General features: G+C 54.8%; 55 protein-coding genes, 3 tRNA genes and 1 pseudogene (1 of these 59 only partly in view). 22 read left to right on the forward strand and 37 right to left on the reverse strand.

The window, feature by feature from the left end; genetic code table 11:
- Positions 1-188 precede the first annotated feature (188 nt).
- Positions 189-464 carry a DUF1471 family protein YjfY gene (gene yjfY / locus BJ887_RS13810; RefSeq protein WP_025206244.1) on the forward strand — a complete coding sequence of 92 codons (276 nt, stop codon included), beginning with the start codon at positions 189-191 and terminating at the stop codon, positions 462-464.
- A 141-nt stretch (positions 465-605) separates the two neighbouring features.
- On the opposite strand, the pseudogene BJ887_RS13815 reads toward yjfY, so the two are convergent.
- The 6 genes and pseudogenes from BJ887_RS13815 to ulaA form a co-directional block, all read right to left on the reverse strand.
- Positions 606-1,291 (reverse strand): annotated as a pseudogene (locus tag BJ887_RS13815) (L-ribulose-5-phosphate 4-epimerase).
- Positions 1,284-2,144 (reverse strand): L-ribulose-5-phosphate 3-epimerase, encoded by an 861-nt coding sequence (locus tag BJ887_RS13820; RefSeq protein ID WP_014168332.1) that lies wholly within the window; start codon positions 2,142-2,144, stop codon positions 1,284-1,286. The pseudogene BJ887_RS13815 and the gene BJ887_RS13820 overlap by 8 nt, the downstream one beginning before the upstream one ends.
- 9 nt (positions 2,145-2,153) lie before the next feature.
- Complete coding sequence (gene ulaD / locus BJ887_RS13825; RefSeq protein ID WP_008502901.1) at positions 2,154-2,804, reverse strand: 3-keto-L-gulonate-6-phosphate decarboxylase UlaD; 651 nt, start codon at positions 2,802-2,804, stop codon at positions 2,154-2,156.
- 13 nt (positions 2,805-2,817) lie between these two features.
- The gene (gene ulaC / locus BJ887_RS13830) at positions 2,818-3,285 is read right to left on the reverse strand and encodes a PTS ascorbate transporter subunit IIA (protein WP_014168330.1); all 468 of its coding nucleotides are present in this window, start codon (positions 3,283-3,285) and stop codon (positions 2,818-2,820) included.
- Positions 3,286-3,294: 9 nt separating this feature from the next.
- On the reverse strand, positions 3,295-3,600 hold the full coding sequence (gene ulaB, locus BJ887_RS13835) for a PTS ascorbate transporter subunit IIB (protein WP_014168329.1): 306 nt from the start codon (positions 3,598-3,600) through the stop codon (positions 3,295-3,297).
- 12 nt (positions 3,601-3,612) lie between these two features.
- Positions 3,613-5,013 (reverse strand): PTS ascorbate transporter subunit IIC, encoded by a 1,401-nt coding sequence (gene ulaA / locus BJ887_RS13840; protein WP_020882935.1) that lies wholly within the window; start codon positions 5,011-5,013, stop codon positions 3,613-3,615.
- 358 nt (positions 5,014-5,371) lie between these two features.
- Here ulaA and ulaG point away from each other — a divergent pair, with 358 nt between their 5' ends.
- Positions 5,372-6,436, forward strand: coding sequence for an L-ascorbate 6-phosphate lactonase (ulaG, locus tag BJ887_RS13845; protein WP_020882936.1), 1,065 nt, complete (start codon positions 5,372-5,374; stop codon positions 6,434-6,436).
- 111 nt (positions 6,437-6,547) lie between these two features.
- On the forward strand, positions 6,548-7,303 hold the full coding sequence (gene ulaR / locus BJ887_RS13850; RefSeq protein WP_014168326.1) for an HTH-type transcriptional regulator UlaR: 756 nt from the start codon (positions 6,548-6,550) through the stop codon (positions 7,301-7,303).
- On the opposite strand, the gene yjfP is transcribed toward ulaR, so the two are convergent.
- Positions 7,300-8,022 (reverse strand): esterase, encoded by a 723-nt coding sequence (gene yjfP, locus BJ887_RS13855; protein ID WP_025206248.1) that lies wholly within the window; start codon positions 8,020-8,022, stop codon positions 7,300-7,302. The genes ulaR and yjfP overlap by 4 nt on opposite strands.
- A 137-nt stretch (positions 8,023-8,159) precedes the next feature.
- Between yjfP and bsmA the strand changes: the two genes are divergently transcribed.
- From bsmA to BJ887_RS13870, 3 genes are all read left to right on the forward strand, one after another.
- A complete protein-coding gene (gene bsmA / locus BJ887_RS13860; protein ID WP_025206249.1) occupies positions 8,160-8,489 on the forward strand; it encodes a biofilm peroxide resistance protein BsmA in 330 nt (109 codons plus the stop codon).
- Between the two features lie 148 nt (positions 8,490-8,637).
- Positions 8,638-8,913, forward strand: coding sequence for a DUF1471 family protease activator YjfN (gene yjfN, locus BJ887_RS13865; protein WP_025206250.1), 276 nt, complete (start codon positions 8,638-8,640; stop codon positions 8,911-8,913).
- 172 nt (positions 8,914-9,085) lie between these two features.
- Positions 9,086-11,017 (forward strand): methyl-accepting chemotaxis protein, encoded by a 1,932-nt coding sequence (locus BJ887_RS13870; RefSeq protein ID WP_121340003.1) that lies wholly within the window; start codon positions 9,086-9,088, stop codon positions 11,015-11,017.
- On the opposite strand, the gene BJ887_RS13875 is transcribed toward BJ887_RS13870, so the two are convergent.
- Positions 11,014-12,636, reverse strand: a complete 1,623-nt coding sequence (locus tag BJ887_RS13875; RefSeq protein WP_047355590.1) for an isovaleryl-CoA dehydrogenase — start codon at positions 12,634-12,636, stop codon at positions 11,014-11,016. The genes BJ887_RS13870 and BJ887_RS13875 overlap by 4 nt on opposite strands.
- Positions 12,637-12,830: 194 nt before the next feature.
- Between BJ887_RS13875 and BJ887_RS13880 the strand changes: the two genes are divergently transcribed.
- Positions 12,831-14,105: an MFS transporter gene (locus BJ887_RS13880; protein WP_040018462.1), complete on the forward strand. Its 1,275-nt coding sequence runs from the start codon at positions 12,831-12,833 to the stop codon at positions 14,103-14,105.
- Between the two features lie 67 nt (positions 14,106-14,172).
- Here BJ887_RS13880 and rlmB read toward each other — a convergent pair whose 3' ends face one another.
- The 14 genes from rlmB to nnr form a co-directional block, all read right to left on the reverse strand.
- Positions 14,173-14,907: a 23S rRNA (guanosine(2251)-2'-O)-methyltransferase RlmB gene (rlmB, locus tag BJ887_RS13885; protein ID WP_014168319.1), complete on the reverse strand. Its 735-nt coding sequence runs from the start codon at positions 14,905-14,907 to the stop codon at positions 14,173-14,175.
- A gap of 69 nt (positions 14,908-14,976) precedes the next feature.
- The gene (gene rnr, locus BJ887_RS13890) at positions 14,977-17,418 is read right to left on the reverse strand and encodes a ribonuclease R (protein ID WP_121340004.1); all 2,442 of its coding nucleotides are present in this window, start codon (positions 17,416-17,418) and stop codon (positions 14,977-14,979) included.
- Between the two features lie 38 nt (positions 17,419-17,456).
- Positions 17,457-17,882: a nitric oxide-sensing transcriptional repressor NsrR gene (nsrR, locus tag BJ887_RS13895; RefSeq protein WP_014168317.1), complete on the reverse strand. Its 426-nt coding sequence runs from the start codon at positions 17,880-17,882 to the stop codon at positions 17,457-17,459.
- 192 nt (positions 17,883-18,074) lie between these two features.
- Positions 18,075-19,373 carry an adenylosuccinate synthase gene (locus BJ887_RS13900; RefSeq protein WP_025206256.1) on the reverse strand — a complete coding sequence of 433 codons (1,299 nt, stop codon included), beginning with the start codon at positions 19,371-19,373 and terminating at the stop codon, positions 18,075-18,077.
- Between the two features lie 104 nt (positions 19,374-19,477).
- Positions 19,478-19,675, reverse strand: coding sequence for a DUF2065 domain-containing protein (locus tag BJ887_RS13905; RefSeq protein WP_014168315.1), 198 nt, complete (start codon positions 19,673-19,675; stop codon positions 19,478-19,480).
- A 71-nt stretch (positions 19,676-19,746) separates the two neighbouring features.
- On the reverse strand, positions 19,747-20,751 hold the full coding sequence (hflC, locus tag BJ887_RS13910; protein ID WP_014168314.1) for a protease modulator HflC: 1,005 nt from the start codon (positions 20,749-20,751) through the stop codon (positions 19,747-19,749).
- A gap of 2 nt (positions 20,752-20,753) precedes the next feature.
- A complete protein-coding gene (gene hflK / locus BJ887_RS13915) occupies positions 20,754-22,016 on the reverse strand; it encodes an FtsH protease activity modulator HflK (RefSeq protein WP_014168313.1) in 1,263 nt (420 codons plus the stop codon).
- A gap of 56 nt (positions 22,017-22,072) precedes the next feature.
- Entirely contained in the window at positions 22,073-23,353 is a 1,281-nt protein-coding gene (gene hflX, locus BJ887_RS13920) for a ribosome rescue GTPase HflX (protein WP_020882944.1), read from the reverse strand.
- A gap of 74 nt (positions 23,354-23,427) precedes the next feature.
- Complete coding sequence (gene hfq / locus BJ887_RS13925) at positions 23,428-23,739, reverse strand: RNA chaperone Hfq (protein ID WP_014168311.1); 312 nt, start codon at positions 23,737-23,739, stop codon at positions 23,428-23,430.
- Between the two features lie 85 nt (positions 23,740-23,824).
- On the reverse strand, positions 23,825-24,775 hold the full coding sequence (gene miaA / locus BJ887_RS13930; protein ID WP_014168310.1) for a tRNA (adenosine(37)-N6)-dimethylallyltransferase MiaA: 951 nt from the start codon (positions 24,773-24,775) through the stop codon (positions 23,825-23,827).
- A complete protein-coding gene (mutL, locus tag BJ887_RS13935) occupies positions 24,768-26,612 on the reverse strand; it encodes a DNA mismatch repair endonuclease MutL (RefSeq protein ID WP_025206257.1) in 1,845 nt (614 codons plus the stop codon). Before mutL ends, miaA begins: the two co-directional genes overlap by 8 nt.
- A gap of 9 nt (positions 26,613-26,621) precedes the next feature.
- Positions 26,622-27,959, reverse strand: a complete 1,338-nt coding sequence (gene amiB, locus BJ887_RS13940) for an N-acetylmuramoyl-L-alanine amidase AmiB (protein ID WP_121340005.1) — start codon at positions 27,957-27,959, stop codon at positions 26,622-26,624.
- A 16-nt stretch (positions 27,960-27,975) separates the two neighbouring features.
- Complete coding sequence (gene tsaE / locus BJ887_RS13945; protein WP_020882947.1) at positions 27,976-28,437, reverse strand: tRNA (adenosine(37)-N6)-threonylcarbamoyltransferase complex ATPase subunit type 1 TsaE; 462 nt, start codon at positions 28,435-28,437, stop codon at positions 27,976-27,978.
- Positions 28,430-29,953: a bifunctional ADP-dependent NAD(P)H-hydrate dehydratase/NAD(P)H-hydrate epimerase gene (gene nnr, locus BJ887_RS13950; protein WP_025206258.1), complete on the reverse strand. Its 1,524-nt coding sequence runs from the start codon at positions 29,951-29,953 to the stop codon at positions 28,430-28,432. The genes tsaE and nnr overlap by 8 nt, the downstream gene beginning before the upstream one ends.
- On the opposite strand from nnr, the gene queG reads away from it, so the two are divergent.
- Entirely contained in the window at positions 29,952-31,091 is a 1,140-nt protein-coding gene (gene queG, locus BJ887_RS13955; protein WP_025206259.1) for a tRNA epoxyqueuosine(34) reductase QueG, read from the forward strand. The genes nnr and queG overlap by 2 nt on opposite strands.
- Positions 31,092-31,360: 269 nt before the next feature.
- On the opposite strand, the gene BJ887_RS13960 is transcribed toward queG, so the two are convergent.
- The 4 genes from BJ887_RS13960 to orn all read right to left on the reverse strand — a co-directional run bounded on the left by BJ887_RS13960 (position 31,361) and on the right by orn (position 32,421).
- A tRNA-Gly gene (locus tag BJ887_RS13960) sits at positions 31,361-31,436 on the reverse strand.
- Positions 31,437-31,472: 36 nt separating this feature from the next.
- Positions 31,473-31,548, reverse strand: a tRNA-Gly gene (locus tag BJ887_RS13965).
- 36 nt (positions 31,549-31,584) lie between these two features.
- A tRNA-Gly gene (locus BJ887_RS13970) sits at positions 31,585-31,660 on the reverse strand.
- 215 nt (positions 31,661-31,875) lie between these two features.
- Entirely contained in the window at positions 31,876-32,421 is a 546-nt protein-coding gene (gene orn, locus BJ887_RS13975; RefSeq protein WP_013095280.1) for an oligoribonuclease, read from the reverse strand.
- A gap of 107 nt (positions 32,422-32,528) precedes the next feature.
- Here orn and rsgA point away from each other — a divergent pair, with 107 nt between their 5' ends.
- The 3 genes from rsgA to mscM all read left to right on the forward strand — a co-directional run bounded on the left by rsgA (position 32,529) and on the right by mscM (position 37,990).
- Complete coding sequence (rsgA, locus tag BJ887_RS13980) at positions 32,529-33,581, forward strand: small ribosomal subunit biogenesis GTPase RsgA (RefSeq protein WP_020882951.1); 1,053 nt, start codon at positions 32,529-32,531, stop codon at positions 33,579-33,581.
- A gap of 97 nt (positions 33,582-33,678) precedes the next feature.
- Complete coding sequence (gene asd / locus BJ887_RS13985; RefSeq protein ID WP_121340006.1) at positions 33,679-34,647, forward strand: archaetidylserine decarboxylase; 969 nt, start codon at positions 33,679-33,681, stop codon at positions 34,645-34,647.
- 19 nt (positions 34,648-34,666) lie between these two features.
- Positions 34,667-37,990 (forward strand): miniconductance mechanosensitive channel MscM, encoded by a 3,324-nt coding sequence (gene mscM, locus BJ887_RS13990; protein ID WP_121340007.1) that lies wholly within the window; start codon positions 34,667-34,669, stop codon positions 37,988-37,990.
- A gap of 39 nt (positions 37,991-38,029) precedes the next feature.
- On the opposite strand, the gene yjeM is transcribed toward mscM, so the two are convergent.
- Both yjeM and epmA read right to left on the reverse strand, forming a co-directional pair.
- Complete coding sequence (gene yjeM, locus BJ887_RS13995) at positions 38,030-39,529, reverse strand: glutamate/gamma-aminobutyrate family transporter YjeM (RefSeq protein WP_121340008.1); 1,500 nt, start codon at positions 39,527-39,529, stop codon at positions 38,030-38,032.
- A gap of 200 nt (positions 39,530-39,729) precedes the next feature.
- Positions 39,730-40,707, reverse strand: coding sequence for an elongation factor P--(R)-beta-lysine ligase (gene epmA / locus BJ887_RS14000; RefSeq protein WP_020882955.1), 978 nt, complete (start codon positions 40,705-40,707; stop codon positions 39,730-39,732).
- Positions 40,708-41,017: 310 nt separating this feature from the next.
- On the opposite strand from epmA, the gene frdA reads away from it, so the two are divergent.
- The 4 genes from frdA to frdD are packed head-to-tail and all read left to right on the forward strand — an operon-like array spanning position 41,018 to position 44,311.
- Positions 41,018-42,808, forward strand: coding sequence for a fumarate reductase (quinol) flavoprotein subunit (gene frdA, locus BJ887_RS14005; protein ID WP_014168298.1), 1,791 nt, complete (start codon positions 41,018-41,020; stop codon positions 42,806-42,808).
- Positions 42,801-43,535, forward strand: coding sequence for a fumarate reductase iron-sulfur protein (gene frdB / locus BJ887_RS14010; protein WP_020882957.1), 735 nt, complete (start codon positions 42,801-42,803; stop codon positions 43,533-43,535). Before frdA ends, frdB begins: the two co-directional genes overlap by 8 nt.
- Positions 43,536-43,545: 10 nt before the next feature.
- Complete coding sequence (gene frdC, locus BJ887_RS14015) at positions 43,546-43,941, forward strand: fumarate reductase subunit FrdC (RefSeq protein ID WP_014168296.1); 396 nt, start codon at positions 43,546-43,548, stop codon at positions 43,939-43,941.
- Between the two features lie 10 nt (positions 43,942-43,951).
- Positions 43,952-44,311 carry a fumarate reductase subunit FrdD gene (gene frdD, locus BJ887_RS14020; protein WP_121340009.1) on the forward strand — a complete coding sequence of 120 codons (360 nt, stop codon included), beginning with the start codon at positions 43,952-43,954 and terminating at the stop codon, positions 44,309-44,311.
- A 29-nt stretch (positions 44,312-44,340) separates the two neighbouring features.
- Here frdD and ampR read toward each other — a convergent pair whose 3' ends face one another.
- Positions 44,341-45,216 (reverse strand): LysR family transcriptional regulator AmpR, encoded by an 876-nt coding sequence (ampR, locus tag BJ887_RS14025; RefSeq protein WP_020882960.1) that lies wholly within the window; start codon positions 45,214-45,216, stop codon positions 44,341-44,343.
- 132 nt (positions 45,217-45,348) lie between these two features.
- Between ampR and blaACT the strand changes: the two genes are divergently transcribed.
- Together blaACT and BJ887_RS14035 are read left to right on the forward strand one after the other, a co-directional pair.
- On the forward strand, positions 45,349-46,494 hold the full coding sequence (blaACT, locus tag BJ887_RS14030; RefSeq protein WP_079231487.1) for an ACT family cephalosporin-hydrolyzing class C beta-lactamase: 1,146 nt from the start codon (positions 45,349-45,351) through the stop codon (positions 46,492-46,494).
- A 98-nt stretch (positions 46,495-46,592) separates the two neighbouring features.
- A complete protein-coding gene (locus BJ887_RS14035; protein ID WP_032679411.1) occupies positions 46,593-47,123 on the forward strand; it encodes a lipocalin family protein in 531 nt (176 codons plus the stop codon).
- On the opposite strand, the gene sugE is transcribed toward BJ887_RS14035, so the two are convergent.
- Complete coding sequence (gene sugE / locus BJ887_RS14040) at positions 47,120-47,437, reverse strand: quaternary ammonium compound efflux SMR transporter SugE (RefSeq protein ID WP_014168291.1); 318 nt, start codon at positions 47,435-47,437, stop codon at positions 47,120-47,122. The genes BJ887_RS14035 and sugE overlap by 4 nt on opposite strands.
- A 262-nt stretch (positions 47,438-47,699) precedes the next feature.
- Between sugE and BJ887_RS14045 the strand changes: the two genes are divergently transcribed.
- Positions 47,700-48,299: a LuxR C-terminal-related transcriptional regulator gene (locus tag BJ887_RS14045; RefSeq protein WP_121340010.1), complete on the forward strand. Its 600-nt coding sequence runs from the start codon at positions 47,700-47,702 to the stop codon at positions 48,297-48,299.
- A 38-nt stretch (positions 48,300-48,337) separates the two neighbouring features.
- Here the strand turns inward: BJ887_RS14045 and ecnB are convergent, their stop codons facing one another.
- The 3 genes from ecnB to efp form a co-directional block, all read right to left on the reverse strand.
- Positions 48,338-48,484: a lipoprotein toxin entericidin B gene (gene ecnB, locus BJ887_RS14050; RefSeq protein ID WP_014168289.1), complete on the reverse strand. Its 147-nt coding sequence runs from the start codon at positions 48,482-48,484 to the stop codon at positions 48,338-48,340.
- 108 nt (positions 48,485-48,592) lie between these two features.
- The gene (locus BJ887_RS14055; protein WP_025206267.1) at positions 48,593-48,724 is read right to left on the reverse strand and encodes an entericidin A/B family lipoprotein; all 132 of its coding nucleotides are present in this window, start codon (positions 48,722-48,724) and stop codon (positions 48,593-48,595) included.
- Positions 48,725-48,782: 58 nt separating this feature from the next.
- The gene (gene efp, locus BJ887_RS14060; RefSeq protein WP_014882207.1) at positions 48,783-49,349 is read right to left on the reverse strand and encodes an elongation factor P; all 567 of its coding nucleotides are present in this window, start codon (positions 49,347-49,349) and stop codon (positions 48,783-48,785) included.
- A gap of 40 nt (positions 49,350-49,389) precedes the next feature.
- Here efp and epmB point away from each other — a divergent pair, with 40 nt between their 5' ends.
- Complete coding sequence (gene epmB / locus BJ887_RS14065) at positions 49,390-50,418, forward strand: EF-P beta-lysylation protein EpmB (RefSeq protein ID WP_121340011.1); 1,029 nt, start codon at positions 49,390-49,392, stop codon at positions 50,416-50,418.
- 63 nt (positions 50,419-50,481) lie between these two features.
- Here the strand turns inward: epmB and BJ887_RS14070 are convergent, their stop codons facing one another.
- From BJ887_RS14070 to BJ887_RS14080, 3 genes are all read right to left on the reverse strand, one after another.
- Positions 50,482-50,835 carry a DUF4156 domain-containing protein gene (locus BJ887_RS14070; RefSeq protein ID WP_049023907.1) on the reverse strand — a complete coding sequence of 118 codons (354 nt, stop codon included), beginning with the start codon at positions 50,833-50,835 and terminating at the stop codon, positions 50,482-50,484.
- A gap of 137 nt (positions 50,836-50,972) precedes the next feature.
- The gene (gene groL, locus BJ887_RS14075) at positions 50,973-52,616 is read right to left on the reverse strand and encodes a chaperonin GroEL (RefSeq protein ID WP_032679409.1); all 1,644 of its coding nucleotides are present in this window, start codon (positions 52,614-52,616) and stop codon (positions 50,973-50,975) included.
- Positions 52,617-52,648: 32 nt separating this feature from the next.
- Positions 52,649-52,942, reverse strand: coding sequence for a co-chaperone GroES (locus BJ887_RS14080; RefSeq protein WP_003855929.1), 294 nt, complete (start codon positions 52,940-52,942; stop codon positions 52,649-52,651).
- 178 nt (positions 52,943-53,120) lie between these two features.
- On the opposite strand from BJ887_RS14080, the gene yjeH reads away from it, so the two are divergent.
- Complete coding sequence (yjeH, locus tag BJ887_RS14085; protein ID WP_121340012.1) at positions 53,121-54,359, forward strand: L-methionine/branched-chain amino acid transporter; 1,239 nt, start codon at positions 53,121-53,123, stop codon at positions 54,357-54,359.
- A 42-nt stretch (positions 54,360-54,401) separates the two neighbouring features.
- Here yjeH and BJ887_RS14090 read toward each other — a convergent pair whose 3' ends face one another.
- Complete coding sequence (locus tag BJ887_RS14090; RefSeq protein WP_032679407.1) at positions 54,402-54,866, reverse strand: FxsA family protein; 465 nt, start codon at positions 54,864-54,866, stop codon at positions 54,402-54,404.
- Positions 54,867-55,201: 335 nt separating this feature from the next.
- Between BJ887_RS14090 and aspA the strand changes: the two genes are divergently transcribed.
- Both aspA and BJ887_RS14100 read left to right on the forward strand, forming a co-directional pair.
- On the forward strand, positions 55,202-56,638 hold the full coding sequence (gene aspA / locus BJ887_RS14095) for an aspartate ammonia-lyase (protein WP_020882968.1): 1,437 nt from the start codon (positions 55,202-55,204) through the stop codon (positions 56,636-56,638).
- 116 nt (positions 56,639-56,754) lie between these two features.
- Positions 56,755-57,478, forward strand: partial view of an anaerobic C4-dicarboxylate transporter gene (locus BJ887_RS14100; protein ID WP_006178930.1) — the 5' portion only. The gene runs 578 nt beyond the window's last position; 724 of the gene's 1,302 nt are visible here — the first part of the coding sequence; it begins with the start codon at positions 56,755-56,757; its stop codon lies beyond the right edge, outside the window.

The raw sequence follows: 57,478 nt of genomic DNA on the forward strand, positions 1-57,478 counted from the left end.
AAGCGTAAAGCTGGTCTAAGTGGGTGATTTAAAATTAATCACATCAGGAAGCGTTGTTTTTTTGAACAACAGCATCAGAAATGGTCACGCATCCCCGCCGGATAAGTGATTACACTTTAATCAGAGACCTTATTTATAAAAGGAGAGCAACACCCCCTTTCACAGCACGCAGTCGTGGAGCGCATATCATGAAAAAAATCGCATTTGCCGTAATGGCTGCACTTTTGCTCAGTGCAAACGCGATGGCAGCCATCAAGATAGACGGCCGGCAGGCCCAAAACATGGATGATGTGCAAAGCTTAGGCGTAATCTACATCAATCATAATTTCGCCACTGAAAGTGAAGCAGATCAGGCTCTCAATCAAGAGACCGATGCTCAGGGTGCACAATATTATCACGTCATACTGATGCGTGAGCCCGGCAGCAACGGCAATATGCACGCCAGTGCAGATATCTACCGATAACGCTTTAACGCTAGCACCAGGAAAGCCAACAAAGAGAACATAGCCATAGTTTAACTTGCCCCCTGCCCGGGGGCTTTTTTTTGCTAATGGCTCTGAAATACCACCGGTTACAACTGTTTTTCGGTATTCCAGAGCACTTATTCACTTCTGCCCGTAATAGGCGTTGGGCCCATGTTTACGCATGAAATGTTTATTCATAAGGTAATCATCAATGCCCTGAAGCTGCGGATTGATGCCGCGGGCGATCCACGCCATTCGCGCCACTTCCTCCATCACCACCGCGTTATGCACGGCATCGTGAGCGTCTTTTCCCCACGAGAATGGACCGTGCTGATACACCACAATACCCGGCGTATGCAGCGGCTCACGCTCAGCCAGCGTGTCGATAATGACGCGACCGGTGTTGAGTTCATACTCCCCTTCCACTTCGGCCTGCGTTAATGCCCGCGTGCAGGGAATATCGCCAAAGAAGTAGTCTGCATGCGTGGTGCCAAGAGCCGGAATGGGCAGCCCTGCCTGCGCCCAGGCCGTGGCATGAGTCGAGTGTGTATGCACAACGCCGCCCAGGGAGGGATAACGCTGATACAGTGCCAGATGGGTGGCGGTATCAGAAGAAGGACGCCACTTTCCGTCAACCACGTTGCCATGAAGATCCACAACCACCATGTCGTCGGCGGTCATGGACTCATAGGGCACACCGCTGGGCTTAATCACGACCCGCCCCTGCTCAGGTCGATGGCGCTGACGTTACCCCAGGTAAACGTCACCAGACCGTAGCGAGGTAGATCCATATTGGCCTCAAAGACCTGCTGCTTAAGCTTATGCATGCTCAGCCTCCATCAACCCAGCCCGCGCCATACGTTCACGGACCCAGTCCCGCGCCTTCGCCACTTCGGCTGCCGGGTCGTCCGACGTTTCACTCCACATCTCAATCAGGTAAGGCCCGCAATACCCTGTCTGTTTGAGCGTCTGGAAGCACCGTTCGAAATCCACCACCCCGGTGCCGAACGGAACATTTTTGAATACACCAGGCCGGGTATCTTTGACATGAACCGCCACGATATGACCAATACCCGCCTGCAGTTCCATCTGCACGTCGTTATCCCAGGCTGACAGATTGCCGATATCAGGGTAGAGCTGGAACCACGGATTATTCAGGTAGTGCGCGTAACCCAGCGCCTTGCTGATGGAGTTCATTAACGGATAATCCATGATCTCCATCGCCAGCGTCACCTGAGCACGGCTGGCCATGTCGACGCTCTCTTTCAGGCCGTCACGAAAACGACGGCGCGTTTCATTATTGGCGTCCTGATAGTAAACGTCATACCCCGCCAGCTGGATCACACGGATGCCGACATCCTGGGCAAAGCGAATGGCTTTACGCATGATCTCCAGCCCCTGAGCACGCACAGCATCATCTTCACTGCCAAGCGGAAAACGACGATGGGCGCTGAGGCACAGGGAAGGCACACGTACCCCCGTTTCAGCAATGGCGCTAACCAGTGCCAGACGCTGTTCGCGGCTCCAGTCCAGGCGAGACAGGCGTTCGTCCGTCTCATCCACTGACATTTCAACAAAATCGAAGCCGAGTTGTTTCGCCAGTTGCAGCCGCTCCAGCCAGCACTCCCCCGCAGGGAGTGCCTTTTCATAGATGCCGAGCGGGACTTGTTTAGACAACATACCCGCTCCTTAGCCCCAAAGCTGAGCGATTGAGCGTTTGAACTGACGCGCGGCTTCTACCGGAGAGGCGGCATCACGGATGCTACGGCCTGCGATAAAGACATGAATTGGGATACCTTTGAACAGCGGCAGATCTTCCAGCGCCAGGCCTCCGGTCACGGTCACTTTGAAGCCCATATCGGCCAGACGCTTAATCGCGCTGATATCCGCTTCCCCCCACGCTACCCCAGCGGCCTGCGCATCACGGCTGCGGTGATAAACCACCTGTTGAATGCCCGCGTCACGCCACTCCTGCGCCTGCTCCCAGGTCCAGAACCCGGTCAGCTCAATCTGCACATCACCGTTGAACTCTTTTGCCACATCCAGCGCACCTTTAGCCGTGTTGATATCCGCACAGCAAATAACGGTGACCCAGTCGGCATTGGCTTCAAAACACATACGGGAAAGAATTTTGCCCGCATCGGCAATCTTGGCATCCGCCAGCACGATTTTATGCGGATACAGCGCCTTCAGGTCGCGGACGGCGCGAACGCCTTCGCCCACGCACAGAATGGTACCGACTTCGATGATGTCCACTTCTTCCGCAATCAGGCGGGTAGTTTCGTAAGCGTGAGACAGAGTCTGGTTATCCAGCGCGACCTGCAACATTGGTAATGACATTTTCAATTCCCTCTTAAACTGCCGCCGCAGTGGCGTTATCAATTAAATCCAGCACATCCTGCTCGGTGCGGCAGGCGCGTAAACGGTCGAAGTTGGCCTCATCATCAAACAGATTAACGATCTGCATAATGCCCACCTCCTGGTGGGTGTTGGCATCAACAGCCGCCATGGTGATGAGGATGTCGACCGGGTCGTTATCTTCGTGGTTGAAAGCCAGTGGTGTTTTCAGCGTAACCAGCGCAAAGCCGGTTTTTTTAACACCCTCTTCCGGGCGGCCATGCGGCATCGCCAGCCCTGGTGCAATCACGAAGTAAGGGCCGTGCTCTGCAACGCCATCCAGAATGGCCTGGTAATAACGCGGCTCGACAACATCGGCTTTTACCAGCAGATCTACGCTAAGTTTCACCGCCTCCTGCCAGGTGCTGGCGTCGGCCTGTAAAAGGATGGAGCTGTTCTCTGCCAGCGAATCACGTAGTTTCATGTTGCGTCCTTACTTCACATCTTGTGGGAAATGCGCGTTGATCACTTCCAGCAGCTTTGGCCCAAAGTCGGCTGGCGACAGCATGTTGCGCACGCCTACCACATATTTGTTGCCTGTCACGGTGATCTCACCGGCGATGTGGGTAGAGGCGATGATGATGTCCGCGCCGTTCAGTTCACTTTTGTATTCGCCCACTGCGCAGCTGTTCACCGTGTGGTCGATGTTTGACTGGGTTAAAAACTGGTCCACTTTCATCTTCATGATCATGGAACTCCCTTGCCCATTGCCACACACAGCCAGGATACGTACGGTCATAATCGAAACTCCTTAATGAGCAGAAACTTCTGCTGTTTGTTTTTCTGCATCTTCTTCAGCCCGCAGAGTGCGACCAGCGAAGAACATATAAGCCAGAGCAATGAGGATGATGACAGCCATAAAGATCAGGCCAACGGAGGCGAAGCCCTGCATCATCGGTGGTGCCAGAATTGACCAGTCGGCCATGCCCATCCAGGCGCTCATACCGGTGAGCTTGACCGCCCACACACACCCGAAGATTTCCACCATCCCCATCACCAGGCAGATCTTGAGCGCCGCGCGCCAGCCACCAAAGTGGTTCGCAAAGACGCCGATGGTGGCGTTGGAGAAGAACATCGGGATAAAGCCAGGAATGATCAGAATGGAAGAGCCGCAGCCCACCAGGATACCCACCGCAATCAGCTGGCCGATGGTGCCCCACATGAAGCCCCAGACCACCGCGTTTGGCGCGAAGCTGTAGATAGCCGCGCAGTCAATCGCCAGTACCGCACCGGGAATCAGACGCTGAGAGATACCGTTGAAGGCTTCGGACAGCTCGGCAACGAACATACGCACGCCCTGGGTGATAATGAAAATCGCCACCGCGAAAGAGAAACCGGTCTGCAGGATATAGACAGTCCAGTGGGTTTTACCCGCCATCGCCTGTACGACGTCAATGCCAAAGGAGAGCAGAATGGCACCGAAGAAGAGGGTCATCACAATCGCCGTAGAAACGATATTGTCGTGGAAAATATTCAGCCAGCCCGGCAGTTTAAGATCTTCGACGCTCTCTTCTTTTTTGCCCAGATACGGCGCGACTTTATAGGCAATCCAGGAGGCAAACTGCTGCTGGTGGCCGATGGAGAAGCCGCAACCGTCGGTGACGTCCTGCGTGGGCTTGTACATCATGTTGGAGGTGATACCCCAGTAGAGCGAGACCAGCACCGCGGTGCAGATAATGGTCGTCCACATTGGGTAGCCAAAGATAAAGAAGGAAACCGCAATCAGCCCTGCCTGCTGGAACATGATATGGCCAGTCAGCATGATGGTGCGAATACCGGTAATGCGGCGCAACAGAACGTAAATGATGTTCAGCGCCAGCGCGAGCAGGACCGCATACCCTACCCAGCTGTAGGCATCGCCCATGCGATCGATGGTGGCCATCATCGAGGCGTAGGTGTCAGAGATGGCGCCGTTGATGCCATAGACTTCCGACATTTTGGCCACTACCGGCTTGAAGGTGCCGGTCAAAATGCCTGAACCCGCCTGCAACAGCATGAAACCGATGATGGTTTTAATGGTGCCTTTAATAATAACGCTGACGCTTTTACGCAGCAGGATATAGCCAAGGCACGTCACGATGCCCAACAACAGCGGGGCATTAGTCATTACCTGATTAAAGAACACGGTAAAGACGTTGTAGAGGATCTCCATAACTCTCTCCAGAAATGAGAACACGAGGGGCAATCCCTGTGCGGTTGGTGACAACACTCTATTAATCACAAATAATCACCACAAGATTAAATCTGATTATTTGTGACGCATCACGCAAATTATTTCCCTGGTGTTAGTAATGATTTTCACTTCGGCATGCCACATAGAATTATTTCCATATAATTCATGCAATTAATGATTGATACGGTAAAAGATAACAAGAAGGGAGAAGAGCATCCGTGACGTCAGGCAGATAAAATTACACATTTTGATCGTTGCAATGCGCGTAAAATGGTGACAGCATTAATCACAACAAATCACCAATTGATTACTTTTGATTAAACCAGGAGTCAAAACGATGAGTAAAGTGAACACCATTACCCGTGAATCATGGATTCTGAGCACTTTCCCGGAATGGGGTAGCTGGCTGAATGAAGAGATTGAGCAGGAACAGGTTGCTCCTGGTACCTTTGCAATGTGGTGGCTGGGGTGCACGGGGATCTGGCTGAAATCAGAAGGTGGCGCGAATATTTGCGTCGATTTCTGGTGCGGCACCGGCAAACAGAGTCACGGTAACCCGCTGATGAAAAAAGGCCATCAGATGCAACGCATGGCGGGCGTGGAAAAACTTCAGCCAAACCTGCGTACCACACCGTTTGTTCTTGATCCGTTCGCCATTCGCCAGATCGATGCCGTTCTCTCTACGCACGATCATAACGATCATATTGATGTCAACGTGGCGGCAGCGGTCATGCAAAACTGTGCCGATGACGTACCGTTCATCGGGCCGCAAACCTGCGTGGATTTATGGATCGGCTGGGGCGTACCGAAAGAGCGCTGCATCGTCATGAAACCAGGCGATGTGGTCAAAATTAAAGACGTTGAGATCCACGCGCTGGATGCCTTTGACCGCACTGCACTGATTACCCTTCCGGCCGATCAGAAAGCCGCAGGCGTACTGCCAGACGGTATGGACGAACGTGCGGTGAACTACCTGTTTAAAACGCCCGGCGGTTCCCTGTACCACAGCGGTGACTCTCACTACTCAAACTACTATGCAAAGCACGGCAATGAGCATCAGATTGATGTGGCGCTCGGCTCATACGGTGAGAACCCACGCGGCATTACAGACAAAATGACCAGCGCCGATATGCTGCGCATGGCGGAAGCGCTGAACACCAAAGTAGTGATCCCTTTCCACCACGATATCTGGTCAAACTTCCAGGCCGACCCACAGGAGATACGCGTACTGTGGGAAATGAAAAAAGACCGCCTGAAGTATGGCTTTAAGCCGTTCATCTGGCAGGTAGGAGGCAAGTTCACCTGGCCGCTGGACAAAGACAATCTCGAGTATCACTACCCACGTGGCTTTGATGATTGCTTTACTCTTGAGCCAGACCTGCCGTTCAAGTCATTCCTCTGATTATTAAGGCCCATCGCCAGACCCGAGTGTCTGGCGGTTTCATATTTCTTTTAGTAATTTCACGCTATTTCAAATATCATCTTTTAAAATCAATTCTTATCGGAATAGCTCATGACGGAAGCGCAACGGCATCAAATATTACTGGAACTCCTGGCGCAAACAGGGTTTGTCACCGTTGAGAAAGTGATCGAACGTTTAGGGATTTCCCCGGCAACAGCGCGGCGGGATATTAATAAGCTGGATGAAAGCGGTAAGCTGAAAAAAGTCCGCAACGGTGCGGAAGCGATTAGCCAGCAGCGTCCACGCTGGACGCCGATGAACATTCATCAGGCGCAAAATCATGATGAAAAAGTCCGTATTGCCAGAGCGGCATCGCAGCTGGTGAACCCCGGCGAGAGCGTGGTGATCAACTGCGGCTCCACGGCGTTTCTGTTAGGTCGGGAGATGTGCGGAAAGCCGGTACAAATCATCACGAACTATTTGCCGCTCGCCAACTATCTTATCGATCAGGAGCATGAGAGCGTGGTGATCATGGGCGGCCAGTATAACAAGAGCCAGTCCATCACACTCAGCCCGCAGGACAGCGAAAACAGTCTTTATGCCGGACACTGGATGTTTACCAGTGGCAAAGGCCTGACCGCGGATGGCCTCTACAAAACCGATATGTTGACCGCCATGGCAGAACAAAACATGCTTAACGTGGTGGGCAAGCTCGTTGTGCTGGTCGACAGCAGTAAAGTGGGCGAACGCGCAGGAATGCTGTTCAGCCGTGCTGAACAGATAGACATGGTGATCACCGGCAAAGGTGCCAACCCTGAGATCCTCCAGAAACTGAAAGATCAGGGTGTCAACGTCCTGTGCGTTTAAAGGTGCTGGCGGAAGAAGTCCACCGTGGCGTCCAGCGCCGTTGGCGTAATGCGGTGGCGAACGCCCGCTTCCCACAGGCAGGTCAGGTTGCCATCCAGCCCCTCGTGCTGTAGCGCCTGCTGAAGCCGGAACGTTTCTCCGGGTGGAACCACATCGTCCGCATCACCATGCCACAACAGCAAAGGACGATCGGCCAGACGCGGTAACGCCCGGGTAACCTCCCACTCTGCAAGCGCCGCCTCAACCTCTGTGAGTGCCTGAGGTGGAAAAAGCGTCTTCGCCAGTGAGGTAAAGTAGCCCGAGCCCATCAGACAAGCCACTGACTTCACTTCTGGATGGTGCGTCATGATCCCCAGCGCCGCCATCCCGCCCATCGATGCCCCAGCCACGGCCAGCCGATTATCAGCCACCAGCCCTGCCTGGTAAAGCGCATCGCGCAGCCCGGCAAACTCGGTCAGGCTACCGTGCAAAATGTGCCAGAACTGCCCAAGTCGCGCCTGTTCGTTGCCGGTAAAACGTGCGCCGTGGTCGGGTGCATCCGGCATGACCACACGAAAACCGGCCTGCGCGAGTGCCACCGCAAAATAGCTGTAGACCAGCTTCGATGAGGTAAATCCATGATAAAACACTATAACAGGCAGTGGTTCCTCACGTTTTCCGGCGGGTGTTGCGTGTAATATTTCACGATCACCCAGATGGCGTATTTCAATTTCAATCATTGTCGACCCTGTAATGATGAATGATTCATAATGTTGAGAACTGGGTTACGATTTCACGCTATTTTCATTCGAAAATTACGCCCCAGCTAACACTTCGGGAACATTCCCCCAAAACTAAATTCACAGACAACTACACTATGGCTATCAGGAAACGAGATATGGTTATGCGCAGGTTTGCTGCTTTATTGCTGATGTTACTGCTCAGTGGCTGTAGCGCGCTGCAGGGAACGCCACAACCCGCTCCCCCGGTGGCCGATCACCCGCAGGAAATCCGTCGTAATCAGACGGAAGGATTACAGCGTATGGGTACCGTCTCTGCGCTGGTTCGCGGCTCCCCGGATGACGCGGAAGAAGCAATAAAGGCACAAGCCGTCGCCGCCAAAGCAGATTATTACGTCATCATTATGATCGACGAAACCATCATTACGGGACAGTGGTACTCACAGGCCATTCTGTATCGTCAATGATCGTCTTCATTTGAACGACATTTACACTGCTTTGCGTCCATAGACACTTTCCTGTCCACAATAAACTCCATGCCCGCAACAATGGAAGTGAGTTTATTCGCGAAGGATTGCCCGGCGGATACCGGAGACATGTGAAATGGAGCTGACGATGAAACGAACTCTTGCTTTGACCACACTGTTGCTCTCAGCAGGTCTTGTGAGCACAACCGCGCAGTCAGCTGAATTTGCCAGTGCTGATTGTGTGACTGGCCTGAATGAAATTGGCCAGATCTCCGTGAATAATATTTCGGGGAGCCCGCAGGACGTTGAACGTGTCGTTGCATTAAAGGCCGATGAGCAGGGTGCTTCATGGTATCGCATTATCCAGATGCAGGAAGATCAGTACATCGATCACTGGCGGGTACAGGCCATTCTCTACGCGTAATCCCCCCTCCGATAAAAGCCACTTACTTTTAGTGGCTTTTCGTTTTTGCAAATTTTTTATCTTTTAGCAAACCAATTAAAAACAATTAAATAACATTTTGTTACACTAAAACAGTAAACGTTATCTCTGCTCTGCCGTTGAAAAGCCATACCTTTTCAATGATGAGCAATTTATGATCAACTTTTTCCGTCGTGCAGGTCTGGGTGCAAAGCTGTCGCTGCTTACCGGTGCCAGTGTCGCCATCCTGTTTCTGTTTTTCACTTTTCTGCTCAGCCAAAAAGCCAGCCAGCAGCTTGAAGCCCTCGCGATAGAAGACCTGCATAATCAATCCACCGGCATGGTCGATATGGTGCAGATGTTTAACACCAGCCTGAGTGAAGAGGTCGAGAGTTATACCCGGCTGTTTACCACCTTTTTGCCCCAGCCACTGAGCGTTGATAACACTCAAACCCAGACGATTAACGGGATTAACGTTCCGCTCCTGAAAGGAGGGGAAACCGGGCTACATGAAAACAATACCCTTTCAGACGATTTTCTGAGCCGGACAGGGGCAATCTCGACCCTGTTTGTGCGTAGCGGTAACGACTTTGTGCGCGTCGCCACATCGCTGCGCAAAGAGAACGGCGAGCGGGCAATGGGCACCGTTCTGGATACCACCAGCCCGGCCTTTGCCGCCGTCACCCGGGGCGAGGTTTATCGCGGTCTGGCGCTGCTGTTCGGCAAGCGCTACATCACCCAATACCAGCCGGTTAAAAACGCAGACGGCCAGGTCATTGCAATCATCTTTGTTGGTGTGGACATCACTCACTCCTGGAACGTCATGCGCGAGAAAATACTCAACCGTCGACTGGGCGAGAGCGGTCACTTCTTTGTTCTGGACCGCAGCCATGGCAAAACGCGCGGGCAGTATCTGTTCCACACCAGCGCGGAGGGAAAAGTACCGGAGTGGGATAGCGCTATCCAGCAACAGCTGTTGAGTGATAAATCCGGCACGCTGGAGCGCGTCAGTGCCGATGGTCGCACGCTGACCATGGCGTATACGCCGCTGCCAGGCTGGAACTGGGCCATTGTCGGCGAAGTGGATAAATCGGTACTGCTCTCAAGCGTGACCGCCATGCGCGACCGCTTCCTGCTGGCAGGGGTGGTGCTGTCAGTGCTCTTCGCGGGTCTGTTTGTGGTCATTATACGTCGCATACTGACACGCCCATTGCGCAATGTGATCCACCTGGCCCGACAGTATGCCGCAGGCGATCTGCGCTCCAGCCTGCCCGTGACCCGCCAGGATGAGGTCGGTCAGCTCATCGATGCCATTAACGGTATTGGAGGGGGACTGCAGAAAATTGTTCTTCAGGTGCGCGAGGCCGCAGCGGAGATCCATATGGGCACCAACGCGCTGGCATCCGATAGCGAAGAAATCTCCGGGCAGATTAACAAGCAGGCCAGCAGTGTAGAAGAGACGTCTGCCAGCATGGAGCAACTGGCCGCGACCGTGCAGCAAAATGCCGCCAACATGGAGCAAACGCAGCAGCTGGTAGGCGAAACGTCGCGCGCAGTACACCAGGGTGGAGAGACGGTCACCCACGCTGTCGCTACCATGGATGATATTCGCGAAGCATCAAAGCGAATCGAAGACATCACGCGCGTGATTGAATCCATCGCTTTTCAGACCAACATTCTGGCGCTTAACGCAGCGGTTGAAGCAGCCCGCGCAGGCGAGCACGGAAAAGGTTTTGCGGTGGTGGCGCAGGAGGTGCGCGCGCTGGCAGGACGCAGCGCCAACGCGGTGAAGGAAATTGAACAGCTCATCGGTGATACGCTCAGAAAAGTCAGCGAAGGCCATGCGCAGTCTGAACAAACGCGTCTGGCGATGGATTCCATCATCGTGCACATCGATAATATCAACAAGCTGGTCACGGAGATTAACCATGCGTCCCGCGAGCAATCCGCGGGAATAGGCCAGGTTAATCTGGCCATGACCCACATTGGCGAAGCGTCGCACATCAACGCCGACCGCGTCTTACGCAGCGAACAAACCGCACACACGCTGCGTGAGAAAGGCTCACACCTCACCCAACTGGTGAGCCTGTTCCAGCTAAAGAGTTAGCCAACCCTGCCCGTGGCACGCAACAGCAGGTCATTTTGCACCTGCTCGCTCATCAGCGTACCGCCACGGGTATCAAGCATCATGCGGCACCACGCCTGCGCCACGGGTGGCGATGCGTGCCGCAGCATCTGACTTCCGGCCCCCAGCAGGAAAAGCTGTTGCGTGATCTCCCGTCCCTGCGCCTCCTGCGGTTTTCGCAGTTTTTGCTGAAGCTGACGCCAGCTGCGATCGAAGTGCCTGTCCTGCCCTTTTACCTGGGCAAAATCATCCACAAGCAGGTCGAGAATGCCGGATTGCTTCGTCAGTACACGCAGAACGTCCAGGCACATAATATTGCCGGACCCTTCCCAGATGCTGTTCACGGGCATCTCACGGTACAAACGGGGAAGCTCACTCTCCTCGCAGTAGCCTGTGCCGCCGAGCACTTCCATGGCTTCCGCCACAAACGGGATACCCGCTTTGCAGACGCTGTATTTCGCCGCGGGGGTGAAAAGGCGCGCCCAGGCGGCCTCCTGAGGATCGGCACGCCTGTCCCACGCCCGGGCCAGACGAAACAACAGTGCCGTCTGGCCCTCCAGCATCAGCGCCATGCGGCTCAGCACATCGCGCATGAGCGGCTGGTCGATAAGGTTTTTACCAAACGTCTGGCGTTGATGCGCATGGTAAAGCGCCACGGATAAAGCCCGACGCATCAGCCCATGGCTGCCCAGCGCGCAGTCAAACCGCGTCAGGCCGCCCATTCGGAGGATCTGGCGTACCCCTTCTCCTTCCTCCCCCAGCAGCCAGCCGGACGCATCCAGGAATTCCGCTTCGCTGCTGGCGTTAGAGCGGTTGCCGAGCTTCTCTTTCAGCCGCTCCAGACGTACGGCATTGCGTTGCCCGTCAGGCAAAAAGCGTGGAACAAAAAAGCAGGACAGCCCCCCTTTCGCCTGGGCCAGCACCAGATGCGCATCGCTTTGCGGCACAGAGAAAAACCATTTATGCCCGATAAGCCGGTAGCTGCCGTCACTGCACTTTTCCGCTTTGGTGGTATTGCTGAGTACGTCCGAGCCGCCCTGTTTTTCTGTCATCCCCATGCCAATCAGCAGGCCACGCTTTTGCGCCCCCGGCGCAAGATGAGGATCGTAACGATCGCTCATTAACGGCGTGATCCAGTCACGGAACGGCTCGGGCAGCGCCTGTTGCAGCAGCGGTGTAGCAGCAAAGGTCATGGTGACAGGGCAAAGCGTGCCCGCTTCTACCTGAGCGTGCAGGACAAAACGTGCAGCTCTGGCGACAAACGCGCCTTTGCGCGCCTCCTCTTCCCACGCCAGGTTATGGACACGGTTCGCGCAAAGTCCCTGCATTAAGAGGTGCCATGCGGGATGAAAGCGAACGTCATCCAGTCGCTCCCCGGTGGCGTCATAGCGTAATAACTCCGGCGGATTAACGTTCGCCAGCCTGCCCAGCTCCAGCGATTCCGCGGTTCCTAACTGCTGGCCGATGCTGGCAAGAAGCTCGATATCCCACTCGGCGCCTTCGCGAACAACCGCGTCACGCAGAGCGCAATCAGAGAGGAAAAGGTTGCTGTTTGAGAGCGGTGCAGGTTGATTAAAAACGGTATGGGTCTGCCAGTGCATGCTGTCTCCCTCCTTCAGTGGCAATGAAGATAAGTATGGACAGGCCACGTGCACGCTGCATGGGAGTGAGGTCACACGATGACGATCCCGCTGATATCATTCGTGAAATAGCTCACAGAACATAAGAATAAACTATTTCGCGCATTCGCTTTTGTTGAATAATTTATTCTTACCGCCTTTCAGTGAGGAACGTTATGCAACCGGACGCGCACAAGCGTGCATTAATTGCAGGCTCCATTGGTAACTTTATCGAGTGGTATGAGTTTGCGGTCTATGGTTTTCTGGCGACCGTAATTGCGAAGAACTTCTTCCAGCTTGAGGGGGACGCGGGGCTGACCAGCCTGATCCTTACCTACGCTTCCTTTGCCATCGCCTTCTTCTTCCGCCCGCTGGGCGCGGTGGTGTTTGGCAGAATAGGTGACCGGATAGGCCGAAAACCGACGCTGATTATTGTACTGGTGCTGATGACGCTGGCCACCGCCGCAATCGGTATTGTGCCGGTCTATGCCAGCATCGGTATTGCCGCCCCGCTGATTATCACGCTGCTGCGCATCCTGCAGGGATTGTTCGCCGGTGGTGAGTATGGCGGCGCCGTCTCGCTGATGACGGAGTTTGCCCCACGCGGCAAGCGGGGCCTCTACGGTGCATGGCAGTCATTTACCGTCGCGCTGGGCCTGTTAGCAGGCGCTGGCATTGTCGCACTGCTCTCCGCCCTTTTGACACCGGAAGCCCTGCATGACTGGGGCTGGCGCATCCCGTTCTTCCTGGCATTACCGATGGGCGTGGTGGCGCTGTGGCTGCGGGTGAGTATGGAAGAGACGCCAAGCTTTGTGCAGCAGCAGGAAAAGCCGGTTGCCGCTCAGGCTGATACCGTCGCCACGCTCAACGCCATTGCGATGGGCATTGGCCGGGTGATGGTCTGGTCAGCCGCGGGTTATACCTATCTGGTGATTATGCCCACCTATCTGCAGTCGGCGCTGCATACCGGGTTTAATCAGGCGCTGTTGATTGCGGTGATTTCGAATATCGGTTTTGCGCTGACGATTATTCCGTCCGGGATCCTGAGCGACAAAATCGGACGCCGCACGGTGATGATCGTCGCCACCACGTTGCTGCTGCTCCTTGCCCTGCCGCTGCTGAAGGTTTTACAGGCGGAGTCCAGCACGCTGGCAATCAAAGCGCTGGTGGTGCTGATTGCGGGTGGTCTGGTGGGGATGCTGGCAGGCCCCGGGCCGGCGATGCTCTCAGAGATGTTCCCGACGCGCGTACGGTATACCGGGCTTGGGCTGGCTTATTCCCTGTCGAACGCCCTTTTCTCGGGCTGCGCGGGGCTGATTATTACCGGGCTGATTAAAGAGACGGGCAACCTGGATATTCCGGCTTATTACGTCATGGCAACGGCGGTAGTGAGTATCTTCGCGCTGATGACGCTCAGGAAGGATGACCATTTGCGGTCACTGGAGGAGTGAGTTTTTCACCGTCTGGTGACCCTCCCACAGAAAATACGAAAGGCCGTCCTCAGGACGGCCTTGCTGTTTATTCCCCGCGCTGACGTACCGCTTCAAACAGGCAGATACCTGTTGCCACGGAGACGTTCAGAGACGACACGCTGCCCGCCATTGGAATGCTGATCAGCTCATCGCAATGCTCACGGGTCAGACGGCGCATACCTTCGCCCTCGGCACCCATTACCAGTGCCAGACGGCCGGTCATCTTGCTCTGATACAGAGTATGATCCGCTTCACCCGCGGTACCGACGATCCAGATATTCTCTTCCTGCAGCATACGCATGGTGCGCGCCAGGTTGGTGACGCGGATCAGCGGTACGTTTTCTGCTGCGCCACAGGCCACTTTCTTCGCCGTCGCGTTAAGCTGTGCAGAGCGATCCCTCGGCACGATAACCGCATGAACGCCTGCCGCATCTGCGCTTCGCAGACATGCGCCAAGGTTGTGCGGGTCGGTCACGCCGTCAAGGATCAGGAAGAATGGATTTTCCAGCCCGGCGATAAGATCCGGCAGATCGTTTTCCTGATACTGACGACCGGGCTTAACGCGGGCAATAATGCCCTGGTGAACGGCACCTTCACTTTTCTCATCCAGGAACTGGCGGTTCGCCAGCTGGATCACGACACCTTGTGCTTCCAGGGCGTGGATCAGCGGCATCAGACGTTTGTCTTCACGCCCTTTCAGAATAAACACTTCCTGAAAACGCTCCGGTGCGCGCTCCAGCAGGGCCTGCACCGCGTGGATGCCGTAAATCATTTCACTCATTGATGGTTCTCGTTCTGTCTTTTCTTTTCCCTCTCTCCGCAGGAGAGAGGGTCAGGTTGAGGGGGAGAATTACTCCGCCTGCTGTTTCTTCGCTGCGCGCTTTGCCCTGGTGGCAGCCGCAATTTTCTGCGTTTTGGTGGACGGCTTTTTCGCCTTCCGGGCCTCTTTCTTTGCGGCCTTCGGCTTCTGTTTCTTCTCACCGCGGAACGCGCTGTCTGGCTCGAAGTTTACCTTCTTACCCGCCTGACGACGTTTACCACCGGTGTTGCCGTTGCCCCCTTTTTTCGTCTTTTCACGCGCCGTTTTACCCACATTACGCGGGGCACGCTCGCTGGAGATCAGGCTAAAGTCGATTTTACGGTCGTCCATATTAACGGCTTCGACCTTCACTTCCACGCGATCGCCAAGACGATAGGTCTGGCCGCCAGATTCACCAATCAGGCGCTGCCCGACCTGGTCGAAACGGTAGTAGTCGTTATCCAGGCTGGAGACATGCACCAGACCGTCGATAAACAGTTCATCCAGACGGACGAAGAAACCAAAGCCGGTGACGCTGGCAATCACGCCTTTAAAGACGTTACCCACCTGGTCCAGCATAAAGTCACACTTCAGCCAGTCTGCCACGTCGCGCGTCGCTTCATCTGCACGACGTTCGGCCATGGAACAGTGCTGACCGAGTTGCAGCATCTCTTCCATTGAATAATGGTAGCCACCGGTTTCGGTCGTATTACCTTTATGACCCTGCTCCTGCGCCAGCAGATACTTGATCGCGCGGTGCAGGGAAAGGTCCGGATAACGACGGATCGGCGAGGTAAAGTGGGCATAAGACTGCAGCGCCAGGCCGAAGTGACCGCGGTTTTCCGGATCGTAAATCGCCTGCTTCATGGAACGCAGCAGCATGGTCTGCAGCATTTCTGCATCCGGGCGATCGCCAATCGACTCCAGCAATTCAGCGTAATCACGCGGCTCTGGCTTGTTACCGCCAGGCAGTTCCAGACCCAGTTCAGCCAGCACGGAGCGGAACGCAGTGATGGCTTCGGTCGACGGTTTATCGTGAATACGGAACAGCGCAGGTTCTTTGGCTTTCTCAACAAAACGTGCCGCCGAGATGTTTGCCAGAATCATACACTCTTCAATCAGCTTATGGGCATCGTTACGCTGGGTCTGCTCAATACGTTCAATGCGGCGTTCAGCGTTAAAGATGAACTTCGCCTCTTCGCTCTCAAACGAGATCCCGCCGCGCTCTTCACGCGCCTGATCCAGCGTTTTGTAGAGGTTATGCAGCTCTTCGATGTGTTTCACCAGCGGCGCATACTGCTCACGCAGATCCTGATCGCCCTGCAGCATATGCCAGACCTTGGTGTAGGTCAGGCGCGCATGGGAGCTCATTACCGCTTCGTAGAATTTGTAACCCGTTAAGCGCCCTTTGGTGGAGATGGTCATCTCGCAGACCATGCAAAGGCGGTCAACCTGCGGGTTCAGGGAGCACAGGCCGTTAGACAAGACTTCCGGCAGCATCGGGATTACCTGCGACGGGAAGTAGACCGACGTTCCACGGCTGCGCGCTTCGTTATCCAGCGGAGTATGCGGGCGCACGTAATAGCTTACGTCAGCGATGGCAACCCACAGACGCCAGCCGCCGCCGCGTTTTTTCTCGCAATAAACGGCATCATCGAAGTCGCGGGCATCTTCACCATCAATAGTCACCAGCGGCAGATCGCGCAAATCCACGCGGCCCACCTTGGACTCTTCCGGCACCTCTTCTTTCAGGCCGACAACCTGCTCTTCAACCGCTTTCGGCCAGACGTAAGGAATTTCATGAGTACGCAGCGCCATATCAACGGCCATGCCGGTGCCCATGTTATCGCCTAACACTTCGACGATTTTCCCGACCGCCTTGGTGCGGCGGGTAGGACGCTGGGTGAGTTCAACCACCACCACAAAGCCCATACGGGCGCCCATCACCTCTTCAGGCGGGATCAGGATATCGAAGCTCAGGCGGCTGTCGTCCGGCACCACAAAGCCCACGCCAGCGTCGGTAAAGTAGCGGCCAACAATCTGGCTGGTTTTAGGGACCAGGACACGCACCACGCGCGCTTCGCGGCGACCTTTACGGTCCGCGCCCAGCGGTTGCGCCAGGATCTGGTCACCGTGAATGCACATCTTCATCTGCTCAGAGGAAAGATAAAGATCGTCTTTACGGCCTTCTACGCGCAGGAAGCCATAGCCATCACGGTGGCCGATGACGGTGCCTTTCAGCAGGTCAAGACGTTCGGGAAGCGCATAGCACTGACGGCGGGTAAAGACCAGTTGCCCGTCGCGCTCCATCGCACGCAGGCGGCGGCGAAGGGCTTCAATTTGCTCTTCACCTTCAATGTTTAATTCAACGGCAAGTTCTTCACGATTGGCGGGTTTTTCGCGTTTTGTTAAGTGTTCAATGATGAACTCGCGGCTGGGGATAGGATTCGCGTATTTTTCGGCTTCGCGTTCCTGGAAAGGATCATGTGACATATCGGTTCCTCCGTTGTCAGCTCCGGTGGAAATTTTCTTCATTCCACCAGCAATAATTTATAAAGTGGTTGATTCTCTTCAACCAAATCGGCCAGCGTGTAGTTATCCAGTTCCTTGAGAAAACTTTGCACGGCCAGAGAAAGTGCCTGTTTAAGGCGACAAGCGGGCGTAATGTGGCAGAACGCGCTGCTGCAGTTCACCAGAGACAATGGCTCCAGTTCACGTACCACATCCCCAACACGAATACTCTGCGCCGGTTTACCGAGACGGATCCCACCATTCTTCCCGCGGACGGCAGCAACGTATCCGGCACGACTAAGTTGATTGATTATTTTGACCATATGATTACGGGACACACCGTATACCTCTGTAACCTCAGAGATACTGGTCATTTTCCCATCGGGTAACGACGCCATGTAAATCAGCGCGCGTAAGCCGTAATCGGTGAAACTTGTTAACTGCACATCAACCTCAGGAAAAAGGGAAAACGCGGATAAACCGCACAGATATTCATTAATGATGATAAACCAGCCAGATAGTAAGCGGCTAATTTATTTGACAGACGGGGCGAAAAAGCGGAGATCGAGGAGCGTTCGCCGGATGGCGCGACGCGTATCCAGCCTGCGGGTTGTCCCGCAGGCCAGCAGTCACGAAGATTATGCGTCGAACGGGTCGCGCAGGATCATCGTTTCAGTACGATCAGGGCCGGTAGAGATAATGTCGATCGGCACTTCGGTCAGTTCTTCAATACGCTTGATGTAATTCAGCGCTGCCTGCGGCAGACCGCTACGCTCTTTCACACCGAACGTCGTTTCAGACCAGCCTGGCATGGTTTCGTAGATTGGCTCGATGCCTTTCCAGTCATCCGCAGCCAGCGGAGTGGTGGTCACTTCGCGACCATCAGGCATACGGTAGCCTACGCAGAGTTTCACCTCTTTCAGACCGTCCAGCACGTCCAGTTTGGTCAGGCAGAAGCCAGACAGGGAGTTAATCTGTACTGCGCGACGCACGGCTACCACGTCCAGCCAGCCGGTACGACGACGACGACCGGTGGTCGCGCCAAACTCGTTACCCTGCTTGCACAGGAACTCGCCGGTTTCATCAAACAGCTCAGTCGGGAATGGACCCGCACCCACGCGAGTGGAGTAAGCTTTGATGATGCCCAGAACGTAATCTACATAACGTGGACCCAGACCAGAACCGGTCGCAACGCCACCCGCGGTGGTGTTAGAGGAGGTGACGTACGGATAGGTACCGTGGTCGATGTCCAGCAGCGTACCCTGCGCACCTTCGAACATGACGAAATCGCCACGCTTGCGCGCCTGGTCCAGCAGATCGGACACATCAACAACCATACCGGTCAGAATGTCAGCAATCGCCATGACGTCATCCAGCACTTTCTGGTAGTCAACAGCGTCAGCTTTATAGAAGTTCACCAGCTGGAAGTTGTGATATTCCATCACTTCTTTCAGTTTTTCAGCGAACGTCTCTTTATCAAACAGATCGCCCACGCGCAGACCGCGACGAGCAACTTTGTCTTCATAAGCCGGGCCGATACCACGACCGGTCGTGCCGATCGCTTTCGCGCCACGCGCTTTTTCACGCGCTACGTCCAGCGCCACGTGATAATCAAGGATCAGCGGGCAGGCTTCGGAGAGCAGCAGACGCTCGCGAACGGGGATACCACGGTCTTCCAGACCTTTCATCTCTTTCATCAGAGCAGCCGGAGACAGCACAACGCCGTTACCGATGATGCTGGTGACGTTTTCGCGAAGAATGCCTGATGGAATAAGATGGAGGACGGTTTTTTCACCGTTGATTACGAGAGTATGGCCTGCGTTGTGACCGCCCTGGTAGCGTACAACATATTTAGCCCGTTCAGTCAGAAGATCAACAATCTTCCCTTTACCTTCGTCACCCCATTGGGTGCCCAGTACGACGACGTTGTTACCCATTTTTTTCAAAATCACCGTTTGCTTAAAAATGGATTCTACCATCGCTTTTTCAGATATACAGCACTTTTTGACCTCAAAATACGCCAAACCAGATTACTTTTTGATCAGCCAATCGTTTTCCTCAACATGTAGTAGATAACGATGCCGGCAACCACAAGTCCGCCCCCAAATCGACGCAAAATATTATCCGGCAACTGGCTCAGAGAGGCTATCATCCGACGCCATGCACGCGGATAAAGCATCGGTCCAAGGCCTTCCAGCACCAGAACCAGGGCCAGCGCAAGCCAAATCGTTGAATTCATTTTTAATCCTTATAAAAGAAAACCACCGCTCCGTTGAGAGCGGTGGTTTGAATACTCAAACTGGCCTGAGTTTATCGCGTTGCGTTAGCCGGCGTCTTCATGTAACGGAAGAAATCGCTGTCCGGGCTGAGCACCATCACATCCTGGTTGCTCTGGAAGCTGTTCTCGTAAGCTCGCAGGCTACGGATAAAGGCGTAGAAGTCGGGATCCTGGCTGAAGGCATCGGCAAACAGTTTTGCCGCTTCGGCATCCCCTTCACCGCGCAGAATACGGCCCTGACGCTCAGATTCTGCCAGCGTCTTGGTCACTTCGTAATCCGCTGCCGCACGCAGTTTCTCCGCCTCTTCCTGACCTTGTGAACGATGACGACGGGCTACCGCTTCACGCTCGGCGCGCATACGGTTGTAAATCGCCTCGGACACTTCCGCTGGCAGGTTGATCTGCTTGATACGGACATCGACCACTTCGATACCCAGAGCAGCCATACTGTTCGGGTTGATCACCGGCACTTTGCCGTTGGTTTCAGCCTGAACGCGTTCTGCCGCTTTGGCAATGGCATCATCCGCTGCCGGGGTGGTGACTTCGTCTTCGGTTCCTGCAGAGCCGGAGTTCAGCGCATCACGCACTTCCAGCGTCAGACGACCACGGGAGTCGGTGACGATGTCTTTCACATCCAGACGACCAATCTCAGAGCGCAGACGGTCAGAGAACTTACGTTTCAACAGCACTTCCGCCTGAGAAACGTCGCCACCGCCCGTTGCCAGGTAGTAGCGGCTGAAATCACTGATACGCCATTTGATGTAGGAATCAACGATCAGGTCTTTCTTCTCTTTGGTCACGAAACGGTCGGCCTGGTTATCCATGGTCTGGATACGGGCGTCGAGCGTTTTCACCGATTCAATCAGTGGCATTTTAAAGTGCAGGCCCGGCTCAAACACCAGCGGCTTGTTCTCGCTGTCGCGCAGAACTTTACCAAAACGCAGGGTAATTCCACGCTCGCCCTCTTTCACCACAAAGATAGAGGTATAAAGCACGACCAATACGATGATGATGATCGCAATAACTGACTTACGCATCCTTATTCCCCCTGACGCTGGTAGTCGTTACGCTGCGCGTTAGCACGGCGTTGGTCCATAATGTCACCATCGTTCGAAGAAGGCGTGGTTGTGGCGCTTGAGCTACCGGATGCCGCAGGTGGCAGACGCAGCAGGTTGTTGGCACCGCTGGTATCCGCCTTTGCCGCCGGCGCCGAACCGCCTTTCAGCATCTGATCCAACGGCAGTACCATCAGATTTCCACCTTTGCTGTCGTTAACCAGTACCTTACGCGTATGGCTCAGCACTTTTTCCATGGTCTCAATATAAAGACGTTCACGGGTAATCTCCGGAGCCGCTTTATATTCTGGCAAAATCTTCGCGAAACGCGCCACTTCACCCTGAGCTTCCAGGACGGTCTGGGTTTTATACGCACGCGCTTCTTCAAGAATACGCTGCGCCTGACCGTTAGCACGTGGCTGAACTTCGTTGGTGTACGCTTCCGCTTCACGGATGTACTGTTGTTCGTTTTCACGGGCGGCAATCGCGTCATCAAACGCGGCCTTCACCTCTTCCGGCGGACGAGCAGCCTGGAAGTTGACGTCCAGCAGGGTGATACCCATGTTGTACGGGCGAATGGTCTCTTCCAGCTCACGCTGGGTATCGCTACGAATAACGGTACGACCTTCGGTCAGAATGCGGTCCATGGTGTATTTACCGATCACACCGCGCAGCGCACTGTCTGTGGCCTGGCGCAGACTGTCATCCGCACTGGTCACGCTAAACAGGTAGTGCTGCGGATCGGTGACGCGGTACTGGACGTTCATCTCAACGCGCACAACGTTCTCGTCGGAGGTCAGCATCACGCCGGACGCCGCCAGTTCACGGACAGACTCCACGTTCACCGCGGTCACGTCGTCAATGAAAGTCGGTTTCCAGTTCAGACCTGGCTCAACCAGATGGCTGAACTTCCCGAAACGGGTGACCACACCGCGTTCCGCTTCTTTAATGGTGTAGAACCCGCTGGCAGCCCAGATGATCACCACGGCAGCGGCAACAATGCCCACCACGCGGCCCCCTAACTGCGGGCGCGGCCCCTGAGTGGAACCCCCACCAGAGCCAGAACCTTTACCTCCGCCAAGGCCACCAAGCTTCTTGCTTAGTTTGCGGAAGATATCATCCAGATCCGGCGGCCCCTGCTCGCGACCACCTTTGTTGCCATTTCCCCCAGAGTTGCCGCCTTGATTATTGCTGCTTCCCCACGGGTCGCGGTCTTGTCCGTTATTACCGGGCTGATTCCACGCCATGTATATGCTCCATATTTGTTATGCAAGGGCGAATTATTCAGGCATCCCCTTTCTGATCAGACGATATAGTCGACCAGCGCAGGTTCTTGTTTACAGAGGCGACGCCAGTCAACGATCGGCAAACGCACCTGCATCCCCACGCTGCCGTCATCCTCCATCCACTCTTTTTCTATCGCCTGAAGCTGATAAAACCGGCTGCGCAGCCTGCCTTCCTGTGGCGGCAATCGCAGCGTGTGCTGGGCTACCTCACCGGAAAGACGTTCTGTCAAAGCCTGGAAAAGCAGTGGCACACCAATACCGGTCTGAGCGGAAAGCCAGACCCGAATCGGTTTGTTCTCTTCATCTCGGTCGATACGCGGCTCAAAATCCTCCAGCATATCGATCTTGTTCATCACCAACAGCGTTGGGATGTCGTCGGCGTCGATCTCGTCGAGCACCACGTTTACCGCGTCGATGTTCTCCTGCAAGCGAACGTCTGCAGCATCAATGACGTGCAGCAGCAGGGTCGCCTGACGCGTCTCCTGCAGGGTGGCTTTAAACGCAGCCACCAGGTCATGCGGCAGGTGACGGATAAACCCTACGGTATCCGCCAGCACCGTTTCACCGACGTCGGCGACGTCAATACGACGCAATGTGGGGTCCAGGGTCGCAAACAGCTGGTCTGCGGCATAAACCTGGGCCTCAGTAATCTGGTTAAACAGGGTGGATTTACCGGCGTTGGTATACCCCACCAGCGACACCGTCGGGATGTCAGCTTTTGATCGCGCCCGACGTCCTTGCTCACGCTGTTTTTCAACGCGTTCCAGACGTGAAAGGATCTGGGTAATACGGCCACGCAACAGACGGCGGTCGGTTTCAAGCTGGGTCTCACCCGGACCGCGCAAACCAATCCCGCCCTTTTGTCTTTCAAGGTGGGTCCAGCCACGCACAAGCCGCGTTGCCAGATGGCGCAACTGCGCCAGCTCAACCTGCAGCTTACCTTCGTGAGTACGCGCACGTTGAGCGAAAATATCTAAAATCAAACCCGTGCGATCGATAACACGGCATTCGCAAAGACGTTCCAGGTTACGTTCCTGAGCCGGAGACAGCGCATGATCAAACAACACGACTGACGCGCCGGTTGCTTTTACGGCATCCGCAATTTCAACTGCTTTACCTTCACCAACAAAATACTTTGGGTGCGGCGCTTTACGGCTACCGGTAATCACCTGCATTGCTTCGACACCGGCGGAAGAGACCAGAGATTCAAACTCCTGGAGGTCTTCCATATCTTTGTCTTGCGTAAAATAGATGTGTACCAGCACCGCCTGCTCACCGGCATCATAACGGTCAAACAAGCGTAAATTCCTCAAAAAAGATCAGCGGGGAACGCAGGATCCCTGGCTCCCCGTGTGGATAACAGCCCGAAACCTTATTCGGTATCTTCGCTGTCCTGCGCAGGAGAAGAAGAACCCTGCGCGCTGCTGCCATGATGGTAGTTACTACCCGTGCCGCCGCCAGTGTTATTGCTGTGATGGGATACCGGACGAGACGGAACAACTGTAGAAATAGCGTGCTTATAGACCATCTGACTGACCGTGTTTTTCAACAGGATCACGAACTGATCGAAAGATTCAATCTGACCTTGCAGCTTAATACCATTCACCAAATAAATAGAAACTGGAACACGTTCCCGACGCAATGCGTTCAGGAACGGATCTTGTAAAGATTGCCCCTTAGCCATTCTATCTTTTCCTTATATGCTTGTTTTGTACTTAGAACCTTGCGATTCTGAAAAATTGCGCACGATACGACTCAATTGTACACATTCAGTGAGCGATATCACCAACAACCTCAATCACTTCGTTTAACGCCTGTTGCGGTTTTTCACTGTCTAACCAGTGAACACCGTCCCAACCGCGCAACCAGGTGATCTGGCGCTTCGCTAACTGTCTCGTGGCGCAAACACCTCGATAAACCATTTCATCATATGAAATCTCGCCTTCAAGATATGACCACATCTGGCGGTATCCCACACAACGAACGGAAGGCATATCCGTATGCAAATCTCCACGGGCAAATAGCGCCCGCACTTCTGCTTCAAAATCTGAAGCTAACATCTGATGAAAACGCTGCTCAATTCGTTGATGGAGCAGTTCACGGCTCGCCGGGGCGATGGCGAACTGATGCACCTGATACGGCAGAGCGTCTCCTGACGTTTGCGTCAGTTCCGTTAAAGTTTTACCCGAAATGAAAAAAACTTCCAGTGCCCGGGAAAGCCTTTGCGGATCATTTGGATGGATCCGTGCTGCGGCAACCGGGTCAATCTCGGCCAGTTGCTTATGCAAAACGTCCCATCCCTGCTCTGCCGCCTGCTGCTCAATTTTTGCTCTTACTTCCGGATCCGCTGATGGCAGAGGTGAAAGCCCCTCCAGCAACGCCTTGAAATAAAGCATGGTTCCGCCAACCAACAGCGGTATACGTCCCGCCGCCGTTATCTCGGCCATCTCGGCTAACGCATCGCGGCGGAAATCCGCTGCGGAGTATGCCTGAGCCGGGTCGAGAATATCCAGCAAACGATGCGGTGCCGCACGCAGTTCGTCTGCGTCAGGCTTCGCCGTGCCGATGTCCATCCCTCGGTAGATAAGGGCAGAATCGACACTAATCAACTCTACAGGCAAAACTTTACGCAACTCAATGGCCAGTGCCGTTTTGCCGGAGGCCGTGGGGCCCATTAAAAAAATCGCCTTTGGCAGGCTCGCCTTGCTTACGTCAATCATGTTTCAGGGCATTCATCGCCGTTTGTAAATCAACAGGTTGTAATAACCCACCTGGCGGTGTCTTCACCAGATGCGGACAAAGGCGTTCAACCTCCGCCAGCACGCTAATGGCCTGCGCCATACTCCACGGCGCATGTTCGCTTGCCAGATGGCGGGCGATCCACTGCGCGGTGTTGGCGGCATCAAACGACGTTTGCTGCGCCAGGTAGCCTATCAGTTCAGGAATCAAGTTTTGTAAATTTTGTTGGCGTAAGGGTAAAGGCACTGCGCGAATGGTCACATGTTGTGGTTCGAGCACCATTTCAATGCCCATCTGCGCCAACAGGGCCTCTGCGCGACGCAGTACCCCTGTTTCTTCAGGGGATATTTTTAGCCGAACGGGGATCAGCAGCGGTTGTGCACAGGCCGCGTTTTCACCCGGCGTAAGCTGCACTTGTTTAAGCCAGCGTTCCGCCACCGGCAATGCCAGAAGCATCACGTGGCCTTCGCGCTCCAGCAACGCCATATCCGGTGCGATAATCGTCAGAACCCGGCCAAAACTCTGGCTGTGGCCGTCCAGTGAAGGCGCTGGCACCGCGACAGGCGCTTTGCGCTCCACCGCGGGGGTTTCCAGCAATTTCCGGTACAACGCTCCCTGCTGTTTTTGATAGCCAGGTTGGGCGTTGGGATAGTTCGCTCCCGTTGGGCGCGGTGTGCTACCCGCAGCAGAGAAACGCGGGGCATCCGGCTCACGCGCCACGGCAGGTTCAGCAAAATGGTTCCGGCCCGCTGCAACACGGTTTTCCGGAAACGCGCGCGGGGCGGGTTCTTCTTTTTCCAGCGGCAGCGTCGGTTCAGCCTGCTGTTGCAATACGCTCAGCACGCCCTGATAGATAAAATCATGCACCAGACGTGACTGGTGGAACCGCACTTCATGCTTGGCAGGATGGACGTTAACGTCCACCTGGTGTGGATCGATTTCTAGATAGAGCACAAACGCCGGTTGCTGATCTGCGCCCAGTTTATCTTCACAGGCCTGACGAATGGCGTGGTTGATGAGGCGGTCACGCATCATGCGGCCGTTCACGTAGCAATACTGGATCTCAGCGAAGGCGGCGCTGCTCGCGTTGGGGTCAGCCACCCAGCCGCGCATGGCCAGATCGCCATGCTGCCACTCAATGGCCAGCGCGTGCTCGAGGAACGGTACGCCGCAGATAGCGCCCAAGCGGCGCTCTTTTTGCCCACCTTCCGCCACAGCGCGGTACTGGCGCATGACTTTGCCGTTATGGCTAAGGTTAATGGTCACGTCAAACCGCGCCAGGGCAATGCGACGAATGATCTCATCGATATGCCCAAACTCGGTTTTTTCGGTACGCATAAACTTGCGTCGGGCGGGGGTGTTATAAAACAGATCCAGCACTTCCAGCGTCGTACCGACCGGATGCGCCGCTGGTTTAATCGTCACGTCCATATCACGCCCTTCGGCGTACGCCTGCCAGGCTTCCTGCTGTTCAGCGGTACGGGAGGTGAGCGTGAGACGGGAAACGGAGCTGATACTGGCCAGCGCTTCCCCGCGAAAACCGAGGCTGATGATCGCTTCCAGGTCATCAAGAGAGGCAATTTTACTGGTGGCATGACGCGCCAGCGCTAACGCCAGCTCGTCTTTTTTAATTCCACAGCCGTTGTCACGAATGCGAATCAGCTTTGCGCCGCCGCGTTCGATATCAATATCAATGCGGGTGGCCCCCGCATCAAGGCTGTTTTCTACCAGCTCCTTCACCACCGATGCAGGGCGCTCCACCACCTCACCGGCGGCGATTTGGTTCGCGAGCTGCGGCGGTAGAACCTGAATCGGCATGAATTCTCCTTAGTTGGTCGCGGTCATCTCACCTGGCTGCGCTGCGCTGGCCGTCTGGGCGGCACCGCCCTGTGGCGCGGACTGCAGCGGATGCGCATCAAAGTATTTACGCAGACCGTTATAGATCGCTTCGGCAATTTGCTGCTGATAGCTGTCGCTGCCCAGCAGGCGTTCTTCAGCGTTATTACTGATAAAGCCTGTTTCCACCAGAATCGATGGAATATCCGGCGATCGCAGAACGCCAAGGCTCGCATGCTCCGGACGGCGCTTGTGCAATGACCCGATGCCCTGCAGCTGATTCAATACATTTGTGGCGACATCATACCCGACGCGCTGGGAATGACCGAATTGTAAATCCAGCACCGCCTGGCTGAGATACGGATCGGCCTGGCTGTTTGCCAGCACATCACCCGCTCCACCTAACAGTTCGGACTGTTTCTCGTGCTCTTCAAGCCAGTTTGCCATTTCACTGTTCGCCCGACGGTTTGACAGCACCCACACTGAGGCTCCCGTGGCGTTACGGTTTGGCGCGGCATCCGCATGAATGGACACCAGGAAATTGGCATTTTGCTTACGTGCCACATCCGAGCGGCCCATCACCGAGATAAAGTAATCGCCGTCGCGCGTCAGCACGCCTTTAAACATAGGGTCGTCATTTAGCAGCGTCCGCAGCTTACGGGCAACCGCGATGGTGACATTTTTCTCCCGCGTACCGCCCGGGCCAATTGCGCCGGGATCCTGACCGCCGTGCCCCGCATCAATGGCGATAATCACTTTATCACCGCTGACCGCGCGACGTGCGCTGGCCGCCGGCCGCGTCACGGTATTGCTGCTGGTAACGCTGGTAATGCGGTCGCTGTCCGTTTTAAACGGATTACGTGCCGGTTCAGATGGGCGCGGAGTATAAACCGGCGCTTCCACGCGTTTCGCCACCACTGGTGGAGGCGGAGGCGGCGGAGGGGCGTCAGCGTTGATGGTAAAGACCACCGTATAATTCGCACCGTTTTGCTGCTTAACCGCTCTGGTTTTACCCTTTTCGGTTAGGTCGACCACCAGACGCAATGACTGGCTATCTTTTGGCGAGCCGGAACGAATGCTTTTAACCAGATTATGGCCGCTGAACTGGAGCGGTAACCCCTGGATAACCCCGGTTTGTTTGATATCCAGCGCCACGCTGTGGCTGTCTGGCTGTGAAAAAGCATATTCCGGATCGCCCATAAAGCTGAACGTGATCCTGGCCTGGCTTTCGCCGTTCGACACCTGAATATCCGACAGGCTTGCCGCTCCGGCCTGCGCGCACAGCAGCACCGTGGTAGCCAATAACCAACCTTTAACGCGACTAATCATCCCGTCATCCCTACGCTTAACCGGCCAGACGCGCCAGTAAGGAACTACCTGATGAGGAAACAGCACTGATGCGTGCCTCACGCCCTTGTGCCTGGTAATCTAAGTGAATTTCGACATCCGGGTCAGGCAACACACCCGCACCTTGTTGCGGCCACTCCACCAGGCAGATGGCATCATTGGCAAAATAATCACGGATCCCCATAAATTCCAGCTCCTCGGGATCCGCAAGGCGGTATAAATCAAAGTGGTACACCATGAGATTTTCAAGGGTGTACGGTTCTACCAGCGTGTAGGTTGGGCTTTTCACATTGCCTTTATGGCCTAACGCCTGCAGAAAACCCCGGCTGAAGGTGGTTTTACCCGCACCTAAATCACCATACAGATAAATGACGGTTGCCCCCTGACAGGCCTGTGCCACGCGTTTGCCAAGATCTAAAGTGGCTTGTTCATCAGGTAAAGAAATCGCTCGATTAGTCATTTTCTACGTCAATCACATCCGGGTTAACAACACGCCGTAGCGTACAAAAAAGATCGGTGGCCAGCATTCCGCGTGTACCGTAACGTGCCGCCAGCTTATCCGCCGCGACACCATGGGCCACGCAGCCAGCGCAGGCTGCATCATAAAGGGGAAGTTTCTGTCCAAGCAATGCGCCAATGATGCCGGAAAGCACATCGCCCATTCCGCCGCTCGCCATGCCCGCATTTCCGGCATCGACAATGCCCAGCGCCTCGTCGCTGGCGACAACGGTTCCTGCCCCTTTCAGAACGGCAACACCTCCGTAACGTTTTACCAGACGCCGGGCAGAAAGTAAGCGATCGCTTTCAATTTCTGCCACGCTGCAGTTAAGCAGGCGCGCGGCTTCGCCGGGGTGCGGCGTCAGAATGCGATTGTGACGCTTATCAGGATTGATTGCCAGAAGGTTCAGCGCGTCGGCATCCCACAGCATCGGTTTACGAAAATTCTCGACCTTCTGCAGGGCCTGTTTCCCCCAGGCCTGCTGCCCAAGCCCCGGGCCAATGACCACGACATCCGCCCATTCGAGACTCTCTTCAAGCGACTGCGGCGTCAATTCATGCACCATCAGCTCCGGACGGGCCGTAATAATTGGCGCACTATTTTCGATGCGCGTCAGCACCCGCACTAAACCGGCACCGCAACGCAATGCCGCTTCCCCCGTCATGCGGATAGCCCCCGCCGTACCGTGGTCACCTCCAATGATCACCAGCCTGCCGTGATCGCCTTTATGGGACGTCGGGCGGCGCGGCGGTAGCCACTGTGCCAGCAGCGAAGCATCAACGCGCGAAACGTGGGTTTCCTGTCCGGCAAGCCAGCTCTCCAGCCCCAGTGCGTTATGGTGCAACGTTCCCGTGACATCCCGTGCTTTACCGGTAAGCAGCCCCGGTTTCAGGGCGATAAAGGCAACGGTGTGCGCGGCCTGAATCACCGCGCCCGGCGTCGTGCCGGTTTGCGCCATCAGTCCAGAAGGTATATCCAGGGCCACCACCGGCGCGCTGTGGGCATTGGCACGTGCAATCAGGGTGGCAACCGGGTCGCGCGGCGCACTGCGTAGTCCGGTGCCCAGCAGGCCATCAATAATCACATCAATCTCTTCCGGCCAGACGATATCGGTGGCATGAATAACACCGCCCGCGTTCAGCCAGGCTTCCCGCGCCGCACTGGCCTCTTCTGGCAGCGGTTTATCGCTCTCCAGCGCCAGCAAGGTCACGTGGATCCCGGCGGCAACCGCCAGGCGGGCGACGACATAACCGTCACCGCCGTTATTGCCGTGTCCGCATAAAATCAGCCAGTGCGACGATTCAGGGTAAGCCGTGCGGGCAACGTTAAACGCCGCTTCACCCGCGCGTTGCATCAGTTCATACAGGGTAATGCCGAGGCTGTCTGCGGCCTCTTTTTCGGCGTGCCGGAGGTCATCCGCATGCCAGATGGAATGTGGTATACTTTCGGGGTTTTTCTTCACAGTATGGTCCGTCATGTCACAGCCCCTCGATCTCAATGAATTAGCGCAAAAAATTAAACAGTGGGGTGCTGAGCTTGGCTTCCAGAAGGTGGGTATCACCGATACCGACCTCTCCGCCAGCGAGCCGAAACTGCAGGCATGGCTGGATAAACAATACCATGGCGAAATGGAGTGGATGGCGCGTCATGGCATGATGCGTGCCCGCCCACACGAGCTGTTGCCTGGTACATTACGCGTCATCAGCGTACGCATGAACTACCTGCCCGCCAACGCGGCGTTTGCTCGCACGTTAAAAAATCCCGCTCTCGGTTACGTAAGCCGGTATGCCCTGGGCCGTGATTACCATAAGCTTCTGCGTAACCGTTTAAAAAAACTCGGGGAAACTATTCAGCAGCACTGTGTGTCGCTGAATTTTAGACCGTTTGTAGACTCTGCGCCTGTTCTTGAGCGCCCGATAGCAGAAAAAGCCGGGCTTGGCTGGACAGGTAAGCACTCACTTATCCTTAGCCGCGACGCCGGATCGTTCTTTTTCCTCGGTGAACTGCTCATAGATTTGCCGCTGCCGGTAGATGGTCCGGTAGAGGAAGGTTGCGGGCGCTGCGTGGCCTGCATGACCATCTGCCCGACGGGTGCCATCGTTGAGCCTTATACGGTGGATGCGCGCCGCTGCATCTCCTATCTCACCATTGAACTCGAAGGGGCGATACCGGAAGAATTCCGTCCGCTCATCGGGAACCGTATCTACGGCTGCGATGACTGCCAGCTGATCTGCCCCTGGAATCGTTACTCGCAGCTTACGGATGAAGACGATTTCAGTCCTCGTAAAGCGCTTCATGCGCCTCAGCTTATCGAGCTCTTCGCCTGGAGTGAGGCCTGGTTCCTGAAAGTCACCGAAGGATCCGCCATTCGGCGTATTGGGCATCTGCGCTGGTTACGAAATGTCGCCGTTGCGCTGGGTAATGCATCCTGGGATGAAGCCAATATTCAGGCGCTCGAAAGTCGCAGAGGTGAGCACCCACTTCTTGATGAACACATAGAATGGGCGATTGCGCAGCAAATCGAGAAGCGCAATGCCTGCGTTGTCGAGGTGCAGCTGCCGAAGAAACAACGGCTGGTGAGAGTGATTGAAAAAGGGCTTGTACGGGATGCTTGATATATTCACAGCCTGTGAATAAAAATAAAAACTCAAGCGCCATCGGGGCTGGCAATGAGGTCAAGTGATCTAAATAACATTTTGAAATGAAATTTACTTCATTAAATTCAGCATGTTAAGAAGATATTATTCACCCTGCTAATTTTCTTCTGGTCTGTAACTGAGTAGGGCTTCTGTGGATAACTCTGTTCACAAGAGTATTTCAGATGCAATAGAAAATGTCCCCAACGAAGCATTCCGCTGTGGATAATCTGGAGATGATAAGAATTTGGAGCGGGAAACGAGACTCGAACTCGCGACCCCGACCTTGGCAAGGTCGTGCTCTACCAACTGAGCTATTCCCGCTTGGGTGGTCCGTGCTGTGGAAGCACTTTCAAATTTTGGAGCGGGAAACGAGACTCGAACTCGCGACCCCGACCTTGGCAAGGTCGTGCTCTACCAACTGAGCTATTCCCGCTTGGGTGGTCTGTGCTTTAGAAGCACCTTCAAATTTTGGAGCGGGAAACGAGACTCGAACTCGCGACCCCGACCTTGGCAAGGTCGTGCTCTACCAACTGAGCTATTCCCGCAAATTTGCACTGCTTTTGTTGCTGTCGTAACGTGTATTTCTCTGTCGTTACGGGAGGCGCATTATACGAGAAATCCGTTTAGCTGCAACCCCCCTAAAAGCGTTTTTTGTGAAATTCAGTTCAAGTGATGGAATATTCATCGCTTTGCACGTTTTTACACCATTCATGCGTTCTGTAGGCCGGGTAACGCGCAACGCCCCCGGCAACCGCCTGAATTACAGCTTAATAAAGTTCTCGCGATAATACGCCAGTTCGGCCACGGACTCACGGATATCGTCCATGGCCTGATGCGTTCCCTGCTTTTTAAAGCCATCCAGGATTTCCGGTTTCCAGCGACGCGCCAGCTCTTTCAGGGTGCTCACATCCAGATAGCGGTAATGGAAGTAAGACTCCAGCTCCGGCATGTACTTAAACAGAAAACGGCGATCCTGACCGATGCTGTTACCGCAGATAGGTGATTTGCCCGCCGGAACCCACTGTTTCAGAAACTCAAGCGTTGCCAGCTCCGCCTCGCGATCGCCCATGGTGCTAGCCTTAACGCGCTCCACCAGCCCGCTCCCCGTGTGGGTGCGCACGTTCCACTCATCCATTAACGCAAGCTGGTCGTCGGACTGATGAACCGCGATAGTCGGCCCTTCCGCCAGAATATTCAGGTTGGCATCGGTCACCAGGGTTGCAATCTCAATAATGCGATCGCGCTCGGGATCCAGCCCGGTCATTTCAAGATCGATCCAAATCAGGTTGTTTTCATCCGCGCTCATGTTATTTTCCACCCTTCTCGCATAACCGGCTGTAGCAGGTTAACTAGTATTAATTAGAGTGTATCATAGAGGTTTTGCCCCTTACGGGCGACCAGGAGCCAGCGCGATTGAGTAAAAATAAACTCTCCAAAGGGCAGCAGCGCCGTGTGAATGCCAATCACCAGCGCCGTCTTAAAACCACTTCGGAGAAGGTCGATTACGACGACAACCTGTTTGGCGAACCGATGGAAGGCATCGTCATCAGCCGTTTCGGTATGCACGCCGACGTGGAATCCGCCAACGGTGAGATTCACCGCTGCAACATCCGCCGGACGATTCGTTCTCTGGTGACCGGCGATCGCGTGGTCTGGCGCCCGGGTAAAGAAGCGGCGGAAGGCGTCACGGTAAAAGGCATCGTTGAGGCGGTCCACGCGCGTACGTCGGTACTGACCCGTCCCGATTTCTACGACGGGGTTAAACCTATCGCAGCCAACATTAACCAGATCGTTATCGTCTCGGCGATTTTGCCCGAACTTTCGCTCAATATTATCGACCGATACCTTGTCGCCTGTGAAACGCTGCAGGTTGAACCGATAATCGTACTCAACAAAATCGATCTGCTCGATGAAGACGGTATGAACTTCGTCAACGAGCAGATGGATATCTACCGTAACATCGGGTATCGCGTTCTGATGGTTTCCAGCTATACCAAAGATGGTCTGAAACCGCTTGAAGAGGCGCTTACCGATCGCATCAGCATCTTTGCGGGACAGTCCGGTGTGGGCAAATCGAGCCTGCTGAACAACCTTCTCGGCCTCCAGCAAGAGATCGTGACCAACGATGTGTCTGATGTTTCTGGCCTGGGCCAGCACACTACCACCGCGTCACGCCTGTATCACTTCCCGCACGGCGGCGATGTCATTGACTCCCCGGGCGTGCGTGAATTCGGTTTGTGGCACCTTGAGCCGGAACAAATCTTCAACGGATTTGTCGAATTCCATGATTATTTAGGTGCTTGCAAATACCGCGACTGTAAACATGACAATGACCCGGGCTGCGCTATCCGTGAAGCGGTCGAGAAAGGCGAAATAGCGGAGACCCGCTTTGAAAACTACCACCGCATTCTCGAGAGCATGGATCAGGTAAAAACGCGTAAAAACTTTTCTGATTCTGATAACTGACAACTAAGCTAAGCATCGCTAAAATCGTCCCCTTTTTTCAGGTTCCGGCGCTTTGCGGCCGGATCAGGAACGACAAAACAATGGCCTGGAGGCTACCTTGTTAAACTCATTTAAACTTTCGCTTCAATACATTCTGCCGAAACTGTGGCTCACTCGCCTGGCGGGCTGGGGCGCGAGCAAACGAGCGGGCTGGCTGACCAAACTGGTCATCGACCTTTTCGTAAAATATTACAAGGTCGACATGAAAGAGGCGCAGAAGCCGGATACCGCCAGCTACCGCACCTTCAACGAGTTTTTCGTCCGCCCACTGCGCGACGACGTGCGCCCGCTGAATACGGACCCTAACGTGCTGGTGATACCTGCAGATGGCGTGATTAGCCAACTGGGTCACATCGAAGACGACAAAATCCTGCAGGCGAAAGGCCATAACTACAGCCTGGAAGCGTTGCTGGCAGGTAACTACCTGATGGCGGATCTGTTCCGTAACGGGACCTTCGCGACCACCTATCTCTCACCGCGCGACTATCACCGCGTGCACATGCCGTGCAACGGCATCCTGCGTGAAATGATCTACGTTCCGGGCGATCTGTTCTCCGTGAACCACCTCACGGCGCAGAACGTACCTAACCTGTTCGCCCGTAACGAACGCGTCATTTGCCTGTTTGATACTGAATTCGGCCCTATGGCGCAGATTCTCGTGGGCGCGACCATTGTCGGCAGCATTGAAACCGTCTGGGCTGGCACCATCACCCCACCACGTGAAGGCGTGATCAAGCGCTGGACCTGGCCTGCCGGTGAAGAAGAAGGCTCTGTCGCCCTGCTGAAAGGTCAGGAGATGGGTCGCTTCAAGCTGGGCTCAACCGTTATCAACCTGTTTGCACCGGGTAAAGTTAAGCTGGCCGAACAGCTTGAAAGCCTGTCGGTCACCAAACTGGGTCAGCCGCTGGCCGTCTCTACCGAAACCTTCGTAACGCCGGTGGCAGAACCTGCACCGTTGTCCCAAGAAGAGATCGACGCCGAGCACGACGCCAGCCCGCTGGTTGACGACAAAAAAGACGAAGGCTAATAACAGAAGGATCGCTGACGTGCGCCCGATTATCGTTCTACTGATGGCCTGGTGCCTCAGCATGGGGGCGTACGCAGCGACAGCCCCCGACGCAAAACAGATAACCCAGGAACTGGAGCAGGCAAAAGCGGCAAAACCCGCTCAGCCAGAGACCGTTGAGTCGCTCCAGTCCGCCCTGAACGCGCTTGCGGAGCGAAAAGGCTCCCTTGAGCGTGCACAGCAATATCAGCAGGTTATCGACAACTTCCCGAAACTCTCGCAAACGCTGCGCTCGCAGCTCAGTAATCTGCGTGATGAACCGCGCGATATACCGGCGGACATGTCTTCTGATGCGCTGAATCAGGAGATCCTCCAGGTCAGCAGCCAGCTTCTGGAAAAGAGCCGTCTGGCTCAGCAGGAGCAGGAGCGGGCGCGTGAAATTGCCGACTCGCTCAGCCAGCTTCCCCAGCAGCAAACCGATGCCCGCCGCCAGCTTAATGAAGTTGAGCGTCGCGTTGGCACGCAAAGCGGCAACACGCCGCAAGCGCAGGCGCAGAATCTGGGGCTGCAGGCCGAATCTGCTCGCCTCAAAGCCCTTGTCGATGAACTGGAGCTGGCGCAGCTGTCCGCCAATAACCGCCAGGAGCTGTCGCGGATGCGCTCTGAGCTGGCGCAGAAGCAGAGCGAACAGTTGGATGCATATCTGCAGGCCCTGCGTAATCAGCTTAACAGCCAGCGGCAGCGCGAAGCCGAGCGTGCGCTTGAAAGCACCGAACTGCTGGCGGAAAACAGCGCGAACCTGCCCAGCGGCATCGTTGAGCAGTTTAAGGTCAACCGCGAGCTCTCTGCGGCGCTGAACCAACAGGCGCAGCGTATGGATCTGGTAGCCTCGCAACAGCGCCAGGCTACCAATCAAACCCTACAGGTCCGCCAGGCGCTTAACACGTTGCGTGAGCAGTCCCAATGGCTAGGGTCATCAAACCTGCTGGGTGAAGCGTTACGCGCGCAGGTCTCACGCCTGCCGGAAATGCCCAAACCGCAGCAGCTGGATACCGAAATGGCTCAGCTGCGCGTGCAGCGACTGCACTTTGAGGATCTGCTCAACAAACAGCCGCAAATCCGCCAGATCCGTCAGGCTGACGGACAGCCGCTGACCAGCGAGCAGAACCGCATTCTGGAAGCCCAGTTGCGTACCCAGCGTGAACTGCTGAACTCCCTGCTCCAGGGCGGGGATACGCTGATTCTGGAACTGACCAAGCTGAAGGTCTCTAATAGCCAACTGGAAGATGCGCTGAAAGAGGTGAATGAGGCAACGCACCGTTATCTCTTCTGGACCTCCGACGTGCGGCCGATGACCTTCTCGTGGCCGATTGAGATTGTCCAGGATCTGCGCCGCCTTATTTCGCTGGATACCTTCAGCCAGCTGGGCCAGGCCAGCGTGATGATGCTCACCAGTAAAGAGACCATTTTCCCGCTGCTGGCCGCGCTGATTCTGGTGGGCTTCAGCATTTACTCGCGCCGGTATTTCACCCGTTTCCTGGAACGCTCCAGCGCCCGGGTGGGGAAAGTTACGCAGGATCACTTCTGGCTGACGTTACGCACCGTCTTCTGGTCGATTCTCGTCGCCTCACCGCTACCGGTCCTGTGGATGACGCTTGGATATGGCCTGCGGGAAGCCTGGCCCTACCCGCTCGCGGTGGCCATTGGCGATGGCGTCACTGCCACGGTGCCACTGCTGTGGGTGGTAATGATTTGCGCCACGTTCGCGCGGCCCAACGGTTTGTTCATCGCTCACTTCGGCTGGCCGCGTAATCGCGTTGCACGCGCCATGCGTTACTACCTGATGAGCATCGGACTGATTGTGCCGCTGATTATGGCGCTGATCATGTTCGATAAACTCAACGACCGGGAATTCTCAGGGTCGCTGGGCCGCCTCTGCTTTATGCTGATATGCGGGGCGCTGGCAATTGTCACGCTCAGCCTGAAACGCGCCGGTATCCCGCTCTATCTGGATAAATCCGGTAACGGCGACAACATGTTCAACCGGCTGCTCTGGAACCTGCTGCTGAGCGCACCGCTGATTGCCATGCTGGCAGCGACGGTGGGTTACCTGGCGACCGCCAAGGCGCTGCTGGCGAGGCTTGAAACCTCGGTGGCGATCTGGTTCCTGCTTCTGGTGGTGTATCACGTGATACGCCGCTGGATGCTGATCCAGCGCCGCCGTCTGGCGTTCGACCGTGCCAAGCACCGGCGGGCAGAGATCCTCGCCCAGCGTGCGCGTGGCGAGGAAGAGCCAAACCATATCAACAGCACAGAAGGCACGACGGAAGCTGACGAAGTCGAGCTGGATCTGGATGCCATCAGTACCCAATCCCTGCGACTGGTACGCTCCATCCTGATGCTGATTGCCCTGCTGTCGGTGATCTTCCTGTGGTCGGAAATTCACTCCGCGTTTGGCTTCCTGGAAAACATCTCTCTGTGGGACGTAACGTCCACGGTACAAGGTGTGGAGAGCCTGGAGCCGATTACCTTAGGCGCGGTGTTGATTGCCATTCTGGTGTTGATCATCACCACCCAGCTGGTGCGTAACTTCCCGGCGCTGCTGGAGCTGGCCCTGCTGCAGCATCTCGATTTAACCCCGGGGACGGGATACGCAATTACCACCATCACCAAATATCTGATCATGCTGTTTGGCGGGCTGGTCGGCTTCTCAATGATTGGTATTGAATGGTCGAAACTGCAGTGGCTGGTGGCGGCACTTGGTGTGGGGTTAGGGTTTGGCTTACAGGAGATCTTCGCCAACTTTATCTCTGGCCTGATTATTCTGTTCGAAAAACCAATTCGTATTGGCGATACGGTAACGATCCGCGACTTGACCGGCAGCATCACCAGGATCAACACGCGCGCCACCACGATCAGCGACTGGGACCGTAAAGAGATCATCGTGCCGAACAAGGCGTTTATTACCGAGCAGTTTATCAACTGGTCGCTGTCAGACTCCGTCACGCGTGTGGTGCTGACGGTACCTGCGCCGTCGGATGCCAATAGCGAAGAGGTCACTCAGATCCTCTACACCGCCGCGGAGCGCTGTTCATTTGTGATCGACAACCCGGCGCCGGAAGTGTTCCTGGTGGATTTACAACAGGGGATCCAGATTTTCGAACTGCGTATTTACGCCGCCGAAATGGGACACCGTATGCCACTGCGTCATGAGATCCACCAGCTGATTCTGGCAGGGTTCCGTGAGCACGGCATTGATATGCCGTTCCCACCGTTCCAGATGCGTCTGGAAAGCCTGGACGGGCGTAAAACGGGAAGAACGTTAACGTCAGCGGCGCGCACACGCCCGGCAGGAAGTCTGTAACCCTTCTCCCCTCCCTTCCGGGAGGGGAATGTTTGACCGCTACGCCACTTCCGTCAGCAACGCCACAGAACGTCGGCGATAATTCTCATAAATCCCCATCGCCAGCAGTGAGAAGAAGACTGGACCGCCCACCATCCACAGTGCGCTACTCCAGTCATTCGCCTCAATCACCGGCTGAATAACGGTAAAGATGTTGGCGAATGCCACTACCAGCACCACCACCGTGGTTGCCAGCAGCGTGGCGGCGCGCGTTTTGAAAATCACAAACGGACGCTCAAGATCCTGCTTCGCCTTAAAGAACGGGAAGGCCAGGCTCAGAAAGAGATAAGGCAACGTCATCGACACGTTCGCCATCAGGGTCAGCTTGTTATAAAACGCTGACGCGGTATCCCCACCAAACGACACCAGCAAAATGAACACGCTGACCAGCAGGCACTGCATCCACATGGCGTTGGCGGGCATACCCGCGGTATTCAGTTGCGTCATGCGTGCAGGCCACAGCGCTTTTGGCGTGCCCTGAATTATCGCTTTCAACGGAGAGTAAATCAGCGTGAAAAACGCGCCGGTATAGGCAAGGAACATGGACAAGCCGGTGATGCGTGCAAACCAGACGCCCATCGCTGCCGCCGCTTCCGGTGTCAGATTCATCGCTTGTCCCAGCGTCATCCCCAGGCTTTTCATCAGCACATAGGTAATGTTGCCCAGGTTAGTGGTGTTGTTGCTGAGTACCTGCTGCCAGTTGCTGCTGACGCCCCAGAGGAAAATTGCCAGCGAATAGCCAATGGAGATAACTATTGCGGCAAAAATAATGCCTTTCGCAAAGTTCTTTTCCGGGTTCTCGGTCTTGTCGACCAGGCCGCCCACCGCCTCAATACCGCCGTACGCAAAAATGGCAAACACCACAAAGGAGAGCATAGCGAGCCCGGACTGATAGCTCGGGTTGGGCGAGGAAACGAAGTTCACCTCCTGAGCGAAATGTCCGCCGTTCAGGCACAGAATGGCAATGCTGACCAGCAGCAACACCAGGTTCAGGCACATCACCGAGATCCCACCCACGGCGGTAATGCGGGCAATTTTGTTGATGCCCTTAGACGCCACCAGCGTTACAACCACCATCCAGCAGACGGCCAGAATCCCGACCACCTGCGTGGAGCTCAGACCGGCCAAAGACCAGACCTGAGTGTAATCGCTGCCGAAAACAAACGTCGAAAACGGTACCCAGACCTTGGCCGCCGTACTGACCATCCAGACCACATACGAGGAGAACCACATAAACGTGCCGATAAACGCGTAGCGCGGGCCGATGCTGTTGTTCATCCAGGAATAGATCCCGCCCTCTTCTTTGCGGTAAGCCGCCCCCATTTCCGCCATCATCAGCGCAAACGGTATGAAGAAAAACAGAGCCGAGACGATGTAGAACGGCGTTGCGCTGTAGCCCATCAGATAGAAAGCCGACGGGCTGTTGGCAAAGCCAAAGACGGAGGTAAAAATCATCAGGATGAGCCCGGTGAGGGTCATCTTTTTAAGTGACTGGGACATAGCGCCATCCAAAGGAAGTTAAACTGCGCGGATGGTAGCAGATGACCAGACTAATATTGTGGCTATTAGGGGCAAATTAAGAAAAAGACCTGCGTACAGAGAATGTGGCAGTTTTTAATGTTGTCGTGCGGAAATGGAAAGGTTAATTGACATCAGAGGTGAGCCGGGTAATCGACAGCGCTACCCGGCAATACGGTGCGTTATGCGCGATCGACTGTAAACGCGATCACTTCGCCCAGCTGTTCTGCACCCAGCGCCAGCATCACCAGACGATCAACGCCCAGCGCCACGCCGGAGCAGTCCGGCAGACCCGCTTTCAATGCTTCCAGCAGATGGGTATCAATCGGCTGCTGCGGCAGACCACGTGCCGCGCGCTTGCGGTTATCCTGCTCAAAACGCTGCTGCTGTTCGCGTGCGTCGGTCAGTTCGTGGAAGCCGTTCGCAAGCTCGATACCTTTGTAATAGACCTCAAAACGCTCCGCCACGCGGTGATCTTCGGTGCTGATCTGCGCCAGCGAAGCCTGGCTTGCCGGGAAGTGATATACAAACGTCGGCCGGTCTTTGCCAATTTGCGGTTCAACGCCAAAGGTGAAGAGCAGTTGCAGCAGCGTGTCGCGGTCTTCTTCGGTATCTGCCACGTTGCTCAGATCCAGTTTTGCCGCCACTTCGCGCAGCTGCGCTTTATCCGCAGAGAGCGGATCAATTTCCAGGTAACGCTGGAAAACCTGCTGATAAGAGAGCGTTTCCGCTTCTGAGCACTCCAGCACCTGCTGCAGCAGATCGTCCACCTCGTTCATCAGGCGGTACATATCATAATGCGGACGGTACCACTCCAGCATGGTGAATTCCGGATTGTGGTGACGCCCCATCTCTTCATTACGGAAACTGCGGCACAGCTGATAGACCGGGCCACAGCCTGCCGCCAGCAGGCGTTTCATGTGGTATTCCGGGCTGGTCATCAGATACAAATTCATGCCCTGTGAGTGGCCAGGACCAACAAAACGGGTTTCAAACGGGACCAGATGAATATCCGTTACCGTTGCCTGACTCATGCACGGGGTTTCCACCTCAAGGACGCCGCGGTCGGCAAAGAAGCGGCGGATCTCCGCCATAATTGCAGCGCGTTTTAGCAGGTTGGGGATGGATGCGCTCGGCTGCCAGGTGGCCGTTTCGCTCATGAGTTTTTCTCCGATTTCAGACAAGGGCACGAAGTCTACTCGTTACCAGGGACGGAGACAAATTTTGCGCAGTAAAAAAGCGCATTTCATTTAGGCGAACAATTGCGCGACGAAATTCATTACTCACCGCGATAAATCGCCGCACAGAACAGCAAAAAAATCGAACACGTCAAATTTCCCTGACATCCACGCGGTTATACTGCTTTACCCATAAAGGAGCAGTGGAAACGCTTTCGCAATCGTCCTTTTGGACGGGTGAACTACCTTTAGTTTATCGCGTTGCGAAATAACAAAAATCTGGAGGAATGTCGTGCAAACTTTTCAAGCCGATCTTGCCGTTATAGGCGCTGGCGGGGCTGGATTACGTGCTGCGATTGCTGCAGCACAAGCTAATCCCAACGCTAAAATCGCATTGATTTCAAAAGTCTATCCGATGCGCAGCCATACGGTTGCCGCAGAAGGAGGATCCGCCGCCGTTGCGCAGGATCATGACAGCTTCGAATACCATTTCCACGACACGGTTGCAGGGGGCGACTGGCTTTGCGAGCAGGATGTCGTTGACTACTTTGTACACCATTGTCCTACGGAGATGACCCAGCTTGAACAGTGGGGATGTCCGTGGAGCCGTCGTCCGGACGGCAGCGTCAACGTTCGCCGCTTCGGCGGGATGAAGATCGAACGCACCTGGTTCGCTGCCGATAAAACCGGCTTCCACATGTTGCACACCCTGTTCCAGACCTCCCTTCAGTTCCCACAGATTCAGCGCTTTGACGAACATTTCGTCCTCGACATTCTGGTTGATGACGGTCAGGCGCGCGGTCTGGTGGCGATGAACATGATGGAAGGCACCCTCGTCCAGATCCGCGCCAACGCGGTGGTCATGGCTACCGGCGGTGCGGGGCGTGTTTACCGCTACAACACCAACGGCGGTATCGTCACCGGTGACGGCATGGGCATGGCGCTCAGCCACGGCGTGCCGCTGCGGGATATGGAGTTCGTGCAGTATCACCCTACTGGCCTGCCGGGCTCCGGCATTCTGATGACGGAAGGCTGCCGTGGTGAAGGCGGGATCCTGGTCAATAAAAATGGCTATCGCTATCTGCAGGATTATGGCATGGGCCCGGAAACCCCGCTCGGCGAGCCGAAAAACAAATACATGGAACTGGGCCCGCGCGACAAAGTGTCTCAGGCCTTCTGGCACGAGTGGCGCAAAGGCAACACCATCTCCACGCCACGCGGCGATGTGGTCTACCTCGACCTGCGTCATCTTGGCGAGAAGAAACTGCTGGAACGTCTGCCGTTCATTTGCGAACTGGCAAAAGCCTATGTTGGCGTCGATCCGGTGAAAGAGCCGATTCCGGTACGTCCAACGGCCCACTACACCATGGGCGGTATCGAAACCGATCAGCAGTGCGAAACCCGCATTAAAGGGCTGTTTGCCGTGGGCGAGTGCTCCTCTGTCGGCCTGCACGGTGCCAACCGTCTGGGGTCAAACTCACTGGCGGAGCTGGTGGTCTTTGGCCGCATGGCGGGCGAACGCGCGATGGAGCGTGCTGCCACCGCGGGCGAGGCGAACAGCGCGGCGCTGGATGCCCAGGTCGTTGACGTCGAAAAACGGCTGAAAAACCTGGTGAACCAGGAAGGAAATGAAAACTGGTCGAAAATCCGCGACGAGATGGGCCTGTCGATGGAAGAAGGCTGCGGTATCTATCGTACCCCTGAGCTGATGCAAAAAACCGTGGATAAGCTGGCAGAGCTGCAGGAACGCTTCAAGCGCGTGCGCATTACCGATACCTCCAGCGTGTTCAACACAGACCTGCTCTATACCATTGAGTTGGGTCACGGCCTGAACGTGGCGGAATGTATGGCGCACTCTGCGCTGGCACGTAAAGAGTCACGCGGCGCGCATCAGCGTCTTGATGAAGGCTGCACCGAACGTGATGACGTCAATTTCCTGAAACACACTCTCGCCTGGCGCGATGCGGATGGCACCACCCGTCTGGACTACAGCGACGTGAAAATCACGACGTTGCCACCGGCTAAACGCGTGTATGGCGCAGAAGCAGAAGCCGCCGAGAAGAAGGAGAAGGCGAATGGCTGAGATGCAGAAACTGAAAATCGAAGTGGTGCGCTACAATCCGGAAGTGGACACCGCACCGCACAGCGCATTCTATGAAGTCCCTTATGACGAGCAAACCTCTCTGCTGGATGCGCTCGGCTATATCAAAGATAACCTTGCGCCGGACCTGAGCTACCGCTGGTCGTGCCGTATGGCAATCTGCGGCTCCTGCGGCATGATGGTCAACAAGGTGCCGAAACTGGCCTGTAAAACTTTCCTGCGTGAATATACCAAAGGCATCAAAGTAGAAGCGCTGGGTAACTTCCCGATTGAACGCGATCTGGTGGTCGATATGACTCACTTTATCGAAAGTCTGGAAGCGATTAAGCCGTACATCATCGGCAATCCACGTACGCCGGATCAGGGGACGAACACCCAGACACCAGCTCAGATGGCGAAATACCATCAGTTCTCCGGCTGCATCAACTGTGGTCTGTGCTACGCCGCGTGTCCACAGTTTGGCCTGAATCCAGAGTTTATTGGCCCGGCGGCCATTACCCTGGCACACCGCTATAACGAGGACAGCCGCGACCACGGTAAAAAAGAACGTATGGCGCAGCTTAACAGCCAGAACGGCGTCTGGAGCTGTACTTTTGTGGGCTACTGCTCCGAAGTCTGTCCGAAGCACGTCGACCCGGCCGCCGCTATTCAGCAGGGTAAAGTGGAAAGCTCGAAAGACTTTCTTATCGCCACCCTGAAACCACGCTAAGGAGTGCATAATGACGACTAAACGCAAAGCCTACGTGCGGCCAATGCCGTCCACCTGGTGGAAGAAACTGCCGTTTTATCGCTTCTATATGCTGCGTGAAGGCACCGCAGTGCCGGCGGTCTGGTTCAGCCTGGAGCTGATGTACGGCGTTTATGCCCTCAAACATGGCCCTGAAACCTGGGCCAGCTTTGTCGGCTTCCTGCAAAACCCCATCATCGTGATCCTGAACCTGATTGTGCTCGCGGCAGCGCTGCTTCATACCAAAACCTGGTTTGAACTGGCACCAAAAGCGGCGAACATCATCATTAAAGACGAGAAAATGGGGCCAGAGCCGGTCATTAAAGGGCTATGGGGCGTGACGATCCTCGTCACTGTGGTCATTCTGTTTGTCGCACTGTTCTGGTAAGGAGACTACTGTGATTAATCCAAATCCAAAACGTTCTGATGAGCCGGTCTTCTGGGGACTGTTTGGCGCAGGGGGGATGTGGAGCGCCATCATCGCGCCGGTCATCATCCTGCTGGTCGGTATTATGCTGCCACTGGGGCTGTTTCCGGGCGATGCGCTGGGTTACGAGCGAGTACTGACCTTTGCCAGCAGCTTTATTGGCCGTGTGTTCATCTTCCTGATGATCGTCCTGCCGCTGTGGTGTGGCCTGCACCGTATTCACCATGCGATGCATGACCTGAAAATCCATGTCCCGAGCGGGAAATGGGTGTTCTACGGTCTGGCAACCATCCTGACGGTGGTTACGCTGATTGCCGTGGTTACTATCTGATACATCAGGCCCGCCCCCCGGCGGGCCTGTCATTTCTGCATTTTCCCCACCAGCCACTGCGCAAACTCACGCATTGCAGGGGTTTCTGTCCGTGACTGCAATCGGGTTAACCAGTAACTGCCCAGCTCTATCTGTGTCGCAAACGGCTGAATGATACGTTCACTGTTCAGCAGATGAGTGAACATACCCACAGGTGCGATAGCAATTCCCACGCCGGCCTGCGCGGCTTCCAGCATGGTAACGGATGAATCAAACACCATCACCCGATGCGTTGGTGACGGCGGGAGTTCGCCCGCGGCCTGCATCCACGCCGACCATTCGTCGCGTCGGTAGGAGCGCAGCAGCGTAAACTTCAGCATGTCCGCCGGTGCTTGTAGCCCGACGGCAATTTCAGGCGTGCACAGCGGAGCCAGCGGCGCAGAACACAGAAACGTCGCTTCAGTGCCATGCCACGCCCCTCCACCGTAGCGGATCGTGTAATCAAGCCCTTCGGCGGCCGGATCGACGCGATTATTATGGGTCGAAAGATGCAGATCGATATGCGGATAGCGGCGACGGAAATCATCCAGCTGCGCGAATAACACCCCGGTCGCAAAAGTCCCCACCACGCCAATTTTAAGCTTCTCCAGCGCGCGATGACTGGCAAAGCGATCCAGCATGCCGGCGATACGATCAAACGAATCGTTCAGCACCGGCAGCAGATTCTCGCCCTCTGTCGTCAGCATCAATCCGCGCGAAACCCGGACAAACAGCTGACAGTTCAGATGTTGTTCCAGCGTCTTAACGTGCTGACTGATGGCTGAATGGGTGACATTCAGCTCAATGGCAGCATTAGTAAAACTGAGGTGCCTTGCGGCGGCTTCGAAGGCACGAAGCGAATTAAGCGGTAAATAGCTGCGTGTCATCGACCCATCCGTTAGAAAAATTAACAGCTAATGCTAAATTTAACCGTTTGTCAGCCACAGTCAAATCCAACAGACTGGGTATGTCTGACGGGCCCGGACACTCCCTTGACTCGCTATTACGGAAGATAACTGATGATGAAAAAATCCCTGTGCTGCGTCCTGCTGCTCAGCACCTCCTGCGCTGCATTAGCCGCACCTCTGTCAGAAACACAGCTGGCGAAGGTCGTGGAACGTACCGTTACGCCCCTGATGAAAGCGCAGTCTATTCCGGGTATGGCGGTCGCCGTGATCTATCAGGGCCAGCCGCACTACTTCACCTTCGGCAAGGCCGATGTCGCAGCGAACACACCCGTCACTGCACAAACGCTGTTTGAGCTGGGCTCAATCAGCAAAACCTTCACCGGCGTTCTGGGTGGCGATGCTATTGCTCGCGGTGAAATTTCGCTGGGCGATCCGGTGACCAAATACTGGCCTGAGCTGACCGGCAAACAGTGGCAGGGCGTTCGCATGCTGGACCTGGCAACCTATACTGCCGGTGGCCTGCCGTTACAGGTGCCCGATGAGGTTACCGATAATGCCTCGCTGCTGCGTTTTTACCAGTCCTGGCAACCACAGTGGGCGCCAGGCACCACGCGTCTTTATGCGAACGCCAGCATCGGTCTGTTTGGGGCTCTGGCGGTGAAACCTTCTGGCATGCGCTTTGAGCAGGCGATGACGGAGCGGGTCCTGAAGCCGCTTAACCTGAACCATACGTGGATTAACGTTCCGAAGGCAGAAGAACAGCATTACGCCTGGGGTTATCGTGACGGTAAAGCGGTTCACGTTTCGCCGGGCATGCTCGACGCCGAAGCGTATGGCGTGAAAACCAACGTGAAGGATATGGCGAGCTGGGTGGTGGCTAACATGGCCCCCGATGGGATACAGGATGCCTCACTGAAGCAGGGCATGGTGCTTGCACAGTCTCGCTACTGGCGCACAGGCTCGATGTACCAGGGCCTGGGCTGGGAGATGCTCAACTGGCCGGTAGAAGCCAAAACCGTGGTGGAGGGCAGCGACAACAAAGTAGCGCTTGCACCGTTGCCCGTGGCAGAAGTGAACCCTCCTGCACCACCGGTAAAAGCGTCATGGGTACATAAAACAGGCTCGACGGGCGGATTTGGCAGCTACGTGGCATTTATTCCTGAGAAGGAACTCGGCATCGTTATGCTGGCGAACAAGAGCTACCCGAACCCGGCACGCGTGGAAGCGGCATACCGTATTCTGAGCGCTCTGCAGTAACATCTTGCCGGGTGATGCTGATGCCCACCCGGCCTGCAAAATTCCCCCATTTTCCTTGCTGTCATCTACACTTAACAAAAAACAGTAAGGAAACTCCTATGCGCATTTTGCCTGTTATCGCCGCAGTGACAGCCGCGTTTTTAGTGGTTGCCTGCAGCTCCCCTACTCCCCCTCCCGGCGTCACCGTTGTCAGCAATTTCGACGCACAACGTTTTCTTGGAACATGGTATGAAATCGCGCGCCTTGACCACCGTTTTGAACGGGGTTTAGAGAAGGTCACGGCAAATTACAGCCCGATGGATGACGGCGGTATTCAGGTTATCAACCGGGGCTATAATCCGGCTCGGGAGATGTGGCAGCAGTCGATTGGACAAGCGTACTTTACCGGCGACCCGCGACGGGCCGCGCTCAAAGTCTCCTTCTTCGGCCCGTTCTATGGCGGATATAACGTGATCGCGCTCGACAGAGAGTACCGTCACGCGCTGGTCTGCGGGCCGGATCGTAACTATCTGTGGATCCTCTCTCGCACCCCAACCCTTTCACCTGAGATGAAACAGCAGATGCTGGACGTCGCGACCCGGCAAGGGTTTGATGTGTCGAAACTCATCTGGGTAGAACAACCCCATTAATGGGTGCTGAGCTTCAACCCAATAATACCGGCCACAATCAGGGCGAGACTGGCGATACGCGCCAGACTCGCTGACTCCCCCAACAGCAGGATCCCCGTGATGGCTGCCCCCACGGCGCCAATTCCCGTCCAGACGGCATACGCTGTCCCCACCGGTAAAGAACGCATCGCCCACGAGAGCAAAACGATACTCACAATCATCGCGGTGATGGTAATAACGCTGGGTGTCAGGCGGGTAAAACCGTGGGTGTACTTCAGACCTATCGCCCATACCACTTCGAGCAGGCCAGCAATAACAAGAATGATCCAGGACATTTCAGGCTCCTTAACTTAAATGCAAGTTGGGGCCGTCCCCGATGAAGGAAGCGCTTACGGGTCGTCCCGCAAGGCAAAGATTACGCCTCATATTTTGGTTAGCGTGCGATTTTTTTTCAATCCTTTTGTGCTGAACATGTTAAGGCAAGAAATAGCCGCAGTATGCCGCGCAGTTCAGGCATTTATCACTCATCCGACTTCTCTATGATGATGTGCTTTCTGATGGCAGGAAGCCAAACCACTAGCCGACTGCGAATATAATATGTTCAAAATTCTTTTGATTGACCGTTGTCACTTCACCCGCACCGGGTTTGAAGCATGGCTCAATCATTCCGGTTTATTTCCGGAAAACGTCGTTGTAACCGGCCTGAATAATCTTTTCCTCGCCAGAGAGCACATTCTGCAATGGAAACCGACGCTGGTTATTGCTGACCTGCATGGGTTCAGACAGGATGTACATCCCTTTCAGTCCCTCTCATCTTTGCTGAACGCCAGCGAAAGAGTGCCCTTTATTTTGCTGCAATCGGGTGAGGATAGTGAAATGACCGCCTGGCTGAAGCAATTCCCGGTCTGGTCATCACTGTTGAAAAGTGCCCGTCTTGAACAACTGGGGACAGTTATCCACGACGCACTCATTTCGCACGCGAACAGTGAAAAGCCAAAGGTAACCGCGCCTTTGCTGACGCGCCAGGAGGAGAAAGTGCTAACGTTGTGGATGGAGGGTGCCAGCAATCAAAAGATTGCAGCTCAACTGAGTATTAACGGTAAAACGGTCTATACCTATAAACGAAATATCCGCATGAAATTGCATATGGATACGCGTTATTCACCGTTTTTATCCCTGCAGGAATCAGAAAGCTGACGGTACGAAACCCGTCTGGTTCCGTACCGTTTATTCAATTACTGCTGTGCTTTACTTGCCGCACCAGAGATTGCGCTACCACCTTCAGAAATATCCTGACCAACGCCACGCGTGGTATTACAGGCTGTTAATACTGAAGAAAGTACCAGGACTGAAAAGATCGCTGCAATTGTCTTCTTAACCATAATATCTTCCTTTTATAGCCAAAGTTGTTTTGTGTATAGCAACTTAAGAATAGACAATATCCCGTCGTTTGACGGAAAAGGACGCATTTTTAGGAAAATTAGACGGGGTTAGCTGGCCGCGTGAGAAATGATATGGCCGAGATCCTGGATATCTTCCCCCATTCCACGCGTGGTGTTACAGCCGGAAAGTAACGCGCTGGACAGCGCTAACAGAAGCAGAATTTTAACGGTACGGTTCATCATCCCTGCCTGCAAAAAACAGGCGCAGCGGGCGCTGCGCCTTCAGTCTTGACGTAAATTACTTCACGCGAGATACGTATTCGCCGGAGCGGGTATCTACTTTGATCACTTCACCAGTCTGTACGAACAGTGGAACTTTAACCACTGCACCGGTGGACAGGGTAGCTGGCTTGCCGCCAGTACCTGCGGTATCACCTTTCAGACCTGGGTCGGTTTCAACGATTTCCAGCTCTACGAAGTTTGGTGGGGTAACAGCGATAGGCTGGCCGTTCCACAGGGTCACGATGCACTCAGCCTGGTCCAGCAGCCATTTTTCGCTATCGCCAATCGCTTTAGCATCCGCAGACAGCTGCTCGAACGTTTCGTTGTTCATGAAGTGCCAGAACTCACCGTCGTTGTACAGGTAAGTCAGGTTCATATCGACAACATCAGCGCCTTCAGCGGAGTCAGTAGACTTGAAGGTTTTCTCAACACGGGTACCGGTCAGCAGGCGACGCAGCTTAACGCGCGCGAATGCCTGGCCTTTACCTGGTTTAACGAATTCGCTGGCTTCAACCGCGTACGGTTCGCCGTCCATCATGATTTTAAGACCAGCACGAAAATCGTTGCTATAGTACGTTGCCATAAGGCCCTCTAAATTTGTTAACTGGTAGCTAAGCCACAAAATGGCGCATATTGTAACCCTAAACACCCCGTCCAGAGAAGATTGGTTATCGCAACTTGCCGATGTAATCACCAGTCCTGATGAATTGCTGCGTCTGTTAGACCTCGATCAGTACCCAGAGTTGCTTGCAGGCCGCGAGGCTAAGCGACTTTTTGCCCTGCGTGTTCCTCGCGCGTTTGTTGCCCGTATGGAGAAAGGAAACCCTGACGATCCATTATTAAAACAAACGCTTACTGCGCAGGAAGAGTTTATATCGGCGCCAGGATACAGCACCGATCCTCTGGAAGAGCAGAACAGTGTGGTACCGGGTTTACTGCACAAATATCTCAACCGTGCCCTGCTGCTGGTGAAAGGCGGCTGCGCGGTAAACTGCCGTTATTGTTTCCGTCGCCACTTCCCGTATGCCGAAAATCAGGGTAATAAACGCAACTGGCAGGTCGCCCTGGACTATATCGCCGCCCATCCGGAACTGGATGAGATCATTTTTTCGGGTGGCGATCCGCTGATGGCAAAAGATCATGAGCTGGACTGGCTGTTGACCCAGCTTGAAGCCATTCCACACATCAAGCGTTTGCGCATCCACAGCCGTTTACCGATTGTTATTCCGGCACGTATTACGGACGGTCTGGTATCTCGCCTTGAGCAGTCTCGTTTACAGGTTCTGCTGGTGAACCATATCAACCATGCGAATGAAATCGATGAGGCATTCCGTGCGGCGATGGCGCGTCTGCGCAAAGCGGGGGTGACGCTGTTGAACCAGAGCGTGTTGCTGCGCGGTGTGAATGATAATGCCCGGGTTCTGGCGGAGCTCAGTAATGCGTTATTCGATGCGGGCGTGATGCCCTACTACCTGCACGTACTGGATCGTGTGCAAGGCGCGGCGCATTTCATGGTCACGGATGAAGAGGCCCGGCAGATTATGCGCGAACTGTTAACGCTGGTTTCAGGCTATATGGTGCCGAAGCTGGCGCGAGAGATTGGCGGTGAGCCGAGTAAGACGCCGCTGGATTTGCAACTGCGGCAACAATAACGGCAGGTGGCGCTACGCTTATCCGCCCGGTGGGGTTGGGCGCAGCGCCATCAGCAATGTAGATCAGTTAGGGCACTTATAGACCTGGCCATTCATCTGGCTGGCCGTTGGCACGAAGCTGGACAACATCCCTTGCGACGGGCTGCTCACACCGTAAATCACGTTGCCACCCATCTCTGCAGCCTGGTTACGCAGCGCGTTAGCGGCACCGCGCATAGATCCACCTTCTTCACCGTGCTGACCCGACATCCAGTTGCTTTGCTCACCGGTTGCCGTGCCTAAAAACTGGCACTCGTTACCCGGCTTATCTTCAACAAAGCGAACGCCCTGACCTGCAGCAGACAGCTCACTGCTGGAGCTACAACCCGCCAGCAGCAATGCTGCTCCTACGATCCCTGCACAGACTTTTACGCGCATGTTATTCCTCGTTTTCAATAAGCTGGACAGCAGATGTTGTCCGTGTGTAAACCTTATACTAAAAAGATGACCAAAAGAAAAACCCCCGAGCATTTCTGCCCGGGGGTTTTTCTCATTCTAAGCGGTAAAGCGCACGATTACATCATGCCGCCCATACCACCCATGCCGCCCATACCCGCAGCACCTAAGTCAGGTGCGTCGCCTTTAGGCATGTCGGTCACCATGCACTCGGTAGTGATCATCAGACCCGCTACAGAGGCCGCGTACTGCAGTGCAGAACGGGTCACTTTGGTTGGATCCAGGATACCGAAGTCGATCATGTTGCCGTATTCTTCAGTTGCAGCGTTGTAACCGTAGTTACCTTCGCCCGCTTTCACCATGTTCGCAACCACGGATGGCTCTTCACCGGCGTTGGAAACGATCTGACGCAGTGGTGCTTCCATTGCGCGCAGCGCAACTTTGATACCCACGTTCTGATCTTCGTTCTGAGCAGTCAGGCCAGCCAGTTTAGCGGCAACACGCACCAGCGCGACACCACCACCAGCTACCACGCCTTCTTCTACTGCTGCACGGGTCGCGTGCAGAGCATCGTCAACGCGTGCTTTCTTCTCTTTCATTTCAACTTCAGTTGCCGCACCCACTTTGATTACTGCCACGCCGCCTGCCAGTTTCGCTACGCGCTCCTGCAGTTTTTCACGGTCGTAATCAGAGGTTGCTTCTTCAATCTGCTTACGGATCTGAGCAACACGGCCCTGAATAGCCGCTTCTTCACCCACGCCATCAATGATGGTGGTGGTGTCTTTGTTGATCACAACGCGTTTAGCCTGGCCCAGGTCTTCCAGGGTCGCTTTTTCCAGCTCCATACCGATCTCTTCAGAGATTACGGTACCGCCAGTCAGGGTAGCGATATCCTGCAGCATCGCTTTACGGCGGTCGCCGAAGCCAGGTGCTTTAACCGCAGCCACTTTCACGATGCCACGCATGGTGTTAACCACCAGGGTCGCCAGTGCTTCACCTTCAACGTCTTCAGCAATGATAACCAGCGGCTTGCCTGCTTTCGCAACGGCTTCCAGCACTGGCAGCATTTCACGGATGTTGGAGATTTTCTTGTCAGCCAGCAGGATGAATGGGCTTTCCAGCTCAACAGCGCCCGTTTCTGGCTTGTTGATGAAGTATGGGGACAGGTAACCGCGGTCGAACTGCATACCTTCAACCACGTCCAGTTCGTCTTCCAGACCGGTACCGTCTTCAACGGTGATCACGCCTTCTTTACCGACTTTGTCCATCGCTTCCGCGATCAGTTTACCTACGGTTTCGTCGGAGTTAGCGGAGATAGTACCAACCTGAGCAATCGCTTTAGAGTCGGAGCATGGAACGGACAGTGTTTTCAGCTCTTCAACCGCCGCAGTAACCGCTTTGTCGATACCGCGCTTCAGATCCATTGGGTTCATACCCGCAGCAACGGCTTTCAGACCTTCGGTGATGATAGCTTGTGCCAGTACGGTTGCGGTGGTGGTACCGTCGCCTGCAGCGTCGTTCGCTTTAGAGGCAACTTCTTTCACCATCTGCGCGCCCATGTTTTCGAACTTGTCTTCCAGCTCGATTTCACGTGCTACAGAAACACCGTCTTTAGTAATGGTTGGTGCGCCGAAGGATTTATCCAGCACTACGTTACGGCCTTTCGGGCCCAGGGTCACTTTAACTGCATCTGCCAGTACGTTTACGCCGCGGAGCATTTTTACACGAGCGTCGTTACCGAATTTTACGTCTTTAGCTGCCATGTTCTTATTTCCTCAAATTCTCGTGCGTAAAATTACGCTTCAACAATTGCCAGAATGTCGCTTTCGGACATGATCAACACTTCTTCATTGTCGATCTTCTCGGATTTCACGCCGTAGCCATCGTTGAAAATTACGATGTCACCAACTTTAACGTCCAGTGGCTGCACAGTTCCGTTTTCCAGAATGCGGCCCTTACCGACAGCGATGATTTCGCCACGCGTTGATTTTGCTGCTGCAGAACCAGTCAGAACGATGCCGCCAGCAGACTTGGTTTCAACTTCTTTACGTTTGACGATCACACGATCATGTAACGGACGAATACTCATTGATAGCTCTCCTTTGAGAAAGTCATTATCAGTTATGGATGACGCCGGTCCGCACGCGGTTTTCCGACTAGTGCCCTGAGAGATGGGGATAGCTTTTTCCCCCTTCAAGGGGCAGACGAAAAAAAATTTGCGAAAGTGTTACCATCGCCTCTCTTTTGATCGTGGCAGGGCGATGTCAATGAGTGGACTAAAACAGGAGTTGGGACTGGCGCAGGGCGTGGGTCTGCTGTCGACCTCCTTGTTAGGTACGGGTGTGTTTGCGGTACCCGCGCTGGCAGCACTGGTGGCCGGCAATAATAGCCTGTGGGCGTGGCCAGTGCTGATTGTGCTGGTGTTTCCGGTCGCGGTCGTGTTTGCCATCCTCGGACGGCATTTCCCCAGCGCGGGCGGCGTAGCGCACTTTGTCGGTATGGCGTTTGGTCCGCGACTGGAGCGGGTCACCGGCTGGCTGTTTCTTTCTGTTATTCCGGTCGGTCTACCGGCAGCGTTGCATATCGCGACCGGTTTTGGCCAGGCGCTGTTTGGCTGGCATAACGAGCAACTGCTGCTGGCCGAGCTGGGTACGCTGGCCATCGTCTGGTGGGTCGGCTCACGGGGTGCCAGCTCGAGTGCCAACCTGCAAACCGTCGTTGCAATACTGATTGTGGCCCTCATTGTCGCCATCTGGTGGAAAGGGGATATTACGCTGAAGGAGATCCCCTTCCCCGCGGTAAGTGACGTCAACCATTCGCAGCTGTTCGCTGCGCTGTCGGTAATGTTCTGGTGTTTTGTCGGGCTGGAGGCGTTCGCCCATCTGGCCTCTGAGTTTAAACAACCGGAACGGGATTTCCCGCGCGCCCTGATGATTGGCCTGCTGTTAGCAGGTACCGTTTACTGGGCCTGTACCGTGCTGGTACTGCATTTCAACGCGTTCGCCGCGGATAAAGCGGCCGCTGCCTCGCTGCCGGGCATTGTGGTGCAACTGTTTGGTCTGAAAGCGCTGTGGGTCGCCTGTGTTATTGGCTATCTGGCCTGTTTTGCCAGCCTCAATATCTACATCCAGAGCTTTGCGCGTCTGGTATGGTCGCAGGCGCTTGATAGACCAGAGAGCCGCCTTGCGCGCCTGTCTAAACGTCAGTTGCCGTTGAATGCGCTTAATACCGTGCTGGGCTGCTGCGTCTTGAGTTCGCTATGTATTTACGGGCTGAATATCAATCTTGATGCCCTGATCGTGTACGCCAACGGGATTTTCATCATGATCTACCTGCTGTGCATGCTGGCGGGTTGTCGTCTGCTGAAAGGTCGCTATAAAGCGCTGGCAGTGGTTGGTGGCGTGCTTTGCCTGCTGTTGATGGCGATGGTGGGGTGGAAAAGCCTGTATGCGATTAGCATGCTGGCGGGGCTGTGGCTGTTTTTACCGAAACGCGGCACCCTGTAAAACAAAGCCCGGTAGCGATTCGCTTACCGGGCCTGGCCTCTTTTACCGATCGTCTTTATGGTCTAAACGGTCGCGCTGTTCATCTTTACGCTGATACTCCCCTTCGAAAGTATCCCCCGGCCCTGTACTGAAGCCACCGCCCGGCATACGGCTAAAACGCAGATGCGGCAGTAGCTTCATGGTCAGGTGTTTTTGCACCGGCGGCAGAAGCAGCAGCAGGCCGAGGAAGTCAGTGAAGAATCCCGGTAGGATCAGCAGCAGGCCAGCAATAATCAGCGAGACGCTTTTGATCATCTCTGCGGCCGGGCTTTCGCCTGCGGCCATCTTCTGCTGCATTATCAGGAAATTTTTGAAACCCTGATTACGCACCAGCGACATGCCGATCACCGAAGTGAAAATCACCAGAATCAGCGTTAACAGGACACCCAGTACATGGGCGACCTGGATAAAAATTGAAATCTCGATGTAAACATAGAGAAAGAAAGCAATAAATGGTATCCAGCGCACTGGCATCTCCTGTGTGGCAGGTGCCCTCAGGCCCCTGTCTGAATGTGTTCGCGAAACGCGTCTGTAAGAAATGGTGACGGTTAGCCAAAATTCAATCGGTTTGCACGGATATTTTTTCTGGAAATTTTAAAGCGGTGACTCATTTCACAGATTAATAATTATCATGGAATCGGGTCGATAATAAGTGATCCAGATTACGGCAATTCGCTATCATCAGCATATGATCTCGAACATCTGGCTGATTGAGGGAATAATCGTCGGTCAGAAAATATTCAAAACCACATAAATACTGTGTGTTTAGTACAATCCATCGGCAGCTTGAAAAGAAGGTTCACATGTTAAACAACATTCGTATCGAAGAAGACTTGTTGGGTACCAGGGAAGTTCCAGCGGATGCCTACTATGGTGTTCACACTCTGAGAGCGATTGAAAACTTCTACATCAGCAACAACAAAATCAGCGACATCCCTGAATTTGTACGTGGCATGGTGATGGTGAAAAAAGCCGCAGCACTGGCCAATAAAGAGCTGCAAACCATTCCAAAAAGCGCGGCAAATGCGATTATCGCTGCCTGCGATGAAGTGCTGAACAACGGCAAATGCATGGATCAGTTCCCGGTCGATGTCTATCAGGGCGGCGCGGGCACCTCCGTTAACATGAACACCAACGAAGTACTGGCAAACATCGGCCTGGAGCTGATGGGTCATCAGAAAGGTGAATACCAGTATCTGAATCCGAACGACCACGTTAATAAATGTCAGTCCACTAACGACGCCTACCCAACCGGCTTCCGTATCGCGGTGTATGCCTCCGTAGTGAAACTGGTGGACGCCATCAATCAGCTGGGTGATGGCTTCCAGCGCAAAGCCGTTGAGTTCCAGGACATCCTGAAAATGGGTCGTACCCAGCTGCAGGACGCGGTTCCGATGACACTCGGTCAGGAATTCCACGCGTTTAACGTGCTGCTTAACGAAGAAACTAAAAACCTGCTGCGCACCTCCGAGCTGCTGCTGGAAGTGAACCTGGGCGCAACCGCCATCGGCACGCGTCTGAATACGCCGGACGGTTACCAGCAGCTGGCGGTACAGAAGCTGGCTGAAGTCTCTAACCTGCCGGTTGTGCCTGCAGAAGATCTGATTGAAGCCACCTCCGACTGCGGCGCGTACGTTATGGTTCACAGCGCCCTGAAACGTCTGGCGGTGAAACTCTCCAAAATCTGTAATGACCTGCGCCTGCTCTCTTCCGGTCCACGCGCTGGTCTGAATGAAATCAACCTGCCAGAGCTGCAGGCCGGTTCGTCCATCATGCCGGCGAAAGTGAACCCGGTAGTGCCAGAAGTGGTGAACCAGGTCTGCTTTAAAGTCATCGGTAACGATACAACCGTGACCATGGCCTCTGAAGCCGGCCAGCTGCAGCTGAACGTCATGGAGCCGGTCATCGGCCAGGCAATGTTTGAATCCATCCACATTCTGACCAACGCCTGCTACAACCTGCTGGAGAAATGCGTTAACGGCATCACCGCAAACAAAGAAGTTTGTGAAGGGTATGTCTACAACTCCATCGGCATCGTCACCTACCTCAACCCGTTCATCGGCCACCATAACGGCGACATCGTCGGTAAGATTTGCGCCGAAACAGGTAAGAGCGTGCGTGAAGTCGTTCTGGAGCGTGGACTGTTGACCGAAGCCGAGCTGGACGATATCTTCTCGGCCCAGAACCTGATGCACCCGGCATACAAAGCGAAACGATATACCGATGAAAGCGAACAGTAGCAGTTCAGGCTAGGCTTCCTTAAGGCACGTCACTTGTGACGTGCCTTTTTTCTTTATAGGCGTTACCAAAATACAACAATTCAATATCAACTTGTTAATAAGCAAGGCAGGTCCTTATGTTTGGAGCAGAACTCGTCATCGTCCTGTTGGCGATTTATTTGGGAGCAAGACTCGGGGGTATCGGCATTGGTTTTGCCGGCGGTCTCGGGGTGCTCGTACTTACCCTTATCTTTCAGATTAAACCCGGCGCAATCCCTTTTGACGTTATCGAAATCATCATGGCGGTTATTGCCGCTATCGCAGCCATGCAGGTGGCAGGCGGTATGGACTACCTGGTGAGCCTGGCGGAGCGTATGTTACGCCGCCATCCAAAATACATTACCTTCCTTGCCCCGCTGGTGACGTGGTTTATGACCATTCTCGCCGGTACTGGCCACACCGCCTTCTCCACGCTGCCGGTCATTACCGAAGTGGCGAAAGAGCAGGGCATCCGTCCGTCTCGTCCACTCTCGATTGCCGTGGTCGCGTCCCAGATTGCGATTACCGCATCACCTATCTCCGCTGCGGTGGTCTTCTTCGCCGGTATCCTTGAGCCTATGGGCGTGAGTTACCTGACGCTGCTGGCCATCTGTATTCCGGTGACGCTGATTGCAGTGATGATCACCGCCGTGCTGTGTAACTTCCTCGGCGCCGAACTGAAAGACGATCCGGTTTATCAGGAGCGTCTGGCAAAAGGTGAAGTGAAACTGCGTGGTAGCCAGGTCTTCGAACTGAAGCCGCATGCAAAACGCTCCGTCTTGCTGTTCCTGATCGGTATCGTTGCGGTCATGTTCTACGCAA

The organism is Enterobacter sp. WPR_3_1, assembly GCF_003635055.1.
Taxonomy (GTDB): domain Bacteria; phylum Pseudomonadota; class Gammaproteobacteria; order Enterobacterales; family Enterobacteriaceae; genus Enterobacter; species Enterobacter ludwigii.

Coding starts and splice junctions, on each gene's coding strand:
- tsaE (WP_020882947.1), bottom strand. CDS start 28,437: ATGACTAATCGAGCGATTTCTTTACCTGATGAACAAGCCACTTTAGAT.
- ulaA (WP_020882935.1), bottom strand. CDS start 5,013: ATGGAGATCCTCTACAACGTCTTTACCGTGTTCTTTAATCAGGTAATG.
- yjeH (WP_121340012.1), top strand. CDS start 53,121: ATGAGTGGACTAAAACAGGAGTTGGGACTGGCGCAGGGCGTGGGTCTG.
- yjeM (WP_121340008.1), bottom strand. CDS start 39,529: ATGTCCCAGTCACTTAAAAAGATGACCCTCACCGGGCTCATCCTGATG.
- BJ887_RS13820 (WP_014168332.1), bottom strand. CDS start 2,144: ATGTTGTCTAAACAAGTCCCGCTCGGCATCTATGAAAAGGCACTCCCT.
- epmB (WP_121340011.1), top strand. CDS start 49,390: ATGGCGCATATTGTAACCCTAAACACCCCGTCCAGAGAAGATTGGTTA.
- ampR (WP_020882960.1), bottom strand. CDS start 45,216: ATGACACGCAGCTATTTACCGCTTAATTCGCTTCGTGCCTTCGAAGCC.
- rnr (WP_121340004.1), bottom strand. CDS start 17,418: ATGTCACATGATCCTTTCCAGGAACGCGAAGCCGAAAAATACGCGAAT.
- frdC (WP_014168296.1), top strand. CDS start 43,546: ATGACGACTAAACGCAAAGCCTACGTGCGGCCAATGCCGTCCACCTGG.
- ulaR (WP_014168326.1), top strand. CDS start 6,548: ATGACGGAAGCGCAACGGCATCAAATATTACTGGAACTCCTGGCGCAA.
- amiB (WP_121340005.1), bottom strand. CDS start 27,959: ATGATTAGTCGCGTTAAAGGTTGGTTATTGGCTACCACGGTGCTGCTG.
- yjfY (WP_025206244.1), top strand. CDS start 189: ATGAAAAAAATCGCATTTGCCGTAATGGCTGCACTTTTGCTCAGTGCA.
- ulaB (WP_014168329.1), bottom strand. CDS start 3,600: ATGACCGTACGTATCCTGGCTGTGTGTGGCAATGGGCAAGGGAGTTCC.
- BJ887_RS13880 (WP_040018462.1), top strand. CDS start 12,831: ATGCAACCGGACGCGCACAAGCGTGCATTAATTGCAGGCTCCATTGGT.
- efp (WP_014882207.1), bottom strand. CDS start 49,349: ATGGCAACGTACTATAGCAACGATTTTCGTGCTGGTCTTAAAATCATG.
- BJ887_RS13905 (WP_014168315.1), bottom strand. CDS start 19,675: ATGAATTCAACGATTTGGCTTGCGCTGGCCCTGGTTCTGGTGCTGGAA.
- groL (WP_032679409.1), bottom strand. CDS start 52,616: ATGGCAGCTAAAGACGTAAAATTCGGTAACGACGCTCGTGTAAAAATG.
- mutL (WP_025206257.1), bottom strand. CDS start 26,612: ATGCCGATTCAGGTTCTACCGCCGCAGCTCGCGAACCAAATCGCCGCC.
- ecnB (WP_014168289.1), bottom strand. CDS start 48,484: ATGGTTAAGAAGACAATTGCAGCGATCTTTTCAGTCCTGGTACTTTCT.
- BJ887_RS14080 (WP_003855929.1), bottom strand. CDS start 52,942: ATGAGTATTCGTCCGTTACATGATCGTGTGATCGTCAAACGTAAAGAA.
- hfq (WP_014168311.1), bottom strand. CDS start 23,739: ATGGCTAAGGGGCAATCTTTACAAGATCCGTTCCTGAACGCATTGCGT.
- ulaC (WP_014168330.1), bottom strand. CDS start 3,285: ATGAAACTACGTGATTCGCTGGCAGAGAACAGCTCCATCCTTTTACAG.
- yjfP (WP_025206248.1), bottom strand. CDS start 8,022: ATGATTGAAATTGAAATACGCCATCTGGGTGATCGTGAAATATTACAC.
- hflC (WP_014168314.1), bottom strand. CDS start 20,751: ATGCGTAAGTCAGTTATTGCGATCATCATCATCGTATTGGTCGTGCTT.
- BJ887_RS14055 (WP_025206267.1), bottom strand. CDS start 48,724: ATGAACCGTACCGTTAAAATTCTGCTTCTGTTAGCGCTGTCCAGCGCG.
- BJ887_RS13875 (WP_047355590.1), bottom strand. CDS start 12,636: ATGCACTGGCAGACCCATACCGTTTTTAATCAACCTGCACCGCTCTCA.
- nnr (WP_025206258.1), bottom strand. CDS start 29,953: ATGACGGACCATACTGTGAAGAAAAACCCCGAAAGTATACCACATTCC.
- bsmA (WP_025206249.1), top strand. CDS start 8,160: ATGGCTATCAGGAAACGAGATATGGTTATGCGCAGGTTTGCTGCTTTA.
- epmA (WP_020882955.1), bottom strand. CDS start 40,707: ATGAGCGAAACGGCCACCTGGCAGCCGAGCGCATCCATCCCCAACCTG.
- BJ887_RS14035 (WP_032679411.1), top strand. CDS start 46,593: ATGCGCATTTTGCCTGTTATCGCCGCAGTGACAGCCGCGTTTTTAGTG.
- sugE (WP_014168291.1), bottom strand. CDS start 47,437: ATGTCCTGGATCATTCTTGTTATTGCTGGCCTGCTCGAAGTGGTATGG.
- rlmB (WP_014168319.1), bottom strand. CDS start 14,907: ATGAGTGAAATGATTTACGGCATCCACGCGGTGCAGGCCCTGCTGGAG.
- hflK (WP_014168313.1), bottom strand. CDS start 22,016: ATGGCGTGGAATCAGCCCGGTAATAACGGACAAGACCGCGACCCGTGG.
- BJ887_RS14070 (WP_049023907.1), bottom strand. CDS start 50,835: ATGCGCGTAAAAGTCTGTGCAGGGATCGTAGGAGCAGCATTGCTGCTG.
- BJ887_RS14045 (WP_121340010.1), top strand. CDS start 47,700: ATGTTCAAAATTCTTTTGATTGACCGTTGTCACTTCACCCGCACCGGG.
- ulaG (WP_020882936.1), top strand. CDS start 5,372: ATGAGTAAAGTGAACACCATTACCCGTGAATCATGGATTCTGAGCACT.
- BJ887_RS13870 (WP_121340003.1), top strand. CDS start 9,086: ATGATCAACTTTTTCCGTCGTGCAGGTCTGGGTGCAAAGCTGTCGCTG.
- blaACT (WP_079231487.1), top strand. CDS start 45,349: ATGATGAAAAAATCCCTGTGCTGCGTCCTGCTGCTCAGCACCTCCTGC.
- queG (WP_025206259.1), top strand. CDS start 29,952: ATGTCACAGCCCCTCGATCTCAATGAATTAGCGCAAAAAATTAAACAG.
- BJ887_RS13900 (WP_025206256.1), bottom strand. CDS start 19,373: ATGGGTAACAACGTCGTCGTACTGGGCACCCAATGGGGTGACGAAGGT.
- orn (WP_013095280.1), bottom strand. CDS start 32,421: ATGAGCGCGGATGAAAACAACCTGATTTGGATCGATCTTGAAATGACC.
- miaA (WP_014168310.1), bottom strand. CDS start 24,775: ATGATTGACGTAAGCAAGGCGAGCCTGCCAAAGGCGATTTTTTTAATG.
- yjfN (WP_025206250.1), top strand. CDS start 8,638: ATGAAACGAACTCTTGCTTTGACCACACTGTTGCTCTCAGCAGGTCTT.
- frdB (WP_020882957.1), top strand. CDS start 42,801: ATGGCTGAGATGCAGAAACTGAAAATCGAAGTGGTGCGCTACAATCCG.
- aspA (WP_020882968.1), top strand. CDS start 55,202: ATGTTAAACAACATTCGTATCGAAGAAGACTTGTTGGGTACCAGGGAA.
- ulaD (WP_008502901.1), bottom strand. CDS start 2,804: ATGTCATTACCAATGTTGCAGGTCGCGCTGGATAACCAGACTCTGTCT.